54 protein-coding genes (2 of these 54 cut by a window edge) are annotated in these 57,671 nt (G+C 61.6%); 20 read left to right on the top strand and 34 right to left on the bottom strand.

From position 1 onward, the window contains the following. Positions 1-416: the start of an Asp-tRNA(Asn)/Glu-tRNA(Gln) amidotransferase subunit GatA gene (gene gatA, locus FHE74_RS01630; RefSeq protein ID WP_139464684.1), read on the bottom strand. The gene continues 1,072 nt to the left of window position 1, outside the view; 416 of the gene's 1,488 nt are visible here — the first part of the coding sequence; it begins with the start codon at positions 414-416; its stop codon lies beyond the left edge, outside the window. A gap of 6 nt (positions 417-422) precedes the next feature. Continuing rightward, positions 423-719, bottom strand: a complete 297-nt coding sequence (gatC, locus tag FHE74_RS01625) for an Asp-tRNA(Asn)/Glu-tRNA(Gln) amidotransferase subunit GatC (RefSeq protein ID WP_139464683.1) — start codon at positions 717-719, stop codon at positions 423-425. Between the two features lie 169 nt (positions 720-888). Between gatC and FHE74_RS01620 the strand changes: the two genes are divergently transcribed. After that, a complete protein-coding gene (locus FHE74_RS01620; RefSeq protein ID WP_139464682.1) occupies positions 889-1,557 on the top strand; it encodes an ACT domain-containing protein in 669 nt (222 codons plus the stop codon). On the opposite strand, the gene ligA is transcribed toward FHE74_RS01620, so the two are convergent. After that, on the bottom strand, positions 1,554-3,566 hold the full coding sequence (gene ligA, locus FHE74_RS01615; protein ID WP_425456314.1) for an NAD-dependent DNA ligase LigA: 2,013 nt from the start codon (positions 3,564-3,566) through the stop codon (positions 1,554-1,556). The two genes, FHE74_RS01620 and ligA, sit on opposite strands and share 4 nt — an antisense overlap. 196 nt (positions 3,567-3,762) lie before the next feature. Between ligA and FHE74_RS01610 the strand changes: the two genes are divergently transcribed. Next, positions 3,763-4,440, top strand: a complete 678-nt coding sequence (locus FHE74_RS01610) for a 3'-5' exonuclease (protein WP_139464680.1) — start codon at positions 3,763-3,765, stop codon at positions 4,438-4,440. A 17-nt stretch (positions 4,441-4,457) separates the two neighbouring features. Here the strand turns inward: FHE74_RS01610 and FHE74_RS01605 are convergent, their stop codons facing one another. The 3 genes from FHE74_RS01605 to mnmA all read right to left on the bottom strand — a co-directional run bounded on the left by FHE74_RS01605 (position 4,458) and on the right by mnmA (position 6,994). Then, positions 4,458-5,399, bottom strand: coding sequence for a uroporphyrinogen decarboxylase/cobalamine-independent methonine synthase family protein (locus tag FHE74_RS01605; protein ID WP_139464679.1), 942 nt, complete (start codon positions 5,397-5,399; stop codon positions 4,458-4,460). A 7-nt stretch (positions 5,400-5,406) separates the two neighbouring features. Next, on the bottom strand, positions 5,407-5,820 hold the full coding sequence (locus FHE74_RS01600) for a hypothetical protein (protein ID WP_139464678.1): 414 nt from the start codon (positions 5,818-5,820) through the stop codon (positions 5,407-5,409). A gap of 85 nt (positions 5,821-5,905) precedes the next feature. Next, entirely contained in the window at positions 5,906-6,994 is a 1,089-nt protein-coding gene (gene mnmA / locus FHE74_RS01595; RefSeq protein ID WP_139464677.1) for a tRNA 2-thiouridine(34) synthase MnmA, read from the bottom strand. 29 nt (positions 6,995-7,023) lie between these two features. Here mnmA and FHE74_RS01590 point away from each other — a divergent pair, with 29 nt between their 5' ends. Both FHE74_RS01590 and FHE74_RS01585 read left to right on the top strand, forming a co-directional pair. Then, a complete protein-coding gene (locus FHE74_RS01590) occupies positions 7,024-7,386 on the top strand; it encodes a PH domain-containing protein (protein WP_139464676.1) in 363 nt (120 codons plus the stop codon). Next, a complete protein-coding gene (locus FHE74_RS01585; RefSeq protein WP_139464675.1) occupies positions 7,383-8,231 on the top strand; it encodes a spermidine synthase in 849 nt (282 codons plus the stop codon). The genes FHE74_RS01590 and FHE74_RS01585 overlap by 4 nt, the downstream gene beginning before the upstream one ends. On the opposite strand, the gene FHE74_RS01580 is transcribed toward FHE74_RS01585, so the two are convergent. From FHE74_RS01580 to FHE74_RS01545, 8 genes are all read right to left on the bottom strand, one after another. Beyond that, complete coding sequence (locus FHE74_RS01580) at positions 8,143-10,524, bottom strand: bifunctional lysylphosphatidylglycerol flippase/synthetase MprF (RefSeq protein ID WP_139464674.1); 2,382 nt, start codon at positions 10,522-10,524, stop codon at positions 8,143-8,145. The genes FHE74_RS01585 and FHE74_RS01580 overlap by 89 nt on opposite strands. After that, a complete protein-coding gene (locus FHE74_RS01575; RefSeq protein ID WP_139464673.1) occupies positions 10,521-11,759 on the bottom strand; it encodes an alpha/beta hydrolase in 1,239 nt (412 codons plus the stop codon). The genes FHE74_RS01580 and FHE74_RS01575 overlap by 4 nt, the downstream gene beginning before the upstream one ends. An 18-nt stretch (positions 11,760-11,777) precedes the next feature. Beyond that, positions 11,778-12,890, bottom strand: a complete 1,113-nt coding sequence (locus FHE74_RS01570; protein ID WP_139464672.1) for a cysteine desulfurase family protein — start codon at positions 12,888-12,890, stop codon at positions 11,778-11,780. Next, positions 12,887-13,846 (bottom strand): electron transfer flavoprotein subunit alpha/FixB family protein, encoded by a 960-nt coding sequence (locus tag FHE74_RS01565; RefSeq protein WP_139464671.1) that lies wholly within the window; start codon positions 13,844-13,846, stop codon positions 12,887-12,889. Before FHE74_RS01565 ends, FHE74_RS01570 begins: the two co-directional genes overlap by 4 nt. 37 nt (positions 13,847-13,883) lie before the next feature. After that, complete coding sequence (locus FHE74_RS01560; RefSeq protein WP_139464670.1) at positions 13,884-14,675, bottom strand: electron transfer flavoprotein subunit beta/FixA family protein; 792 nt, start codon at positions 14,673-14,675, stop codon at positions 13,884-13,886. Positions 14,676-14,831: 156 nt separating this feature from the next. After that, on the bottom strand, positions 14,832-15,947 hold the full coding sequence (locus tag FHE74_RS01555) for a THUMP-like domain-containing protein (RefSeq protein ID WP_139464669.1): 1,116 nt from the start codon (positions 15,945-15,947) through the stop codon (positions 14,832-14,834). After that, positions 15,938-16,795, bottom strand: a complete 858-nt coding sequence (locus FHE74_RS01550; RefSeq protein WP_139464668.1) for an NUDIX hydrolase — start codon at positions 16,793-16,795, stop codon at positions 15,938-15,940. The genes FHE74_RS01555 and FHE74_RS01550 overlap by 10 nt, the downstream gene beginning before the upstream one ends. Positions 16,796-16,809: 14 nt before the next feature. Continuing rightward, positions 16,810-17,649 carry an ABC transporter ATP-binding protein gene (locus tag FHE74_RS01545; protein WP_425456313.1) on the bottom strand — a complete coding sequence of 280 codons (840 nt, stop codon included), beginning with the start codon at positions 17,647-17,649 and terminating at the stop codon, positions 16,810-16,812. A 99-nt stretch (positions 17,650-17,748) separates the two neighbouring features. Here FHE74_RS01545 and FHE74_RS01540 point away from each other — a divergent pair, with 99 nt between their 5' ends. The 3 genes from FHE74_RS01540 (at position 17,749) to FHE74_RS01530 (ending at position 23,302) form a co-directional block, all read left to right on the top strand. Continuing rightward, the gene (locus tag FHE74_RS01540) at positions 17,749-19,749 is read left to right on the top strand and encodes an alpha-1,4-glucan--maltose-1-phosphate maltosyltransferase (protein WP_139464666.1); all 2,001 of its coding nucleotides are present in this window, start codon (positions 17,749-17,751) and stop codon (positions 19,747-19,749) included. Between the two features lie 29 nt (positions 19,750-19,778). Then, entirely contained in the window at positions 19,779-21,971 is a 2,193-nt protein-coding gene (glgB, locus tag FHE74_RS01535; RefSeq protein WP_139464665.1) for a 1,4-alpha-glucan branching protein GlgB, read from the top strand. A gap of 86 nt (positions 21,972-22,057) precedes the next feature. Continuing rightward, the gene (locus FHE74_RS01530) at positions 22,058-23,302 is read left to right on the top strand and encodes a metallophosphoesterase family protein (protein WP_139464664.1); all 1,245 of its coding nucleotides are present in this window, start codon (positions 22,058-22,060) and stop codon (positions 23,300-23,302) included. 3 nt (positions 23,303-23,305) lie between these two features. On the opposite strand, the gene FHE74_RS01525 is transcribed toward FHE74_RS01530, so the two are convergent. The 19 genes from FHE74_RS01525 to rho all read right to left on the bottom strand — a co-directional run bounded on the left by FHE74_RS01525 (position 23,306) and on the right by rho (position 39,539). Further along, positions 23,306-24,154: a tetratricopeptide repeat protein gene (locus FHE74_RS01525; RefSeq protein ID WP_139464663.1), complete on the bottom strand. Its 849-nt coding sequence runs from the start codon at positions 24,152-24,154 to the stop codon at positions 23,306-23,308. Then, entirely contained in the window at positions 24,151-24,471 is a 321-nt protein-coding gene (locus tag FHE74_RS01520) for a thiamine-binding protein (RefSeq protein ID WP_139464662.1), read from the bottom strand. The genes FHE74_RS01525 and FHE74_RS01520 overlap by 4 nt, the downstream gene beginning before the upstream one ends. Positions 24,472-24,490: 19 nt before the next feature. Next, positions 24,491-24,775: a hypothetical protein gene (locus FHE74_RS01515; RefSeq protein WP_139464661.1), complete on the bottom strand. Its 285-nt coding sequence runs from the start codon at positions 24,773-24,775 to the stop codon at positions 24,491-24,493. A gap of 5 nt (positions 24,776-24,780) precedes the next feature. Further along, on the bottom strand, positions 24,781-25,473 hold the full coding sequence (gene nucS, locus FHE74_RS01510; protein WP_139464660.1) for an endonuclease NucS: 693 nt from the start codon (positions 25,471-25,473) through the stop codon (positions 24,781-24,783). A gap of 10 nt (positions 25,474-25,483) precedes the next feature. Further along, positions 25,484-25,948, bottom strand: coding sequence for a DUF2550 domain-containing protein (locus FHE74_RS01505; RefSeq protein ID WP_139464659.1), 465 nt, complete (start codon positions 25,946-25,948; stop codon positions 25,484-25,486). Between the two features lie 131 nt (positions 25,949-26,079). Next, entirely contained in the window at positions 26,080-26,454 is a 375-nt protein-coding gene (locus FHE74_RS01500) for a F0F1 ATP synthase subunit epsilon (protein WP_139464658.1), read from the bottom strand. Between the two features lie 13 nt (positions 26,455-26,467). Further along, positions 26,468-27,913 (bottom strand): F0F1 ATP synthase subunit beta, encoded by a 1,446-nt coding sequence (gene atpD, locus FHE74_RS01495; protein WP_139464657.1) that lies wholly within the window; start codon positions 27,911-27,913, stop codon positions 26,468-26,470. 2 nt (positions 27,914-27,915) lie between these two features. Further along, on the bottom strand, positions 27,916-28,890 hold the full coding sequence (locus tag FHE74_RS01490; RefSeq protein ID WP_139464656.1) for a F0F1 ATP synthase subunit gamma: 975 nt from the start codon (positions 28,888-28,890) through the stop codon (positions 27,916-27,918). 51 nt (positions 28,891-28,941) lie between these two features. Further along, a complete protein-coding gene (atpA, locus tag FHE74_RS01485; protein ID WP_139464784.1) occupies positions 28,942-30,579 on the bottom strand; it encodes a F0F1 ATP synthase subunit alpha in 1,638 nt (545 codons plus the stop codon). Positions 30,580-30,637: 58 nt separating this feature from the next. Continuing rightward, positions 30,638-31,453: a F0F1 ATP synthase subunit delta gene (locus FHE74_RS01480; protein ID WP_139464655.1), complete on the bottom strand. Its 816-nt coding sequence runs from the start codon at positions 31,451-31,453 to the stop codon at positions 30,638-30,640. Between the two features lie 5 nt (positions 31,454-31,458). Continuing rightward, entirely contained in the window at positions 31,459-32,037 is a 579-nt protein-coding gene (locus FHE74_RS01475) for a F0F1 ATP synthase subunit B (protein WP_139464654.1), read from the bottom strand. A gap of 91 nt (positions 32,038-32,128) precedes the next feature. Next, positions 32,129-32,365, bottom strand: coding sequence for an ATP synthase F0 subunit C (locus tag FHE74_RS01470; RefSeq protein ID WP_139464653.1), 237 nt, complete (start codon positions 32,363-32,365; stop codon positions 32,129-32,131). A 114-nt stretch (positions 32,366-32,479) separates the two neighbouring features. Next, positions 32,480-33,277 (bottom strand): F0F1 ATP synthase subunit A, encoded by a 798-nt coding sequence (atpB, locus tag FHE74_RS01465; protein WP_139464652.1) that lies wholly within the window; start codon positions 33,275-33,277, stop codon positions 32,480-32,482. Between the two features lie 327 nt (positions 33,278-33,604). Beyond that, positions 33,605-34,018: a Cg1360 family ATP-synthase-associated protein gene (locus tag FHE74_RS01460; RefSeq protein ID WP_180339643.1), complete on the bottom strand. Its 414-nt coding sequence runs from the start codon at positions 34,016-34,018 to the stop codon at positions 33,605-33,607. A 36-nt stretch (positions 34,019-34,054) separates the two neighbouring features. Continuing rightward, entirely contained in the window at positions 34,055-35,200 is a 1,146-nt protein-coding gene (locus tag FHE74_RS01455) for an MraY family glycosyltransferase (RefSeq protein ID WP_139464650.1), read from the bottom strand. Beyond that, positions 35,201-35,851: an L-threonylcarbamoyladenylate synthase gene (locus tag FHE74_RS01450; protein ID WP_139464649.1), complete on the bottom strand. Its 651-nt coding sequence runs from the start codon at positions 35,849-35,851 to the stop codon at positions 35,201-35,203. It lies immediately after the preceding gene. Beyond that, positions 35,848-36,708: a peptide chain release factor N(5)-glutamine methyltransferase gene (prmC, locus tag FHE74_RS01445; RefSeq protein WP_180339651.1), complete on the bottom strand. Its 861-nt coding sequence runs from the start codon at positions 36,706-36,708 to the stop codon at positions 35,848-35,850. Before prmC ends, FHE74_RS01450 begins: the two co-directional genes overlap by 4 nt. Beyond that, positions 36,708-37,781: a peptide chain release factor 1 gene (gene prfA / locus FHE74_RS01440; protein WP_139464647.1), complete on the bottom strand. Its 1,074-nt coding sequence runs from the start codon at positions 37,779-37,781 to the stop codon at positions 36,708-36,710. Before prfA ends, prmC begins: the two co-directional genes overlap by 1 nt. After that, positions 37,782-39,539, bottom strand: coding sequence for a transcription termination factor Rho (gene rho / locus FHE74_RS01435; protein ID WP_139464646.1), 1,758 nt, complete (start codon positions 39,537-39,539; stop codon positions 37,782-37,784). It abuts the gene before it with no gap. A 334-nt stretch (positions 39,540-39,873) separates the two neighbouring features. On the opposite strand from rho, the gene FHE74_RS01430 reads away from it, so the two are divergent. From FHE74_RS01430 to mobA, 5 genes are read left to right on the top strand one after another with little or no spacing between them, the layout of a single operon-like run. Further along, positions 39,874-41,598, top strand: a complete 1,725-nt coding sequence (locus tag FHE74_RS01430; protein WP_139464645.1) for a long-chain fatty-acid--CoA ligase — start codon at positions 39,874-39,876, stop codon at positions 41,596-41,598. A 57-nt stretch (positions 41,599-41,655) separates the two neighbouring features. Continuing rightward, on the top strand, positions 41,656-42,792 hold the full coding sequence (moaA, locus tag FHE74_RS01425) for a GTP 3',8-cyclase MoaA (RefSeq protein WP_139464644.1): 1,137 nt from the start codon (positions 41,656-41,658) through the stop codon (positions 42,790-42,792). Positions 42,793-42,797: 5 nt separating this feature from the next. Beyond that, on the top strand, positions 42,798-44,030 hold the full coding sequence (locus tag FHE74_RS01420) for a molybdopterin molybdotransferase MoeA (RefSeq protein WP_180339642.1): 1,233 nt from the start codon (positions 42,798-42,800) through the stop codon (positions 44,028-44,030). 17 nt (positions 44,031-44,047) lie between these two features. Next, positions 44,048-44,524, top strand: a complete 477-nt coding sequence (gene moaC / locus FHE74_RS01415) for a cyclic pyranopterin monophosphate synthase MoaC (protein WP_139464642.1) — start codon at positions 44,048-44,050, stop codon at positions 44,522-44,524. Beyond that, positions 44,521-45,120 (top strand): molybdenum cofactor guanylyltransferase, encoded by a 600-nt coding sequence (mobA, locus tag FHE74_RS01410; protein ID WP_139464641.1) that lies wholly within the window; start codon positions 44,521-44,523, stop codon positions 45,118-45,120. Before moaC ends, mobA begins: the two co-directional genes overlap by 4 nt. An 11-nt stretch (positions 45,121-45,131) precedes the next feature. Here the strand turns inward: mobA and FHE74_RS01405 are convergent, their stop codons facing one another. Then, on the bottom strand, positions 45,132-46,166 hold the full coding sequence (locus FHE74_RS01405; protein ID WP_246049130.1) for a multicopper oxidase domain-containing protein: 1,035 nt from the start codon (positions 46,164-46,166) through the stop codon (positions 45,132-45,134). Positions 46,167-46,393: 227 nt separating this feature from the next. On the opposite strand from FHE74_RS01405, the gene FHE74_RS01400 reads away from it, so the two are divergent. From FHE74_RS01400 to FHE74_RS01365, 8 genes are all read left to right on the top strand, one after another. Next, complete coding sequence (locus FHE74_RS01400; protein WP_139464640.1) at positions 46,394-47,728, top strand: nitrate/nitrite transporter; 1,335 nt, start codon at positions 46,394-46,396, stop codon at positions 47,726-47,728. Between the two features lie 320 nt (positions 47,729-48,048). Then, complete coding sequence (locus tag FHE74_RS01395; RefSeq protein ID WP_139464639.1) at positions 48,049-49,383, top strand: nitrate/nitrite transporter; 1,335 nt, start codon at positions 48,049-48,051, stop codon at positions 49,381-49,383. A 51-nt stretch (positions 49,384-49,434) separates the two neighbouring features. Continuing rightward, on the top strand, positions 49,435-53,160 hold the full coding sequence (locus FHE74_RS01390; RefSeq protein ID WP_139464638.1) for a nitrate reductase subunit alpha: 3,726 nt from the start codon (positions 49,435-49,437) through the stop codon (positions 53,158-53,160). Beyond that, positions 53,160-54,776: a nitrate reductase subunit beta gene (narH, locus tag FHE74_RS01385; RefSeq protein WP_139464637.1), complete on the top strand. Its 1,617-nt coding sequence runs from the start codon at positions 53,160-53,162 to the stop codon at positions 54,774-54,776. Before FHE74_RS01390 ends, narH begins: the two co-directional genes overlap by 1 nt. Next, a complete protein-coding gene (gene narJ / locus FHE74_RS01380; protein ID WP_246049129.1) occupies positions 54,773-55,462 on the top strand; it encodes a nitrate reductase molybdenum cofactor assembly chaperone in 690 nt (229 codons plus the stop codon). Before narH ends, narJ begins: the two co-directional genes overlap by 4 nt. A gap of 43 nt (positions 55,463-55,505) precedes the next feature. After that, entirely contained in the window at positions 55,506-56,288 is a 783-nt protein-coding gene (gene narI, locus FHE74_RS01375) for a respiratory nitrate reductase subunit gamma (RefSeq protein ID WP_139464636.1), read from the top strand. 33 nt (positions 56,289-56,321) lie between these two features. After that, complete coding sequence (gene modA / locus FHE74_RS01370) at positions 56,322-57,107, top strand: molybdate ABC transporter substrate-binding protein (RefSeq protein WP_139464635.1); 786 nt, start codon at positions 56,322-56,324, stop codon at positions 57,105-57,107. After that, positions 57,104-57,671 carry the 5' portion of an ATP-binding cassette domain-containing protein gene (locus FHE74_RS01365; RefSeq protein WP_139464634.1) on the top strand. It continues 1,325 nt past the right edge of the window, so only the first 568 of its 1,893 coding nucleotides appear in the window; the start codon lies at positions 57,104-57,106; its stop codon lies beyond the right edge, outside the window. The genes modA and FHE74_RS01365 overlap by 4 nt, the downstream gene beginning before the upstream one ends.

Below are 57,671 nucleotides of genomic sequence, written 5' to 3'. Positions count from 1 at the left end.
ATGGCGAACTCGTCCAGGTTGGTCTTACCCAGGATCGGGATGCCGGCCTCGCGCAGCTTGCGAGTAACCGTGGCGTCGTAGGGGGCCCGGTAACCCTCCAACATCTTGGAAGCGGCCGTGGTCGGCGCATCGGTAGTGGTGAACAGGTCCTTCAGCGCCAAGGGCACACCAGCCAGGGCGGATGCCGGTTGCTCACCGGCGTCGAGAGCCTTGTCCACTGCATCGGCGGCGGCCAGTGCCTCCTCGGCGCCCACGTGCAAGAACGCGTTGAGCTGCTCGTCGGTCTCCGCGATGCGATCCAGGAAAGCCTGGGTAACTTCGCGGGAGGTGACTTGACGGGAGTGAATCTTCTCGGCCAGTTCCGCGGCAGTCAGACTCGTGAGTCCTTCAGCAGGCACGGTTAGCGGTGCATTCACGTTGATCTACTCCTCACCCAGAATCTGCGGAACCATGAAGCGCTGCTCATCAGCGGCGGGCGCCTGGTCAAGGGCCTGTTCGGCGGTCAGCGTGCGCTGCACCTCGTCTGCGCGCATCGTGGCCGGGATAGAGTGCGGGTGGCTCATGGGCTCCACCCCAGTTGCATCTACCTGGCCGACCTTTGACACCGTCTCCACGATGGAATCAATCTGCTCGGCGTAGTGATCCAATTCCTCGTCACTGAGCCGCAGGCGGGCGAGTCGGGCGAGGTGTGAGACCTCGTCACGCGTGATGTCCGGCACGAATACCAATCCTTTGCGCGTTGCTGGCAATAATTGCACCTCATCTTACTTCACCCCGTTGCTTTCCCCTGCGGTGGCGTAGCTGGCAGTCGGCGGTTGCCCCCGCACTAGACGTAGCCAAGGGAATTAATAATATTGAGAGGCAAATCAACCGAAAGGCGTACCGCACATGTCCTTCCTAGTCCGAGTGCAGCTTCCCGATGAACCCGGCAGCCTGGGTGCATTGGCCGAGGCCTTCGGCGTCGTGGGTGGAAACATCCAGTCCGTGGACATCGTCGATGTCTCTCCTACCGGAACGGTGACCGACGACATCGTTATTGAGCTGCCCACCGGCTCGATGCCAGACACCTTGATCACCGCAGTTTCTGCGGTAGACGGTGCCGAGGTCGATTCCATCCGCCCCTTTGCGGGGCGTGTGGATCGCCGCGGCCAGATCGTCATGCTGGCTGATCTGGCTCGCCAGCGCGCCAACCGCCAGCGCGCAATTGAGGGATTGGTCGAGCGTATTCCGCAGTCCATGACGGCTACGTGGGCGATCATGGTCGCTTCCGACGAGACGATTCACCGAGTCGCCGAGTCGCAGGCCGCACCGGGCGACGACGGTACTGTGCCCAGCGCAATCGACGTCACCACTGCCCGCACGCTCCACCCGGAGGATGAGACCTGGATCCCCGAGTCGTGGTCGCTTTTAGACACCGCGCTTGCCGCCGCAGCCCTGCCGGGCACAGAGCTCACGCTGATCCTGGGGCGTCACGGCGGGCCGGACTTTTTGGCCAGTGAGGTCGAGCACCTGGGCAACCTCGCCGACATCGTCGGCCCGCTGCTCGCCCAGAGCTAGACCTGGCCGCCGGCTAGCAGGGTCTCAAACTCTGCCTCGTTGAGGATTTTGAGGCCCAGGTCCCGGGCCTTCTGTTCCTTCGATCCGGCATTTTCTCCGACTACGACGTAGTCGGTCTTCTTCGAGACCGACCCGCTGGCCTTGCCGCCACGCGCAAGGATTGCCTCCTTCGCCTCGTCACGGGTGAAGCCCTCCAGCGTGCCGGTGACCACCACGGTGATTCCTTCGAGGGTTTGTTCAAGACGATCAGAGACGTCGTCTTCCATGGTCACCCCAGCCTCGGCCCAGGCGTCCACAATCCCGGCGTGCCAGTCGGTGGCAAACCAATTCTTGAACGACTCCGCGATGGTGCTGCCGACACCATCGGTGGCGGCCAGGTGCTCGACGGGGGCGTCGATAAGCGCCCGCATCGACCCGTAACGTGCAGCCAAGGCGCGCGCGGCCGTGGGACCTACGTGCCTGATAGAGAGCGCCACCAATACTCGCCACAGATCGGTGTGCTTTGCCTCCCGCAGGTTGGTCAGCAGCTTCTCACCGGATGCGTTGAGTACACGTTGATCGCTCGCCTTGTCCTTCTTGGTAAAAATCACGGTCTTCAGCAGGTCGTCCTCGGTGAGCGTGAAGAGCCCGCCTTCGTCGATGAGTACCTGCTTCTCAGTCAGCTCGCGCGCAGCCTTCTCCCCCAGCGCCTCAATGTCGAAGGCGCCGCGTCCCGCCAGATACTCCAGGCGTGCCGAGAGCTGAGCGGGACACGAGCGCGTATTCGGACACCGCCAATCGGCATCGCCTTCCTTCTGCGGCGCCAGCACCGTCGCGCACGAGGGGCACTCGCGCGGAAAGACAAACTCGCGCTCGGTTCCGTCGCGCTTTTCGACGACCGGTCCCAGCACCTCGGGGATAATTTCACCAGCCTTTCGGATCACCACGGTGTCGCCAATACGCACGCCCTTGCGCTTGACCTCGCTTTGGTTGTGCAGCGTGGCCATGGACACTGTGGAACCCGAGACGAATACGGGCTTGAGCACGGCGTATGGGGTCGCGCGACCGGTGCGTCCGACGCTGACCTGAATGTCTTCCAGCGTCGTGGTGACCTCCTCCGGCGGGTACTTATATGCGATCGCCCACCGCGGGGCGCGCGAGGTCGCCCCCAAGCCCCGCTGTTGTGCCAGCGAATCGACCTTGATGACGACCCCGTCCATTTCGTGGACGGCGTCGTGGCGATGCTGCCCCCAGTAGCGCACCGTCTCCCTCACCTGCGCGGGATCAGTAAGCCTCTGGGTGTATTCCGAGACCGGCAGGCCGAGCTCGGCGAGGTGAGCGTAGGCGTCGTACTGCGACTCCAGCTCGATTCCCTCGCGGGCCCCAATCCCGTGTGCGATAAATCGCAGCTTGCGCGCTTTCACATCCGCGACCTTCTTCTGCCGCAGACCGCCAGCAGCGGTGTTGCGCGGATTGGCAAACTTCTTATCCTCAGGGCGCTTCGCGTTGATCTTGCTAAAGTCCTCCGGCCGGATAAACACCTCACCGCGAACTTCGAGCAATGCCGGCGCGTCACCGGTGAGTTTCTGCGGGATGCTTTCAATCGCGCGTGCGTTGACCGTGATGTCCTCGCCCACCGATCCGTCTCCGCGGGTGGCGGCCCGCACGAGCTCTCCGTTTTCATACACCAGATCGATGGACACGCCATCGATCTTCAGCTCGGCAAGGTAGGCCTCGGCAGGAGTGCGCTCGAGCCACTGCGCGAGCTCGTCGTCGGAGAACACATTGTCCAAGCTCAGCATGCGCACGAGGTGCTCAACGTTGGCAAAGCTCGATTCTTCCGGGGCGGGCGCACCGACCTCCATTGTGGGGCTATCAGGAACCGCCAGCTCAGGGTGCTGTTCTTCTAGCTCCTGCAGCTGACGAAACAGCGCGTCGAAGTCCGCATCCGGAATGCGTGGCTCGCCGTTGTAGTACGCCTCCCGGTGTTCGCGCACACGTGCTGCCAGTTCGTTCCACTGCCGCCGCAGCTCGGGATCGCGATCCTGAGTCTCCTCTGCGGATCTCGGGCCTGTCGGATTTTCCTTCGCATCGGTCACACACGACAGTTTAACCGGGGACCCGGCGCGCGGGCTTCAGCGCGAGCCCACCACCAAACAGTTGCGATCACCTGCACCGAAGGGCATTTTCGGTGAAACGCTCACCCCACCTACTAGGGTAAGCGCTATGAGTAGCTTCGACGCGTCGCGCATGTTGTCGTTTGATCTGGAAACGACCTCGGTGAACCCCAAAGAAGCCCGAATTGTCACGTCGGCGCTCATCACCATTGCGGGCGCATCGTCGGACACTGTGGAGATGCTGGCCAACCCGGGTGTGGAGATCCCACAGGCAGCCATTGACGTGCACGGGATTACCAATGAGAAGGCCCAAGCCGAGGGCCGGGAGCATTCCGAGGTGTTGGACGAAACCATCTCGCGGATCCGCCGTGGCTGGGAGGAGGGATTTACCCTCATCGTCTTCAATGCGGCCTACGACCTCTCGGTGTTGCATGCACTCACCAACGGAGAGTTCACGGTCACCGGACCGGTGTTTGATCCCTTCGTGGTGGACCGGTGGAAGGACCCCTACCGCAAGGGTCGACGTACTCTCGGCAACGTGTGCGAGCACTACCGCGTCACCCTGGGCAACGCTCACGAGGCCTCGGCAGATGCACTGGCCGCTGCTCGCGTCGCCTGGAAACAGGTAAACCAGATGTGGCCCGAGCTTAAGCAGTTGGACACCGACGAGCTCATGGAGCAACAGGCTGTGGGTTACTACGACATGCAGACTCGGCTGCACAAGTACCTCTCATCCCGCGGGAAGGATGCCAGCACCGTGAACTTCTCCTGGCCGATGCATAGTTAACGGCGCGTGTCCTGGCTTTAAAGGTCGCCCGCGTCCCGCGTCAGGATCTCGGCCAACTCGTGCAGCCCGGCGTAGCTGCGTCCCGGATCCTGTGGTGGTCGAGCAAGGGTCACGTCGATGCCGCTTAGTATCGTCTGATCAACACCGAGCTTCCGACACAGCCGCGCGAGCGCGATCGCTTCTTCGCGGGGATCTTGGGCCACCCGCTGTGGGTCCAGCGCCAGTACCGCGCTGGCGCTGTCGAGTCGGTTACCTAGGACGTCGAGAAGCGCCGACCGAGTCTGCATTGCAGCAACATCCACAATGGTTGGTGCCGTGACCGCAGCCACGTTCTCGGGACTGCCGCAGAGGTTGAGCAGCAGGTGTGATTCGGGAAACCGAGCTAGTCGCTCGCGCACGGCCTCAGAGTGAACCGGGCGAATCGGGTCAAAGGTGGTAGGGCCGGGAAGCGCACCTGCGGCCACTTCATCCAGGCGGGGTTCATCAACCTGGACAACCACACGCTGCGCTCCCAAGCGGTGCGCGAGAGTGGCCGAGAATTGCGTCGCGGCCTCCACAAGACAGTCGGTGAGGTGCTCCAGCGCGCCTGGGTCCTGCAGAACCGGCTGGCCGGTGGGAGTCTCCAGCTGAGCAGCCAAAGAAAACGGTCCCGCAATTTGGAACTTCACTGCGTCCACCGTTGTCCACAGCGCCTCGGCAACGTCCAGGTCGCGCTCGACGTTGACACGCAAGCTACGGCTTAGCGAGGACTCCCGGTGCTCCATCACCCATGTGCGTGGACCGGGTGCAAGGAAGAGCTCCGGACTGAGCCCAGCAGTTAAGGCCACCAAGCTGTGGTCTTTTCCTCGGTCGGGCAGAACGGGAAGGTGCGGGAGCTGACCGGTCTCCGAAAGCACGATGTCACAGGCGGACACATAGTTATGCCCCGGCATAATGCCGGGGCCGAAAGCTACAGCCATCGAGCGCTTAGCACTTCCACGCCAGCTGGGCGACGGACTCCGGAACGGGCTTACCGTTCACCGTCTTGGTGCAAATCTCGTCCCGGAAGTTGAGGATACGCCAGTGCCCCTGGTCGAAGTGGTAGCCGAAGATCACATCACTGTTGGCAATTCCGGCGGTAGCGAATGGGAACTCGCAGCTGACCATCGTCATATTGCTGGCGGGCTCGCCAGTGATCTCTGCCAGGGTTCCCAGGTCGCAGGCGCTGACCGGCGCCACATCGCTCAGCAAAGGCAGGTTTGCCTGCGAGCTCATAGCGTTGGTGTTGGATACGGCCTGCGCACCAATTGCCTCCGGGGTAATAGCGGCCGAAGCTACCGGAGCACTCGCCAGAATGAGCGCGCTGCCGCTCAAGGTTGCTGCTACTGCCCGACCAATCATGACTTCTCGCTACTTCCTATAGGGGAACTCTGCTCTCTTTCACGCTACCAACGGCGAGAAGTGAGGTGGTGGATCCCGACGCGACTTAGGCAGATCGTGATGTAGCTGTAATAGTGCCTGATCCCAAGACAATCTCCCCGCCGCCGTCAGACACGGGCAGATAAAGCACCGCTGCCTGGCCGCGGGCGACCCCTTCGAGCGGCTCGTGCAGCTCGATGACCATCTCATCCTCAGCAATAATCGCGCGGCACGCCGCCACGGAGCCGTGCGCGCGCACCTGCACGAGGCAGTCGAGTTCACCATTCATGTCGGGGTGCAGGCGCTTGAGGCGATCGGCACGAATCGTATTCACCCGCAGGGCTTCTCGCGGGCCAACTGTGACGGTTCCGGTCTCTGCGTCAATATCGGTGACGTAACGCGGGCGACCGTCAGCGGAGGGAACCTTGATGTCCAGCCCCTTGCGCTGCCCGATGGTGTAGTTGAAGGCCCCGTCATGCTCTTTGAGCTCGGTACCTTCGGTATCCACGATCATGCCGGGGCGCAGCCCGATGTTCGCGCCCAGGAAAGCCTGCGTGTTTCCGTCGGGGATGAAGCAGATGTCATAGGAATCAGGTTTTTTCGCCGTCGAGAAGCCGTGGCGCGCCGCCTCCTCCCTGATCTGTGGTTTCGGCGTATCTCCCACCGGGAACAGGCAATGCGCCAGCTCTGTTTTGGTAAGCACACCCAGCACGTAGGACTGGTCCTTGTGCTCGTCAGTGGAGCGTCGCAGGTAGCCCTCGTCATCCACGATGGCGTAATGCCCGGTGGCCACGGCATCGAAGCCCAGGGCACGCGCACGCTCGAGCAGGGCAGCAAACTTGATCTTCTCGTTGCAGCGCAGGCACGGATTAGGCGTCTCACCACGCGCGTAGGAGTCGACGAAGTCATCGATCACGTCTTCCTTGAAGCGATCGGAGAAGTCCCACACATAAAAGGGAATGCCCAACTTGTCGCAGACGCGCCGGGCGTCCGACGCGTCCTCAATCGAGCAGCATCCGCGTGCAGAAGCGCGCACGGCCTGCGGATCACGTGAGAGCGCCAGGTGCACCCCGACGACCTCGTGCCCGGCCTCGACTGCGCGTGCCGCTGCAACTGAGGAGTCCACTCCCCCGCTCATTGCTGCTAGAACTCTCATGCCCACCCCTTCGCATTAGTGTGGAATCCATGATTGCCGAGTGGACCCTCCTAAACCAAACTCAGATCCCGAACGACATTGGCGATTACCTGGTGCCGGGTGAGCAACCCCACGCTGCGTTTGCCACGTTTCGCGACGCAGCCGTGTTCACCAATAAGCGCCTCATCTTCCGCGACGCACAGGGAATGACGGGGCGCAAGGTGGAGACGTACTCGATCCCCTACTCCTCGATTCTCGCCTGGAGCACCGAGAACGCCGGTCGGATGCTCGACTTCACCGCCGAGCTTCAGCTGTGGACCAAGATCGGCCCCTTCAAGATCAACATCGGAAAGAACCTCGATGTTCGTGCGCTTGATCGCCTGATTGCCCACGCTGTCCTGGGAGCACAGTGAGCTCCCGCCCAGACTTGCCCCACGGCCCGGTGGAGATTTCCACTGGAACCGCCGAATTCCTGTCCGACGACTATCGGCCGGGGTCCTACATCCTGCAGGTCAACGGCGTTCCCAGCTCCCATTTCGTCCCCGGTGATCCCTCCGTCCTCGAGTTTGAATACATGCGGTGGATCGCCTCTGCTGTGGTCTCGCTTGTCGACGCCCGCTTTGATCCACGATCCATCAGCATGACCCACCTCGGGGGTGCTGGTTGTACATTGCCCAAGTATTTCGCTGATCGCTGGCCCAAATCGCGTCACTCCGTGGTGGAAATCGATGCCCGCCTGGCAGAGCTGGTGCGCACCCACTGCGAGGTTCCCAGCTCGCCGACGGTCAAGATCCGCGTAGGGGATGCCATAGAGGTCGCACGTGGATTCAAGCCCGCCACCCGCGACGTGTTGATTCGCGATGTGTTTTCCGGGTCCGTCACGCCCCGGCCTCTGACCACCGTGGAGTTTTTCACTGAGGTAGCAACCTCACTGAGGCCACACGGCTTTTACGTGGCCAACTGCGGGTCCCACAGCGATCTGGCTGAGGTCAGAGCCGAACTGGCCGGGATGCAGGAAGCCTTCGCCCACTGCGCGGCTATTGCCGATCCCGCGATGCTCAAGGGCCGGCGCTACGGCAACGTCATCTTGATCGGATCTCAGGACCCCATCGAGTTCGGCCCGGAAGTGACCCGCGAGCTCCTGGGCGGGGCCGTGCCCGCCCACGTAGCTACGCCTTCGTGGATCCGCTCGATGACGACTGCTTCTGCGCGGCGCTTTCGCGCTGACGATCCTGCCGGGAAGCCCGCAGCTGGTTGAGCGCCTCGATGGCATGGCTTGCCCGCATGTTGGGCAGGTAGCACCGGGTGATGGCCAGGCCGATTCCGCCCAGAGCTAGCTCGTCGTCATAGCACAGGAACCAGTTGCGGGTTGTGGGGCGGAACTTGGACTTGGCCGCGGCCAGCGAGCGGAATCCATACAGCGGTTCCATGGCGGCGCCCAGGGAATCTAGGGCTCCCGACAGAGCGCCGGAATCCTCGCTTCCTCCCCCGGCAAGTGGCGCGCCGGACAAGGAAATGAATCCCAGGCCTTCCTCGTGCGCCTGCGCGATAGTCTCTGCCAGCAGGAAGTCGGTGACGCCCTTGAGCGCATCGGGGGTTCGGCGCATGAAATCGAGAACATAGCCCGCCACTTGACCGTTCTCATAGACCGGAAGCCAGCTGGTCACCGCGTGAAGGCGATCCTCCTGATCCACCGCAAGTACCAGACGAGTGCCGGGAACTGCTAGCTCCTCGACCGTGCCCAAGGTGAAACGCATCTCAGGCAGCGGCTTTTCTGCCACCCAGGCCTCAGAAAGCTCGACGATGGCATTGCGATGGGCAGCCGAAAGCTCGTCCCAGGTGGCCACTTGTGCTTCCACTCCAGCCTTGAGCGCAGTGTTGCGGGCAGTGCGCACGTTCTGGAATTTCTTTCCGCTAAACGTCACCGGAGCCTCACCAGTGTCCACGACCTCTTCCTGGGCGACCTGCACACGATTAAATCCCCTGCCCAGGCATTCGGTGCTGAACTCCTCTCCCACGCTGTACCACGCCACGTTGAGTCCCTGCCGGGAACAGAACTCCTCGAATTCTCTGGCGATCTCTGCACGCGATCCGGATTGCACCACCGGTTCGCCCAGGGTGACAGCGACCGTGCCGCGGGCCTGATAAGCAACGTAGCCCCGATCCTCTTGAGCGAAGAAGTGCTGGTTTCCCTCCCACAGAGTCATGAAGGACAGGTGGTCACCGGTGCCGTTTGTCAGCATCGTCCGTGCTCGGTCCTGCTCCGGCTTGGTGCGGGCATTGCTGAGGATCAACACGCCCAGGCCAGCGGTCACGCTGAGCCAGAAAATCGGAGACACCCAGTCGTAGATGAACCACATCACGGGATGCTCGGGCAGGACCTGGTGAACGGCGGCCACGGTAAAGATCGGTGGGGCCAGTCGAGCTGGCAGCTCGGCAAGAATATGGTCCAGGGATTCCGCAGACCACAGCCAAGCTCCCACGACCCACGCTGCGGAGGACACCAAAAGTCCCAGCGCGACCACGGAACCAGCCCGGCGATATCCGGCCGATGTGACAGTGAAGCGGCGGCGGGTAAGCAGCAGCACCAGAATCATGGCCAGCCACGGCGTAAACAGCAGACCGGCATCAACCGCGAAGTTGGTGCCCAATGCGGTCAAACGCAGAATGGCCAAGAAGAGCGCGGCGATTGCACCCACCTGCACCGCCAATGCCGCCCACCAGGCAACTCGGCGTCCACGCATGAGGCCGTAAGCGATGACGATCTGGCAGATCAGCGGCATAATGTTGGCCACCAAAGGCCCAACTCCAGTGTGCGCGGCCAGCACGAGCGTTTCATGGCAGGCTTCGACCGTGTCGCTGGAACACACAGCTTCGACGGTCTCCGCGTTGACGTCGGGCTTCCACAGCAACTCCACGGCCTCTGCGAAGGGGCCTGCCGCAGTGGGGTTCAGGGCTGCAACCAGCGGGCCCATTCCCGTCGACAGGACTGCTGCGGCCACCAGGACGCGGGCCTCTCGGTCACTCGTACGCACCCAGATTGGCCGCTTGACCAGCAGACCCGCAACTAGTCCCAGCAGCACACAGGAGAAGACTGTGACGTCGAGAAGCGTTCCCGCGTACAACACCATCGTTGCTGTCAGAGACAAGAGCACCACGCGCGTGCGTCGGCGCCACAACGGACGCATCCAAGCGCTCGCGACCGCCGCGGTACCCAATAGCCACGGCAATGGCGACAACAGAATTTCGTTGGCAACATCTGAACCCCAGGTGTTCAACCCGGCGCGTTCGAGGACCAATGCCGAGCTCATGCCCAGAGGAATTCCCACGAAGTACATGAGCGCGGCGATGATGACGAATCGGATGCGGCCCAGGACTTTTTCGGCGGCGATTCCCAGAGTGAGCGCAGCCAGGGTGGTCAGGAGCTGTCCGATGAAGTGGTAGGAGGTCAAACCGGCACTACCGGCGAAGACGTCTCCCGGGACCGCGCCCATCTGTTCGCGCCAAGGAAACGCCAACCAAGTACCGATGAGCAGTACCGTGCTGATCACTTCACTCCTCCCTGCTGAGCGGCCCAGTCAAACGTCATCGCCAGGGCTGCGCGCCACACCTGGTATGTGTGCCCGCCGGGAACGCTCTCGTAGGTGGTGTCCATGCCCGCGGCTTGCGTTAGTTCATTCATGGTAGTCAGCGCAGCCACCGCCTCCTTGTCATCCTCGCCAGCGATGAACTTTCCGTTGATGTGGGCGTAACGCCCATCGTGGGCGTGTGCCTTCAACAGGTCAGCGGGGTTAGTTGCCACGAAGGCCGCTTCATTGCCGCCAAAGATCTCACGCACGGTGTCTGCCCGGTTTCCCAGGGTGGGCTCGATCTGACCGGAGAAGTCCAAAAAGTGCCCGTACACCTCGGGGTGGTTGGTAATCACCTGGAGCGAGCAGGTCCCGCCGTAGCTCAGCCCGCCAATTGTCCAGGTCTGCGTATCAGGATTGACGCGGAATGAATCCTTGATCAGTTTTGGGACGTCCTGGGTGAGGTAGGTCATCACCTTGTAGTTCGGGCCGTCGGCGCACACGGGGTTGCCGGTGAATGTGGCGGTCGCGTCCACGCTGATCACGATCGGTGCCAGGCCGTGATGTTGGGCAGCAAAGTCAGCCGCGGCGCGATCCGCATCCCCGGAGTTAAACCACTGGTCTGGCTGTCCGGGATTGCCAGCCATGAGGACGATCACGGGCAGCTTGGTTCGCGGGTGCATGAAGTAACCCGGGGGAACGTAGGCAATGGCATCCCGGGCGGGAAAGTCGGAGACCGCCCCGTGTGCGGGAAGCGTCACCAGGGCTCCCGCCGGTTGATCGTCCTGTACCGGCGCCTTTTTCAGATGGCTAAATTCCTCGTAGCTCATGCTCACGCTTGCCGGCGGTGCAGTCAGATCGCCTGCGGTGGGATACATCTGAAATTGCACATTGGTAATGCCCACGCAGGCCAGGATGCAGATCAGGGCTGGCACAACAGCCCACCATCGCACGCACGCTGCTCCGACAGTGAAGACGACCGCGGCGAACAGCGCGTAGTTCACCGATTCAATTTCGCCTGGCCAGGGGTTGATGATGACCCCAATGATGAGGTACGCCAAGGCACCACACACCACCGCCAGAACAGCAAGAATCGCCAGAGCTTGACGACGCTTTCGCAGCATCCAGGCGCTGGCAATGACGCTGAGTATTAGCAGCCCATAGAGAACAACTGCCGCTGATGGTGTTGTCAGCGGCAGTGCATCAAGTTCATTCACGGGGCGACTGTAGCGTAACTAACGCAACCCCGCGCTGCGCGCTCGTTCCACAACTCCTGGGAGTATCCTAAGGACTTCCTCGATGTCTTCACTAGTGGTCGTCCTGCCCAGCGTTAGCCGCAGAGAACCGAGTCCGTCTGCTTCGGGAATACCCATTGCGCTTAAGACGTCGGACATGCGGTTGACCCCGGCGTGACAGGCAGATCCGGTGGAGGCCTCGATACCAGCTACGTCGAGCAACATGATCAAAGAATCTCCGTCTGCACCCGGAAACGACACGTGGCAATGGCCGGGCAGAGCAGGCTCCGCGGTATTGAGGACGGCGCCGTCGATGGTGGAGGAGATCCCCTGCCAAAGCTTGTCGCGTAATCCAGCCAACCGGGCGTATTCCGCCTCCATCTCATGAACGGCCTCTCCCAAGGCAGTAGCCAGAGCGGCTGCGCTCGCGACATCGGCTGTGCCGGGGCGAAGGCCGCGTTCTTGGCCACCGCCAAACATCACCGCCTGTACTGGCGAGTCCCTCCGGGCAAGAAGGAATCCGGCACCGCGCGGGCCTCCGAACTTGTGGGCCGAGCTGGCCAGGGTGTGCACCCCCAGCTCGTGAAAATTGATCGCAATTTTTCCCACAGCCTGGACGGCGTCGACGTGAACGGGTGTGCCCTGAGCTGTAGCCCGGGCGACGATCTGCTCCACCGGCTGGATAGCGCCCGTCTCGTTGTTGGCCATCATGCAGCTGGCCAGCGCCGCGGGGGTGTCCAGCGCGCTGAGGTCGCAGATGTGGCCAGAGCGATCCACGGGGAGCAACTCCACGTCAGCTCCCAGCCGCGCGACGGTTTCTGCGACAGCAGGATGTTCGATTGCGCTCGCAACGATGCGCGCGCTGGACGAGGCTCGGAATAGCCCCTGCACGGCAACGTTATCTGCCTCAGTGCCAGACGCGGTGAAAACCACCTCCACAGGGTCGGCTCCCATGATCTCGGCGACCTGCTCGCGCGCGGAGTCGAGAACACTGCGGGCCTTGCGGCCAGAGGCGTACTGCGCGCCAGGATTGACTGCCCCGGCGTGACGTGCCCAGGCCTCGATCGCGCTCTCGCGCATGGGGCTGGTGGCGGCGTGATCCAGGTAGATCATGCCTGTGCGCGCTTGCGTAGTTCTTCAGTCAGAGCCGGGGCGATCTCATGCAGATCTCCCACAACGCCCAGGTCAGCGATAGAGAAGAAGGGCTCGTCGCCGTCTTGGTTAATCACCACGATGGTTCCGGAGGTCTGCATTCCGGACAAGTGCTGGATTGCGCCCGAGATGCCGAGGCCAATGTAAAGCTCCGGAGAGACAGTCTCACCGGTCTGACCGATCTGGGCAGAGGGTGCATACCAGCCAGCATCCACAGCGTCACGGGTAGCACCGACGGCGGCTCCGAGGGAATCGGCGAGAGGCTCGATAACGGATGCGAAACCTTCGGCCGATCCGACACCGCGGCCACCGGCGACCACGGTGCTCGCTCCCACGAGCGCTGGACGGGTCCCCTGCTCGGCAGGCTCGAAGGCACGCACGCGCACCTCATTGTCAGCGGCCGCCCCCAACGGCATGGGGGCGATAGTTCCACTTGCGGGTTTGGGCTCGGCCTTCACAGACCCCGGGCGAAGGGTGTAGATCGGGCACTGGCCGCCGGCCACCGCTACGGCATCCACGGATCCGCCAAAAAGCGTGTGAACGGCGGAGCGATCTGCATCAATTGCGCTCACGTTTACCAGCACACCGGAACTTAGACGAACTCCCAGGCGACCCGCGATCTCGTTGCCCGCCAAGGTTCCCGCAATCACGATCGGGGCCGGATTTGCCGCCCCCAAGGCGTGGAGTGCCTGTACCTCCGGGGCAATGAGGCGAGTCGAGTAATCGTCGGTGTGCGCATCGATGATCTGCTCTGCACCCAGCGCGGCGAGTTCTTCGCGCAGCGACTCTGCAGTTCCCGGCTGGCCGACAACCACCGCCGAGACCACACCAAGCGCGCGGGCCGCGGTGATCAGCTCACCCGTTGCGCTGGCGAGCTTATCCCCTTCGTGCTCAACGAGGACATACACGTGAGACATGGAAATCTATTGTCCTTTCTGAGTAGTAGACGCTGGGTTAGATAAGACCGCGAGCGCTGAGGAAGTCGGCGATCTTCTCCGCTGCTTCCTGCGGATTCGTTCCGTTGATGACCTCACCGGCACTGCGTGCTGGCTTCTTTGCAACAGAGTTCACCCGGGTGGCAGAGGCTGCGAGTCCAACGTGCGCGGTATCGAGGCCGAGGGAGGCTGCGTCGTGAACCGTGATCTCGTGGGCCTTCGCCGCCTTCATCTTCTTGAAGTTGGGGTAGCGCGGCTTGTCTGCTTTATCTGTTACGGACACGATGGCCGGGGTGCTGGCTTCCAGAGTGTAGGTGCCGTGGGCGTCGATACGCGTCGCCGTCAGGGTGCTGCCCTGCTTGCTGAGTTCGTTCACCGCGGTCAGAGCGGGAATCTGCCGGTACTCAGATAGCAGCCCCGCCATGACCCCCGTCTCGCCGTCGGAGGAGGCCGAGCCCGTAATGATGAGCTCAACGTCGGCAATCGAATTCACCAGCGCGTTGAGCGCCCAGGCAGTGGCGATGGCATCCGAGCCAGCTAGGGCATCATCGGTGAGCCGAACGGCATCGTCAGCACCCATCGCTAGCGCCTTGCGCAGCGCCTCGTCGGCAGCGCCTGGCCCCATGGTGGCGGCGATCACGGTCAGCGAGTCGTCCGCCTCCTTCAGGCGCAAGGCCTGCTCAACTGCGTATTCGTTGACCTCGTCGATGATGGAGTCGGTGTTGTCGCGATCGAGGGTGTGATCGCTCTCCAACGACTTCGTGGACCAGGTATCGGGAACGTGCTTAACCAGCACGACAATGGCGGACATCCGCGAACTTCACCTTTCCTCAGCTTTGGCGTGCACGCTTTAGGTAATGGCGCGCAAAAGGCACGATGAGGCCCGATTGTACGGCGCAGCTACCAGCAAGGCGAAGGGCAGGCTAAGTGCCCAGCGCTTCTGCCGAATAAATCTGTTGCTTGCCCATCACTCCAGCGGGCCTTCTGCCCACTGCCGAGGGTTGCACACCATGGCCGTGGCACTGCGTCCTATGCGGGTAATCACCACTGCTAGCGGGCGCGATCCCCGCAGCTTCAGCTTTTGGCGCAAAGCATCCGGGTCAACGTCAACGCCGCGCACCAGAATCTCCACGGATGCCGCATCGAGCGCAGCCAATGCCTGCTTCAGTTGTTTGACCCCCACCTGCTCTATGACCTCGAACCCCGAGTACCCCTGAGGTATCCGATCGCCGGTGAGGTGGGCAATGCGTTCATCGAGCATCCACAGGCCCTCTCGATGCGCGAACTGTCTGACCAGACCGGCGCGCACGATCGCTCCATCGGGGTCGATGATGAACCGTCCCGGCTTGGCGACCTCAACGTCATCCGGCTCTAGGTCAGTAACCCGATCGATCCCTTCAGCGTGGTGGATGACGGCTTCTCGACGCTCCCCCGAGCTAAAACCGGCAGTGTAGAGGCAAGTTTCCTTCACGCTGCCTGCCACTGAGGACACGCTGACTAGCCCGTCAAACTCCGAATAGTCGATACCCGGCGCGCACTTGATCGCCATCTCGTGTCCAGCCCACGCTGCCATGAGATCAGGTAGCGGCGGAATGGTGTCCTTGATTCGGCGGCCACCGCTGCGCCTGGCGGGGTCCGCTACCACGACCGTGTCACGGCTAACTGGGCGCAGAGCATCAGCGCGCAGCAAGAGCCGTCCGGGGAGGTTGAGCTGTGCCATGGCTAATCGGGCGGGATCTAGGTCGCTGCCGATCCACTCGCCTTGGTGGGCGGCTCCTTCTGCTCCGATGGAGCAGGTGACGTCGTGCACCCGCAATCCCTGCAGCCTCCGGGCGCGTTCTGCTACCACCGGTGCCGGTGTGGCTTGCTGGACGGAGTCGGAATCCCCAAACCAGGTGGAGGGGATCTTCTCGCTGGCACGCGCCGCTATCAGCTCCAGGGCTGCCCGCCCGAAATCGCCGTGCAGCTGATGCGCGAGCTGGGCGTCTGCCAAGGCGCTCTTTTTGGTCAGCTGGGCCTTGTCGGTGAGCTCCGTGAGGTCGGCCTCGCGGAGGTAGTCGACGTCAGCAACGCTTAAAGCCACGTGATACCTCCGATGCGGTCTTCGGGCGTTGTGGTGAAGAATTCTTGAAAGGGACGATCGTATCGGGGGCTGTCTGCCACTGGCCGAAGAGGCATGTGCGCAGCGGCCTCCACTGCCTGCGCCACGGTTTCGTAGCTCTCCAGTTGACGCAGCTGTGCCCAGGTAGGCAGCACAAGCCTCACCAAGCCGTGGCGCCAGCCGTCGAGAAGCAGACTCGGGCTGAACCAGTTGGCGTCGTCGGCCTCGGTGGTCGCGCCGTCGGGTTCCTGACCCTCCGGAGCCACTGCGAGGAAGGAATGCACATCAAAGCTCGCTCCGGTTTCGGCTACTCCCACCCAGCGGGCCCAGGGGTGCAGTAGGTCGGAGCGCACTTTGAGGTTATGCTCGCGCAACACATCTGTCAGCGACTTTCGGTGGCGCACGAGCTCCTGGCGATCGTGGTGGAGAAACGCGGCGTCTCGGATTGGGGCCCCATCAGCATGCACGGCCAAGGCGGTTCCCGTCTCCTCGATGAGCTCGCGCACCGCGGCAAACACCAGCGCGTGTGCCTTGTATTTTGTGGAGCCCAAGCGCCTGGCGACCGAGACCACCGAGGGGCCCGTCCACAAATCACCCGAGTCCCACTGCCGCGGCGGAAAGTCTCGCCGGTCGACTCCACCGCCGGGGAATACGGTGACGCCTGGGAAGTTCGGCATCGTTGACACCCGCTCTTGCACCCACACTTCGAGGCCGGTGGGGCCGTCGCGAAGCAGCAAGACCGTCGCCGCCAAGCGCGCACCTCGATACCCCGTGATCTCTGAAGGATCGATGCGATCGATGTCATCGCGCGCGACAGCTCCGTGGGGCATGGGGCTCCTTAACTCTATTTTCGGTGCGTGCCCCCGCGACGCACGCGACGAGCGAAGTAGCGCTCCCCCACCTTATCCAGCTGGATCGGCTGGTGGAAGGCCTTTGAGAGGTTCTCGCTGGTCAGAACGTCGTCGATAAGCCCCTGCGCCACGACCTCACCCTCATCGAGCAGGAGAGCGTGAGTAAAGCCGTAGGGAATCTCCTCGACGTGGTGGGTGATCATGATCAACGCTGGAGCGTCTGCATCCAAAGCGAGATCTCCCAGGTAGGCCACCAAATCCTCGCGGCCACCGAGATCCATACCCGCACCTGGCTCGTCGAGAATGAGCAGCTCGGGGTTGGTCATCATCGCGCGAGCGATGAGAACGCGCTTCTTCTCTCCCTCGCTGAGCGTGCCCCAGGTGCGATCGAGCAGGTGCATCGCTCCCACCTGCTCCAGGATCTCCAAAGCCTGGTCCCGGTCGACCTCGTCGTATTCCTCAAGCCAACGGCCCAAGACCGCGTACCCCGCGGAGATGACTAGGTCGCCGACCTTCTCGTTCTCCGGAATTCGATTTGCCAGGGACGAAGACGACAACCCGATCACAGCGCGCAGATCACGCATGTCCGTGCGCCCGATGCGCTCGCCGATCAGGTGAGCAACTCCTTCCGAGGGGTAGGCCTCGGCAGCGGCCATACGCACCAACGTGGTCTTGCCCGCACCGTTGGGCCCAATGATCACCCACCGCTCATCGAGCTCAACTTGCCAGTCCACAGGACCGACCAAGCGACGCCCCTCGCGGATGAAACTGACGGCGCGGAAATCTACTAACAGATCAGGGTTGGTCTCTTCAGAGTGCATCACGCATCCCATTGTGGCGGAAAGTCGCATTGGCCGGTGTGTGTGACACAGCTGGACTACGCTGGAGGCCACTACTGTCCTGCCGGCACGCGAAAGGCAAACACCACGCTCATGACTGGTCGACTTGGAATTGACGACGTCCGCCCCTCCATCTCCAATCGCACACTCGCCGCGAAGGCTGTCGTGGGAGAAGTCATTCCGGTCACGGCATTGGTGTGGCGCGAAGGACACGACGCGATCTCCGCAACCCTGAATGTCTCGGCGCCCCAGAGCACTGACACTCTGGCAATCCACATGCACACCGACCCCATGGATCAGGACCGGGTGCACGGTGTCTTCATCCCCGACGAGATCGGCGTGTGGACCTTCCGCGTCGACGCTTGGTCCGACGTAATGGCCACCTGGCGCCATGCGGTGACCAAGAAGCTGGAGGCCGGGCAGTCAGCCGCCGAGTTGCGCAACGACCTCCTCCACGGTGCAGAGCTCTTCGACCGGGCTGCCACTCACACCCCGCTGGAGGAGGCCCAGGTGCTGCAGCGCGTGGCATCCCAGCTGCGCGATGAGGAACTGGAGCTCAACGACCGGATTGCCCAGGCCTTGAGCAACGAGGTCCGAGAAATCCTGGAGGATTATCCCCTGCGCGACCTCCTCGAGCGGGGCCCCATCTGCGAGGTCAAGGTAGAGCGCACCGAGGCGCTGTACAACTCGTGGTACGAGCTCTTCCCGCGCTCGACCTCACAGACCGGACACGGCACGTTCGCCACCACCGCGCAGGCTCTCGACCGAGTCGCCCGCATGGGATTTGACACGGTTTACTTCCCTCCCATTCACCCGATTGGTGAGGTCAACCGAAAGGGCAAGAACAACTCGCTGACTCCTACCCCAGAGGATGTGGGTTCGCCGTGGGCTATTGGCTCCGCCGCCGGTGGGCACGATGCCATTCATCCCGAGCTGGGAACCATGGAAGACTTCCAGGCACTCTTGGAGCATGCCAAGGACCTCGGCCTCGAAATCGCCCTCGACTTGGCTTTGCAGGCTGCGCCCGATCACCCGTGGGCGTCCCAGCACCGGGAGTTCTTCACGGAGCTGGCTGACGGCACGATCGCCTTCGCCGAGAACCCGCCGAAGAAGTACCAGGACATCTACCCGCTGAACTTCGATAACGCCCCGGAAGCGATTTACGCGGAGATCTACCGCGTGGTCCAGTTCTGGATCGAAGCGGGAGTGCGCACGTTCCGCGTGGACAACCCCCACACCAAGCCCACCAATTTTTGGCAGTGGCTCATCGCAAAGGTCCACGAGACCGATCCGGACGTCATCTTCCTGGCTGAGGCCTTCACCCGCCCGGCGCGGCTGTTTGGCCTGGCAAAGGCTGGCTTCTCGCAGTCCTACACCTACTTCACCTGGAAGACCAGCAAGGAGGAGATCACCGAGTTTGCTCACCTGATCACCGAGAACGCCGACATTTCTCGTCCTCACCTGTTTGTGAACACCCCCGACATCCTGCACGAGTCTCTGCAGACCGGAGGGCGTGCCATGTTCGCCATTCGCGCAGCACTAGCTGCCACCATGTCTCCGCTGTGGGGCGTGTACTCCGGCTATGAGCTTTACGAGCACGTTCCGGTAAAGCCAGGCAGCGAGGAGTACTTGGACTCGGAGAAGTACCAGATTCGCTACCGTGATTTCGACGCTGCTCTGGCTTCCGGCGATTCGCTAGAACCCTTCATCACCACGCTCAACCGGATCCGTCGCGAGCAGCCTGCGCTGCAGCAGCTGCGCAACTTCCACTTCCATGCAGTTGATAACGACCAGCTGCTGGCATACTCCAAGATCGATCCCATGACCGGCAACACCGTGTTGGTGGTGGTGAACCTGGATCCCCAATGGGCCCAGGAAGCCACAGTCACCATCGACTTTGGCGCCCTCGGTCGCGAACCTGGGCAGTTCCAGGTGACCGATCAAATTACCGGCGCCTCCTATACCTGGGGTGAGCGAAACTTCGTGCGTTTAGAGCCGAAGAAGGACGTAGCACACATCTTTGTGCTCGATGACGTGGCACCGGAAAATCGAGAGCGCACCGCCTGGCGTTCGGTCAGCGATTTTCGCGCCTAGCACGGCGATTACAGGTAGCGTCAGTAAGTATGACCGCGATCGCTGCCGATGATCTCCGCCGACTGACGCAATGCCGGCACCACGCCCCGCATGACGTGTACGGGGCGCACCCGCACCCCACTGGCCAAGGTTGGGTGGTGCGCACCCGCCAGCTGGGAGCGGACCACGTCAACCTGCTGATTGGGGACGCGGTAGTAGCCATGTCCCCTGCTGGCAACGACATCTTCGTTGCCGAGCTCGCGCCGTCCTCCTTGCCGGAGGGAGAGGACGTCCCCGACTACCGCTTTGAGGTCCATTACCCCTCATTGACTACCACCAAGGCGGATCCCTACCGCTATCTGCCCACGCTCGGCGAATTGGATCTACATCTGATCGCTGAGGGGCGCCACGAACGGCTCTGGGAAGTCTTGGGCGCGAATCTCAAGGCTTATCAGTCCCCGATGGGCACGGTCGAAGGCACGGCCTTTGCTGTGTGGGCCCCTAATGCGCACGGCGTGGCCGTGGTGGGTGAGTTCTGCTCCTGGAATCCCAACCAGTTCCCGATGCGTAGCCTCGGCTCCAGCGGGGTGTGGGAGATCTTCATCCCGGGGTTGGGTGAGGGAACCGAGTATAAGTTCGCCATCCACACGGCCGACGGCAGGCGCATAGACAAGGCAGATCCACTGGCCAAGGCTACCAAGGCCCCGCCCGAGACCGTGTCGGTGGTGGCCAGCACCAGTGCTTTCACCTGGTCGGATCAGCAGTGGATGGAGCAGCGCTCCCACTCCGATCCCACCGCCAAGCCCATGAGTGTGTACGAGGTCCACGTGGGTTCCTGGAAGCAAGGCTACGGTTACCGTGAACTGGCCACCGAGCTGGTGGACTATGTGGCGGACAACGGCTTCACGCACGTGGAGTTTCTGCCCGTGGCAGAGCACCCCTTTGGCGGGTCGTGGGGATACCAGGTCTCTGGCTACTACGCGCCGTCCGCTCGCTGGGGCTCGCCCGACGACTTCCGCGCGCTTGTCGACGCTTTCCATGCCCGCGGAATCGGAGTTCTCGTCGACTGGGTTCCTGCCCACTTCCCCAAGGACGAATGGGCACTAGGCCGCTTTGACGGCACCGCCTGCTACGAGCACCCGGACTGGCGCCGCGGTGAACAACCCGATTGGGGAACCTACGTCTTCGACTTCGGTCGCAATGAGGTCCGGAACTTCCTGGTGGCCAACGCGCTGTACTGGGCGGAGGAGTTCCACATCGATGGCCTCCGTGTGGATGCAGTGGCGTCCATGCTGTACCTCGACTACTCCCGCGAGCCCGGCCAGTGGCTGCCCAACGAATTTGGTGGGCGCGAGAACTTCGACGCGGTACGCCTGCTGCAGGAATTCAACGCCACAGTGCATCGCAATCACCCGGGCATTGTCACCATCGCGGAAGAATCCACCGCTTGGCCAGGGGTGACGGCGATGACGGAGCACGGCGGACTGGGCTTCAGCCTGAAGTGGAACATGGGTTGGATGAACGACACGCTCGAATACATGAAGCATGATCCCATCCACCGCAGCTACCACCACGGGTCCTTGACGTTCTCCCTCGTCTACGCCTTCTCCGAGCGATACGTGCTGCCGTTCAGCCACGACGAGGTCGTCCACGGAAAGGGTTCGCTGTGGCAACGATTGCCCGGCGACGATTGGAACAAAGCCGCAGGTCTACGCGCTTTGCTGGGGTACATGTACTCTCACCCGGGCAAGAAGCTGCTGTTCATGGGCCAGGAGTTTGGCCAGATCGGCGAGTGGGCAGAGGAACGCTCGCTGAGCTGGGACGACATGGAGGGCTGGGGTGGCGAATACCACCGGGGCATCGCCCGCCTGGTGCGGGATGCCAACCGCATCTACCAAGACTCGTGTTCTCTATACAGCCAGGACTTTGGCCCCGAGGGCTTCACCTGGATCAAGGGTGACGACGCCGCAGCCAGCGTCTTGGCCTACGTGCGCTGGGGCTCCGACGGTAGTCCGCTGCTGGCAGTGGTGAACTTCTCCGGGGCGACTTATCACGGCTATGCCCTGGGCGCACCACACCGTCATTGGGAGATGGTGCTCAACACCGACGATTCGGTGTATGAGGGTGCCGGAAACGACATGCCCCGCTACGTTGAGGCGACCGATGAGCCCAAGGACGGCCAGCCGCACACCATCACGGTGGATGTGCCGGCGATGAGCGTGCAGTGGTATCGAGCACTCTAATCGCTGCTCACCCTGCGAGAACACCATGGCGGTGTTAGCGTGCGGGGCGTTAACACCGCCCCGCCTCGCTTCTGGGAGTAGCCTCCATGTCTCCGTCTTCGTTCAACCGCCGCCAAATCCTCGCCTCCTCCGGCATGCTCGCCGCGCTTGCGGCTGCCCACCCGTTGAGTGCGAAAGCCCAAGGTCTTTCTTCTCTGTCCTCTCGTGGGCTGAGTTCGACGCAGTCAAGCGAAACGAACCCGACACCGGCTTCGCCCGCCGATTCTCCGCTGGCTTTCGACAGCGATGGCACGTTTCGCGTAGTGCAGTTCAATGACACGCAGGACGATCATCTCACTGATCGGCGCACGATCGAGTTCATGGGTCAGGTCCTGGACAAGGAAAAGGCCGACTTCGCTCTCATTAACGGTGATGTCATTTCCTCTGGGCCGAAAAACGCCACCCAGGTGTATCAGGCCATCAACAATGTTGTCCTCCCCATGGAGGAGCGCGGGATTCCGTGGGCTGTGACCTTCGGAAACCATGACGAGGACTCCGCCAAGGAGGACGGCACCGGTGTGCTGAAACCCCAGATGACTGAGTTCGTCCGACAGTACAAGCACAACGTCAACCCCGCCGACGATGCCATGTACGGCGTCTCTAACGGTCGCCTGGAAATAGCTGGGTCGAAGTCTGCTACCCCGGCGTTTGCCCTTTGGCTGTTGGACTCCGGTGCTTATGCCCCAGAGTCTCCTGCAGGCCAGTCCACGGACGGACTGAAGGCCTACGACTGGCTTCGCCCCGAGCAGGTCCAGTGGTATCTAGAAACCTCGGCAGCGGACGAGAGCCGTTACGGTGCGAAGACCCCGGGCTTGATGTTTTTCCATATCCCCACGTTCGAACACCACCACATGTGGTACGGCCAGCAGTACACCTCGAAGGACAGCGGTCATGCCGAGGCGGTAAAGCGCCACAACATCGTGGGCGAGAAGAACGAGGACTGCTACACCGGTCTGTTCAACTCCGGCATTTACTCTGCGGTATTCCAGCGCGGCGACGTGCTTGGCATCTACTGCGGGCACGACCACATCAACACCTACATGGGCAACTACTACGGGGTGGAGCTCGGCTACGGCCCCGGCACAGGTTTTGGTCCCTATGGGCTTCACGACGGCACCTGGGACCAGCACACTCTGCGCGGAGCCCGCGTATTCACCCTCGATGAGTCTGCACCTCGCCACTACGCCGGCACGCACACGGTGTTTGCCAAGGACTACGGGATCGACATGAACCCCGTAAAGCAGCCACTCGAGGCCCCGGCAGCCTTCCCGGAGTATGTCACCGAGATTTAAGGGTTAGTAGAGCGCGCTGGCCAGCCTGGTACGTGCGCTCTTGACCCGCTCGTCGGAGTTGTCGAACAACCCCAGCAGCTCAATGAGGCGGTCCTTCGCGGCCGTCTTCTCCTCACCAGCACTGGTGGCAACGGCGTTGATCAGCAGGTCAAAGGCAGCCTCCGGATTGCCGGCGATGACCGCCTCGTCTGCCTGGTGGAACAACTCTGACTGTTCACTTCCCCGCCGTGCCAGCAGCACCGCGGTTGCACGGGCCTGCTTGACCTCGGGGTTGTGCCCTTCGGCCAGGACCTCGTCGTACAGGGCGATGGCTGCCTGGTACTCCCCGGCCTCGAGCTTGAGGGCGGCGTCGATAAGCCTCTGATCCTCCTGCTCAACCTCACCGTCTTCGGCGGGAAGTCCTTCCAGCTGGCCCGCCACGGCGTTGACGATCTGATCAACCCAGGGGCTCAGTGCCTCCCGTGGTTGGGCTCCCACGAACTGAGTGATGGGCTGTCCGGCTGCCAGGACGACGGTGGTCGGCAACTGCTGGACGCCGATGGCCTGTGCGATCTGCGGGACCGCGTCAGCATCGGCAAAGGCCACGATGTACGACAGCGGCGTTTGCTGTGCGCGCGCCAGCTCGGTCAGGTCCGCGTGCAAATCGTTGGAGGCCTGCGACCGCTGAGAGCCGATGATTAAAATCACCGGCACCTGGGTGGAGCGACGAACGACCTCTGCCTCAAAGTTGGCGGCAGTAACCTCCACAACGGGGCTCACCCCTCCCGCCGCGCTCTCCTTCGGCGAGTTCTGCTGGGCGCCCAGCGAACCTAAGTCGATGGCTCCCCCGGCGTATTGAGGTGGCTGTGTCATGCGTTATCTCCTGCCTGCTTCTCGAGTGCCTCTTCCAAAGAACGAACCTTCTGCGTCAACATGCCGGTGCGGCCAGGACGAATATCGGCCTTCACCACCAGTGAGACGCGCGGGCTGACGGCGACCACGGCCTCGGTGGCCTCCTTAATCACGCCGAACACCTCGTCCCACTCACCCTCGATCGTGGTGAACATGGCGGTGGTCTCATTGGGCAACCCAGACGCACGCACGATGGCAACAGCGCGAGCAACCGCCTCGGCCATTTCTGCATCTGGGGTCTCCGTGATCGTCGGAGCAACTGAGAATGCAACAATCATGGCACCCCACTGTACTGGCTTATCGACGCTCCCAGCAGCCAGAGTGCCAATGGCGGCGGTCGTCAAGGCGTGCACCACTATCGCGCGGCCACGCCACCTTGTGCGTGATTCCGGGCTGGATCGTTTGGTTGCAGCCAGCGCAGATGTAGACCTTGGTGGCGCGATCCGCGCTCATGACCCGCACGCAGTACGTTTCCTGCCGATCCCAGCGCGGGCCTGAGGTGAGCTGCGTTCCAAAAACTTGAGAGCTCGTAATCGGACGCAGGTCCGAGCGGGCGGGCGCGCGGCGGTTCTTTCTTCCCATTACGACTAGAACAGACGCAGCTCGTTGGACTCGATGCCTCGCAGCTGGTCGTAGTCCAGGGTGACGCAGCGAATGCCGCGATCCTCAGCCAGGGTTCGAGCCTGGGGCTTAATCGACTGGGCTGCGAACACTCCCTGAACCGGACGCAACAGCTCGTCCCGGTTGAGCAACTCGAGGTAGCGGGTGAGCTGCTCCACGCCGTCAATCCCGCCTCGACGCTTGACCTCAACTGCCACGGTGACGCCTGCTGCATCGCGTGCCAAAATGTCTACTGGCCCAATTGCGGTGGGGTACTCGCGACGTACCAGGGAATACCCCTCACCCAGCGTGCTGATGTGCTCAGCCAACAGCTCCTGCAGGTGCGCCTCAACCCCGTCCTTAACCAGGCCAGGGTCCTGACCTAACTCGACCTCAATGTCTTGAATCACATTCGACAGCGTGATTCTCAGCTGCTCAGACTTGGGGTTTTCCACGATCCAAAGCTTTTCACCGGTATCGGAGCCGTCCAGGTCCACGATGGGCTCTTCGACCAGGGAACACGGCGGCGTCATCCAATTGAGCGGCTTGTATGCGCGATCATCGGCGTGGACAGAGACAGAGCCATCTGCCTTAACCAAAATCAACCGCTTAGCCAGCGGCAGGTGGGCAGAAAGTCGGCCCACATAATCAACAGAGCACTCCGCGATGACAAGACGCATGGGGCCTACCCTAGCGTTTCCGCCCCTTAGCAATCTTCATCAGGAGGGCCTTGTGGTCCCGCGCCTCCTGGCGCACATTTGGTGCGGACTCGACCCAGGCGATGATCGCCTTCGCCGAATGAGAATCCAAGGCTAGCTCGCACTCCCCCTTAGGCGTGGCCAGCTCTACGATCACTCCTGAATCGGCAATGATGGTGGCCTCGTCCTCGTAGGCCCGGCGATGACCGATGACTGATACGTGACTGCGGTGAAAAGTGATATCCGGGCGCGGGGAGAGCGAACGCAACTTGAAAAAATGCAGCTCATCGCCGAAATACTGGATGACTCCATGGCGCCAGGAGTAGCTATCTCCAGCGGGCAAGGAACGCACCAGCGCGGGGGTGCCGTGAGTGCGGACCGTAAAGAAGCGCCACCCTGCCAAGGCTAGAACGACCAGGAGGACAGCCAAGGGGATAAAAATTGCCTTCTCCGCCATGGAAAAATCACCGTGCCCTTCCTGAATCTATTGTTAGAAAAGTCTAGACCTGGATTACCCCGCAATCAACGAAAGCCCGCCCCAGCGAAAACGCTGGGACGGGCTTGCGCTAGTGAGTATCTTGCGCGGGCCTAGGCTTCACGTGCCCGGTGCAGTGCCTTCAGGGCAGCTTCACCGCGAGCCTTAACCTTCGGATCATCACTCGAAAGGTCTTCATGGGCCTGTGCCTCATCGACATCAGTCGACCACTTTGCAGCCTCAGCCAAGATCGTGGCCTTCTCCCCTGTTACGGACAGAAAGCCTTCCTGGACTGCAGCAACCAGCTTTTGGCCGCCGTCAGCCGGAGTGATGGTCACGATGCCGTTGGGAACGAGCTGTCCCAACAAGGCCTCGTGTCCGGGCAGCACGCCGATCTCACCTTCGGTGGTTTGCGCAGTCACCATGGTGGCCTGACCCGACCACAACACGCGATCAACGGAAACCATCTGGACGGTGATGTCAGCCATGTTGTGCTCTCCCTTAGCTCTCAGTCAGCTTCTTGTAGGCAGCTTCGACGTCGTCAAGTCCACCAAGGTTGCTGAACGCCTGCTCCGGGTAGTCATCGAACTCGCCGTTGCAGATGCGCTCGAACGCGTCGATGGTCTCGGACAGCGGCACGTAGGAGCCCGGGTCACCGGTGAACTTCTGCGCAACGAAGAAGTTCTGGCCCAGGAATCGCTGGATGCGACGTGCGCGCTGAACGGTCAGCTTGTCTTCCTCACCGAGCTCGTCCATACCCAGGATGGCGATGATGTCCTGCAGCTCCTTGTTCTTCTGCAGAATACCGATCACGCGCTGGGACACCTCGTAGTGGCGCTCGCCGACGATGCCGGGCTCAAGGATGCGCGAGGTGGAGGTCAGCGGGTTCACTGCCGGGTAAATACCCTTGGAAGCGATGGCACGGTCGAGCTCCGTGGTGGCGTCCAGGTGAGCGAAGGTAGTCGCCGGGGCCGGGTCGGTGTAGTCATCCGCCGGCACGTAAACGGCCTGCAGAGAAGTAATCGACTTGCCCTTGGTCGAGGTAATGCGCTCCTGGAGAACACCCATCTCGTCAGCCAGGGTCGGCTGGTAACCCACGGCGGAAGGCATACGGCCGAGGAGGGTAGAAACCTCCGAACCCGCCTGGGTGAAACGGAAGATGTTGTCGATAAACAGCAGAACGTCCTGGTTCTGGACATCGCGGAAGTACTCCGCCATGGTCAGGCCGGACAGAGCCACGCGCATACGGACTCCTGGCGGCTCGTCCATCTGGCCGAACACTAGGGCCGTATCCTGCAGCACGCCCATCTCCTCCATCTCGAGGAAGAGGTCGGTGCCCTCACGGGTACGCTCACCCACGCCAGCGAACACGGAAGTACCGGAGAACTCGCGGGCAATACGGGTAATCATCTCCTGGATCAGCACGGTCTTGCCCACGCCGGCGCCACCGAACAGGCCGATCTTGCCGCCCTTGACGTACGGGGTCAGCAGGTCGATGACCTTAATACCGGTCTCCAGGATCTCGGTCTTACCCTCGAGCTCGCTGAACGGCGGCGGGTCGCGGTGGATGCCCCACTGCTCACCGTCGCGACCCAGGCCGGGCTCATCGAGGCAGTCACCCAGGGCGTTGAACACGTGGCCCTTGACCACGTCACCCACGGGAACCGAGATGGACTTGCCGGTGTCAACCACCTCAGCGCCGCGAACGAGGCCGTCCGTCGGAGCCATGGCGATCGTACGAACGAGGTTGTCGCCCAGGAACTGGGCCACCTCGAGGGTCACAGTCTTGGCCACAGCCTCCAGGCTGACCTCGACATGCAGTGCGTTGTACAGTGCCGGGAGCTCGCCGCGCGGGAATTCCACGTCGACGACGGCACCGATGACGCGCACAATACGGCCGGCTGACTCGGTGCCAGCCTCCGTGCGCTCATTCAGAGCAGTAGTCATAGTTAGTCACTCTCTCCGCTATCGGCGAGCGCGCCTGCGCCACCGATGATCTCTGTGATTTCCTGGGTAATCTGTGCCTGGCGAGCCTGGTTGGCTACGCGAGTCAGGTCCTTAACCAGCTCGTTCGCGTTGTCCGTCGCAGCCTTCATGGCTGTACGACGCGCAGCGGACTCACTGGCGGCAGCCTCGAGGAAGATCGAGTAGAGCACACGCGACACGTACTTAGGCATAAGTTCCTTAAGCAGCGTATCCGCATCCGGTTCGAACTCCATGTCCTGGGCGACGTGGCCGTCAACCCGGGTCATGCTTTCCGGTGCATACTCTTCTACCTCGGTGTTAGTCCGGACCGGCAGCAGGCGCTGCACGCGAGGCGCCTGCGTCAGCATGGACACGAACTCGGTGTAGACAACGTGAACCTCATCGAAGCCCTGCACGGTGTTACCGCGGGTGCCGTTCAGGCCCTCGCGCCACTTAGCCTGGCCCTCGCTGCCAGCCTCGAAACCACGGATCAGGTGGTTACGGGCGTCGTGGGTGATGTCCCACTCCGGGTTCTCGGAGAACCCGGACCAGGCGCCACTGACTTCCATCTCACGGAAGTCGTAGTAAGCAGCGCCCTTCTTACCGGTGACGAAGCGGACCACCTCGAGTCCCCGATCAGTCAGGTGCTCTTCAAGTTCGGCGGCCTTCTTCAACACGTTGTGGTTGTAGCCACCGCACTGACCGCGATCGGAGGTAACCACCATAACGGCTGCGCGGCGCGGGTTCTCACGCTCGGAGAGCATCGGATGGTCGAGCGACGTGGCCGATGCCACGCGCGCGACAACCTTCGTCAGCTCCTCGGCGTAGGGGCTTGCAGCTGCGACGCGCTGCTTTGCCTTGGTAATACGCGAGGTAGCGATCAGCTCCTGAGCCTTGGTGATCTTCTTCGTCGAGTTGACCGAACGGATTCGATCACGCGTTTCGCGAAGTGTTGCCATTGCTTACTGTCCTCCCTTCTTTTCTTGTCGATGTCGGATCAAAGAAGCTTCTTACTTCTTCTGAGCCTTACGGGAAACAGTCAGCTCGGTGTGGTTCACTTCGTCCTCGTTGACCGGGTTAGCCAGCTCGGCGACGGTCTTACCCTCGGAGGTCGTGAAGGTGCGGGCGAAATCCTCGTTGAGGCGCAGCAGCGTCTCCTTGGACTCGTCGGACAGCACCTTGCCACCGGCGATCTGCTCGTAGACCTCCGGAGCGGTGCTGCGGAAGTGCTCCTGGGCCTCGGCTTCGTAGCGGCGGACGTCCTCCACCGGAACGAAGTCGAATGCGCCCTGATCAGCAAGCCAGATGGACACGATCTGGAATTCCACCGGCTGCGGGGAGTTCTCCGGCTGCTTCAGCAGCTCGACGAGTCGGGCACCGCGGTCCAGCTGCTTCTTCGACACCGGATCCAGGTCGGAAGCGAAGGTAGCAAAAGCTTCCAGGTCGCGGTATGCAGCGAGAGAAAGACGCAGGTTACCGGCGACCTTCTTCATGCCCTTGGTCTGTGCAGCACCACCCACGCGGGAGACGGAAACACCCACGTCGATAGCCGGGCGAACACCGTTGTTGAACAGGTCGGACTGCAGGAAGCACTGACCGTCGGTGATCGAGATGACGTTGGTCGGGATGAAGGCGCCCACGTCGTTGGCCTTGGTCTCAATGATCGGCAGGGCCGTCAGGGAGCCAGCACCGAGCTCATCGGTGAGCTTGGCGGCACGCTCGAGCAGACGAGAGTGCAGGTAGAAGACGTCACCCGGGTATGCCTCGCGTCCCGGAGGACGACGCAGCAGCAGGGAGATCGCACGGTAGGCCTCAGCCTGCTTGGTCAGGTCATCGTAGATAACCAGGACGTGCTTGCCCTGGTACATCCAGTGCTGGCCCAAGGCTGCACCGGCGAACGGAGCGAGCCACTTGAAGCCTGCAGAGTCGGATGCCGGAGCAGCCACGATGGTGGTGTACTCCAGTGCGCCAGACTCTTCCAGGGTGCGGCGCACGCCTGCAATGGTCGAACCCTTCTGGCCGACAGCGACGTAGATACAACGAACCTGCTTGCTCGGGTCGCCGCTGTCCCAGTTGGCCTTCTGGTTCAGGATGGTGTCAATACACACGGCAGTCTTGCCGGTCTTACGGTCACCAATGACGAGCTGACGCTGACCGCGACCAATCGGGGTCATGGCGTCAATAGCCTTGATGCCGGTAGCCATCGGCTCCTCGACCGGCTGACGGTCGAGCACGCCGGCGGCCTGGAGCTCCAGGGCACGCTCTTCGGTGGACTCAATCGGACCCAGGCCGTCGATCGGCTGGCCCAACGGGTTGATAACGCGGCCAAGGAAATCCTCGCCCACGGGAATAGACAGAACCTCGCCGGTTCGCTTAACTTCCTGGCCCTCCGAGATGGACTCGAAGTTACCCAGGATAACGGTACCGATGGTGTCCGTATCGAGGTTCTGTGCGACGCCAATGACGCCGTTCGGGAACTCGAGCAGCTCATTCGCCATCACTGACGGCAGGCCCGAAACCTGGGCAATACCATCAGCGGCCGAAATGACCACGCCGACCTCCTCACGGGAGGCCTCCGCGGAGTAGCTCGAGGTGTAGTTCGCTATCGCGCTACGGATCTCATCGGAGGAGATCGTCAGCTCCGCCATGTTCTTCCTGCTCTCGGTTGTTTCTTCCAGCTTGTACACATTCGTCACTAAGTCGCGTCTACTTCAAAGCCGCGCGCATCCGCTCCAGCTTGCCGCTGGTGGATCCGTCGATGACCTCATCGTCGACTCGGATAACCATTCCACCGAGGAGGCTGGGATCGACCTCAGTGTGAATGGACATCTCGCGACCGTAAATTCGTCCGAGCTTCTCGGCGAGCTTTGCCTGCTGCTCTGCGTTAAGCTCTCCCGCACTGGCAACATGTGCCACCGACTTGCCACGCAGCGAAGCTGCCTGGGCGGAAACCGCGGCGATGTCGTCAATCGGGTTGTTCTCCGGGCGGCCAATTACCTGCAGCGCGAGGGCTTCGGTAAACATGGTGACCTTGCCGTAGAGAACGTTGGCCAGCAGACCTCGCTTTGCGCTCGAGGCTGCATTGCGATCAGAAAGCAACTGGGTCAGCTTCCCTTCGCGCTCCAGCAGACGAGAGAGCTGGAACAGCTCCTCTTCCACCTGCTCGAGCTGCCCCTGAGCCTCAGCGGCGCGCAGCAGCGCGCGGTGGCTCAAAGTGATCAGGCCCTCACGGAACTCGCGGGCGTTGGACCACCGCTGAGACACGGCAGACTTCAACACCGTGAGAGTCAACGCTGAGACCTTGTCACCGTAGAGCTTCTCGACGATGGATACACGCTCGCCAGCCGCCGCGGCCGGATCCGTCAGTGCTACGCGCAGGGAGCGCTCAGCATCCAGGATCTCTACGACCTCGAACAGCTCCATACCGGTTTGAGCGGAGGTAGCTACAGAGTTGTCGCCGGCAACGGCGGTGTCGAGCTCACGCTCGAGCGTGGCAACTGCTTCTCGGCTTGCTGCGTGCATCTCACTCACTTCCCGGCCGGGGACGCCGGACGTACAGAGTCCAGGTCGGTCAGAAAGCTATCGATGGTGCCAGAACGCTTCGTCGAATCAGACAGCTCGGTTCCGAGCAGCTTCTCGGCCAAAGAAATCGAGTTCTGGCCCAGATCCGTGCGCAGCTCGCTGACGACGCGCTCACGCGATGCGGCCAACTGCTTTTCACCGGACTCGACGATGCGCTTGGACTCAGCCTCAGCGTTTGCACGGTACTCGGCCTCGATCTGCTTGCCCTTCTCATGGGCCTGCTCGCGGATCTCAGCAGCCTCGGTGCGAGCCTCAGCCAGCTGGGCGTTGTACTTCTCAAGTGCGGCCTTAGCCTCAGCCTGTGCGGCCTCGGCACGCTGGATACCGCCCTTAATCCGGTCCTCACGCTCGGACAGGACCTCCTGGAACTTCGGAAGAATGAACTTCCAGAAGAGGAACAGGATGACCGCGAACGGAATCAAGGACCAGACGATGTCGTAAGCCTTGGGCAAGAGGATAGAGTTGCCGCCCTCCAGGGGCAGGTGCTCACCCTCTGCCGCAAGCAAGTAAATGACGTTCGTCATGTCTCTCCAGTCTCATCACTAAGGAGTCGCGACCATCCAGGTATTCCCGGATGCCCTGGACCCCTTAAGGGTCTCGTGTGTCCGTTCGCTCTTAGAACAGGAAGCCAGCAACGAGGCCGATGAGGGCGAGGGCCTCAACGAAGGCGATACCCAGGAACATGGTGGTACGCAGCTGACCAGCCATCTCCGGCTGGCGAGCCATACCCTCGACGGTCTTGCCGACCAGGATGCCGATGCCCAGGCCCGGGCCGATGGTGGCGAGGCCGTAGCCGATAGCACCGAGCGAGAGGGGGGCGTTCTCAGCCTGAGCCAGGATGATCTCGTTCATGAAAGTGGTCTACCTTTCTTTGTGCCTGACGATGCCTTGTTCTTCATCAGGCGTTAATGGGTGTTGCTTGGGGCTGTATGTAATTGGCCGCGAAGCTCGCGGTTGCTTAAGGCGCTAGTGAGCGTCTGCGTGCAAGGACAGTTCGATGTACACCGCAACCAGCAGAGCAAAGATGTATGCCTGCAGGAAGATGATGATGCACTCGTAAAGGGTGAACAGAACTGCAGCAAGGCTCGTTACGCCTGCCAGTGCGGTCCAGGCATTCAGCTGCCAGAAGAAGAAGTTCGTGGCAGAGAACAGCAAGACCAAGATGATGTGGCCAGCCAGGAAGTTCGCCATCAGACGAAGCGCTAGCGTGACCGGGCGCAGAATGAACGTCGAGAAGATCTCAATCGGCACCACCAGGAGGTGGAGCGCCGGAGGGAGATTCGGAATAACCACCGAGGACTTCACGAACTTGCCAAAGCCATAACGCTTCGCGCCGGCGTAGATCATCGTCAGGTAACCGGCAATCGCCAGCACGATCGGCATACCGATACGCGCGTTAGGCGAAATGTTCAGACCCGGAATGATCGTTGCCGCATTCATGAACAGAGTGGTGAAGAAGATGGTGGCGATGATCGGCAGGAACCGACGCCCCTCCTTCTTGCCCAGGATGTCCTCGGCGATATTCAGGCGGACGAAATCGACCGCAATTTCAGCGACGTTTTGCAGGCCAGACGGAACCAACTTCGGGTTCCGGAAGGCCAGTGCGAACACGATGACCAACACGGCTGCCATCAACAGGCGAACCAGCATCAGTCGATCGAGTGCGAACCACCCGTTGGCAACATCCTCCAACAGCATGTGGCCATACGTTTCCCCGGGAAAAAATTCTGGGTCCAATTCGGGTGCGTGAAACTCACCCTTCATGGCCAAAGTGGTAACGCTCAGCGTTCTCTCCCGTTCTCGGGCCGTCGGGGCGTCGCTGCCCCAAACGGTGCGATGGACGTCTCAAAACTCTCACTGCCACCGCCGCGGATTCCGTCGCGCATCAGCGTTGGCGGTAACAGGGGAATACACAGCAAGCAGGCCGTGGCAACCCGCAGGTGATCCTATCAGCCGAATCTGGGAATACCCGGATTCGGGTGAAACTTTTCAGAAATATCCCTGAATACTGCCTGCTGAGGCGCTTATTCCACCCCCGGTTGTGAGCCGATTCACGGGCAGAAGGGGGCGTCGAAAAGCGAACTCGAGAACCTACTTACCCACAAACGTGACGTTGGTGGTGACGATTCCCCACACTTCCGTCGCCAGGACCGTGATCAGGGCAACAACGACGGTCACCAACAGTGCCATGTGGTGGTAGAAGGTCATGTCCCGGATAACCGCCAAGACCAAAATGAGCACAACGATCTTGAGCAGCCAACCGCCTAGCACTACAGCTGCGGTGGAGACCGGGTCGGTGGTGGAGGTGATACGAACGGACAACGCGGTCAGGAGCACAAATCCCCCACCGATGCCTGCTCCCAAGAGAACGCCCCAGATCCCGGGCATCCCCTGGATGCTGCCCCATACCGCCAGTGAGACGATGGTGATAATGATCAGACCCCACGTGCCAAATTTCAGCGCGCGGGCAATCGGACGGGATTGATCGGTATACGGCGAAGTCACGATTGCCGAGTCTAACCCAGCGCCTTGCCTATCCGCTCAACCGCGAGCCGCTTGCCTTCTGCGCCGCCGCCAGACGGGAATCGCAGTGATGACTGCGCATAGAGCCAGGAGGAAAGCCACACCGGAAAGGGCAAAACGGGCGGGAACAACGGAAAAACTCACTGCTCCGAATGCCACCGCTGCCACCCACATGTACAGCACGAGAACGGTGCGACGATGGGTATGCCCTATGTTAAGGAGGCGGTGGTGGATATGGAGGCGGTCGGCCTGGAAGGGGTGCTGCCCCTTGGACACACGTCGCACCACGGCCATCGTGAGATCAAGAACCGGGACAAAAATCGCCGCCGCCACGACCAGGATCGGACTCATAAGCGCGACCACATCACCCGTTCCGTACAGAGACATGTTGATCTTTCCCGAGGCGGACGTGGCCGACGCCGCGAGCAACAAGCCGATGAGCATCGCCCCCGAGTCACCCATGAAGATGCGCGAAGGCTCGAAGTTGTGCGGCAAGAAACCCGCGCACATACCCACCAGCGCCGCAGCGATGATCGCCGGCGGATACGCGCTGACCGCACCACCCTGATCGTGCAAAACGGTCAGTGAGAAAACCAAAATTGCCGAGCCCGCGATCATGCCTAGCCCAGCAGCGAGGCCATCGAGGCCGTCGACGAAATTGACGGCGTTGATCAGCAATACAGCGAAAAATGCGGTAATCAGTGTGGACCACACCTGATCCAGGACCACCGTGGTTCCTTCGCCGAACGGGAGGTAGACCAGGGTCCAGGACAGGCCCAACAGGCTCATAATCAGTCCCGCAATCACCTGCCCCACGAGCTTGACCAGGGCGGAAAGCTCGTACAGGTCGTCAATTATTCCGACGATGACGATGGCCACGGATGCCCACAGCACAGCGGTCATCTCAGGAGTGACCGGCATAAAGCCCCTCGTCAATGCCGGAAATTGTTCGGCAATGAATATCGCGGAGCCAAAACCGAAAAACATGGCCACCCCACCCAGACGCGGAGTCGGCTGGGTATGGACATCACGTTGCCGAATCTCGGCGACCTTGCCATTGCGAACTGCCAGCGAACGCACCGCACCGGTAGTGATGTACGTCAGAGCTGCGGCAACGAGGATGACCAGGCAGAGCTCGCGGAGCGGGAGACCGACTGCCGCCATCTAGCGCAGGTCCTCGGCCTTGATCCCCAGAACCTCAGCGATCTTGTCTGCGCTGATCGCTCCCTCACGCAGCAGGCGCGGGCGCGGGCCCGAGATGTCGATAATGCTGGATGGCTTACCAATGGTGGCCTCTCCCCCATCCAGATACACCGACACGGCCTTACCCAGCTGCTGTTTGGCGGCTACCGCCGAGGTCGGCGCGGGCTTGCCCGAAAGGTTTGCAGAGCTCACCGCCATCGGGCCGACCTCGCGGAGCAGCTCAATGGCCACTGGCTGGAGCGGCATGCGAAGCATGACGGTTCCTCGAGTATCCCCCAGGTTCCACGGCAGGCTAGGCGCTTCCGGAACGATGATAGACAGCCCACCCGGCCAGAAAGCCTCCACCAAGGTACGAGCCGTGTCGCTGTACTCGCGAACTAAGCCCTGAATTGTGTCCCAGGACCCGACGAGAACGGGCACCGGCATGTCCGGGCCGCGGCGTTTGGCGGCCAGCAGGGCCGCTACGGCCTCGTTATCAAAGGCGTTTGCCCCGATTCCGTACACGGTGTCCGTAGGCATGACCACCAATCGGCCGGCCTTGGCGGCGTCGGCAGCTAGTCGGATGCCCTCGGCTCGTTGAGCGGCATCGGCACAGGAGTAAATTTTGCTCACGCGCTCGTTCCTTTCGTCCTTGCCTGGCTCACCTTACTCGCAATGGTAAAACGCTCGGTGCCGGTCAGATCCGCCATCGGCCTCACGTTGCCTAGTCCCTGGGCCCGCAGAATCGGTGCGACCAGCTCCGAGGCGTTGTCATCGTGTTCAAACCCAACGACCCCACCCGGCTTAAGCAGCCGCTCGACCGTAGGAGCCATCGCCCTGATTACCTCGAGTCCGTCGGCTCCGGCGAACACGGCTTCGGGTGGGTCGCAGTAGACCTCAGGCTCGAGGTCTGGGGTTTCCGGGACATACGGCGGGTTGGTGACCACAATGTCGACCTGCCCGTTGAGTTCGGCAAGGCAATCTATGTCGGTCACATCTCCCTGAACGATGCGGGCTTCAGGCGCGTTCCGAACGGCAAAGCCAAGGGCAGAGACTTGTTTTTCCACACCCCAGACTTCCACCTGCGGGACACGGGCGGCGATATAGCACGCCAGCGCCCCGCTTCCGGTGCACAGATCGACCACGACGGGCGCGCCTTCCGCCGCTGAGGAACGCACCAATTTCTCGGCATGGGCGGCCGCCCAATCCGCCAACACTTCAGTTTCTGGCCGCGGGATGAACACTCCGGGGCCGACCCGCAGGTCGTGGGGGCCGAAGGGGGCGGTGCCCACAATGTGTTGCAGGGGTTCGCGTGCTTCTCGACGCTTAACCAGCTCAAAAAATTCCACTGGGGCCTCTTGCCGTCGATCCAAGGCCAATGGAGCTACCCCGCACACATGGGCAGCGAGAAGGCGTGCATCCACCTCAGGGGTGGGCACGCCCGCCGCAGCCAGACGCGCCTTCGCCTCAGCGAGTGCGTCAAGCAGGATCATTCGGTTTCCAAACGCTCCGCGCGCTCGGCCGCCTTCAGCGCGGTGAACAAATCGTCCAGATTTCCGTCCAACACCGAGTCCAGGTTGTTGGCCTTGTAGCCGATACGGTGATCAGAGATGCGATTCTCCGGCCAGTTGTAGGTACGGATGCGTTCCGAGCGATCCATAGTGCGCACCTGGGCGGCGCGGCCTTCGGCAGCCTCGGCGTCGGCGCGCTCGCGCTCCATCTGGTCAAGGCGGGCCTGCAGTACCTGCATTGCGCGAGCCTTGTTTTGGATCTGGGAACGCTCCTTCTGGCAGGTGACGATCAATCCGGTGGGCAGGTGCGTAATGCGCACTGCGGAGTCAGTGGTGTTCACACCCTGGCCGCCTTTGCCGGAAGAACGATAGACGTCCACGCGGATGTCCTTGTCATCAATGTTGACGCTGCCCACCTCGTCCGGTTCTGGATAAACCAGAACTCCGGCGGCTGAGGTCTGGATGCGCCCCTGAGACTCGGTCACTGGAACTCGCTGAACGCGGTGCACGCCGCCCTCGAACTTGAAGAAGCTCCAGGCGCCATCGCGAGACGGAGTCTTGGCCTTGATTGAGACGGTCAGGTCCTTGACGCCGCCCAGATCAGACTCTGCAGCGTCGAGCACGTCCCACACGAATCCGTGCTTCTCCACGTACTTCTGGTACATGCGGGCGAGGTCACCGGCGAAGAGGGCAGCTTCCTCGCCACCAGCACCAGCCTTGATTTCCATGATGACGTCCTCGCCATCGTTTTCATCACGTGGTGCCAGCAGGTCAGCCAGCTTTTCCTCGAGCTCGACTACCTCGGCCTCGAGACGCTCCGCCTCCGCAGCGAAGTCATGGTCCTCGTAGGCCATCTCTTGGGCAGCCTCGAGATCCTCGCGCGATTGGTTCAGCGCATCGTTGACCTTGATGATCGGCTGTAGCTCCGCATAACGCTTGGAGAGCTTGCGGAATTGATCCTGATCACCCGCGATGGCGGGGTCCGCCATCTGCATTTCGATGCCCTGGTACTCGGAGACTACGTCGTCAACGAGGGAAACTTCATTAGCCACTTACAGGTACTCCTCTACGTCCTTGCCTGCAGCCATCGGCGCGCTCGACGCGACCTGCATGAGGAACTCGCCGTTCGACTTGGTCTTTTTCAGCTGCTTGATCAAGAGATCAATGGCTGCCTGTGAATCCAATGCTGCCAGGATACGACGCAGCTTGTGCATCACCCGGAATTCGTCCGTGGGCATCAGCAGTTCGTCCTTGCGCGTACCGGACGGGTTGACGTCGACTGCCGGGAACACACGACGCTCGGCGATCTTGCGATCCAGCTTGAGCTCGGCGTTACCGGTGCCCTTGAATTCCTCGAAGATCACGGTGTCACCAGCAGAGCCGGTCTCGACCATTGCGGTAGCGATGATCGTCAGGCTGCCGCCGTTTTCGATATTGCGTGCTGCGCCCAGGAAGCGCTTCGGCGGATACAGCGCGTTGGAGTCCACACCACCGGACAGGATGCGCCCGGACGCCGGCGAAGAGTTGTTGTAGGCACGCCCCAGTCGCGTGATCGAGTCGAGCAGAACGACCACATCCTTGCCCATCTCCACCAGTCGCTTGGCGCGTTCGATGGCCAGCTCCGCCACGGCGGTGTGCTCTGACGGCGGGCGGTCGAAGGTAGAGGCAATGACCTCGCCCTTCACCGAACGCTGCATGTCCGTGACTTCCTCGGGGCGTTCGTCGACAAGCACCACCATCAGGTAGCACTCGGGGTTATTGGTAGCGATCGCGTTGGCCACGTTCTGCAAGATTGTGGTCTTACCCGCCTTGGGCGGAGACACAATCAGTGCGCGCTGGCCCTTACCGATCGGCATGACCAGGTCGATGACGCGAGTGGTCAGAATGTTCGGCTCAGTCTCCAGGCGCAGGCGCTGGTTGGGGTACAGCGGCGTGAGACGGTGGAATTCTGGGCGCTTGCGGGACTCCTCCGGGTGCTGCCCGTTAACGGTATCCACGCGGGTGAGCTGGTTGTACTTGCGGCGGTTGCGGCCATTGCCGTGGGTGTGGCCGCCGCCGTTCATCTTCACCTGTCCGGTGATCGCATCACCAGAGCGCAGCCCGAAGCGCTTGACTAGCTGATTGTTGACAAAGACGTCCGCCGAGCTGGTGCGGTAGCCGGTCGTGCGGACGAAGGCGGCGTTATTGTCCACCACCTCCAGAATGCCTGCGACATCCTGCAGCTCTTCCGGGGCGGAGTCTTGCTCGTTGCCCCGTTCATTGCGCTCGCCACGGTCACGGTCACGATCCCGGTCCCGTCCACGGCGGTTGCGGCGGTTACGACGCCCACGACGCCCGCGGCCCTCGCGCTCTTCGCGGTCGTTGCCGCGCTCCTGGCGCCGCTCGTCCCGGCGATCGTCGGAGTCGCGATCGCTGTTCTCAGCGTTGTCAGCCTTCTCGGACCTCTCGGGATTATCGGCTTTGTCCGAGCGGGAGGACTGTTGTGCTCGCTCTCCTTCAGCCTGGTGGGACCGGTTGTCTTCCCGGTTGGAACGGCGCCCCCGGCCGCGTGGCTGCTCACCCGACTGCTCCGAATCGCGAGCAGTCTTTTCCTGCGGCTCACGCTCGCCTCCGCCTCGCGGCGCTTCTTCTGCAACGGCAGCAGCCTGGGCAGCCTTTTGCGCCTTCGCCGGCACCTGGCCGGTGGTGATGGCGGTAATCAGCTCGCCTTTCCGCAGGGCCGAGACGCCCTTGAGCCCCTTACCCGCAGCGATCTTGCGCAGTTCAGGCAGCTTGAGAGTGCTCAGATCCTGGTTATCCGTTTCGCTCACGGAAGTCCTTTCGTTGCTTAACCGTGCGTGTGCGCGACGTACTGCGCACCCAGGTGGCATGTAAGTGGAACGCTCTTGCCCACATCCCGCTCGTCCGCCGTAGGCATGTACACCTGCTTGTTACTGTGAAGTGGAAAGCGGTCTACGAGCGAGCGGAATTAAGCCAAAAATTGTGAAGATGATCGGGGGCCTTGTGCATTCAGGGGGAGGAAACTCTTTCCCCCTGGGAAGGCGGTCCGTGCTGTGCGACTGCCGGATGGCTCCGTCTGATCGCGCCTGAGTCTAGCGCACGAGGGGTCTAGGGGTAACACCAGGGCCGGCTAGAGTAGTCAATATGTTCTCTACGATGCAGGATGTCGAGCTTTCAGTTGGGCGCATCCTCAATCACGCCCGCAGTGTGCACAACTCCTCAACCGTGACCACGTGGAGGAATGACGCTCCGGAGCAGAGCACCTTTGCGGAACTCATCGGGCGCGCAGCCGCGTGTGCAAATGCCCTGCGTGACGAGCTCAACATCACCGGCGATCAGCGCGTGGGTTCTCTCATGTTCAACTCGACGGAGCACCTCGAGATCATGCTGGCTGCCTGCGGAATGGGCGCGGTATTTACGCCGCTGAACCGGCAACTCATGCCAGACCAGATCGCCTACATCGTCCAGCACTCGGGTACTGAGGTCATCTTTGCTGATCGACGCCTTGCCCATCAGCTCAACGAGGTTCTGGAGCTGGTGACCTGCGTCCGCGCCGTCGTCTTTGTTGGCGAAGAGCCCGCCCCGCAACTTCCGGCGCACCTGGCCACGTATGCATACGAGGCGCTTCTCGACGCCCGTTCGACCCTCTTCGCTTGGCCCGAGCAAGATGAACGCACCGCCGCAGCCCTGTGTTATTCCACGGGAACGACCGGCCTCCCCAAGGGCGTGTTGTACTCGCACCGCTCCCTGTATTTGCAGGCAATGATGCTACGCACCACGGATTCGATGGCGATTACCCACGGAAATTCCATTTTGTGCTGTGCCCCGATCTATCACCTGCTGTCCTGGGGTGTGCCCTTGGCTGCTCTCATGTCGGGCACGAACATGGTGCTACCCGACCACGACGTCTCCCCCGCTCGCTTGGCCAAAATTATCGAGGCAACCCACCCGCGAGTCGCCCACGGCGTGCCCTCGGTGTGGACCCAGCTGATGGTTCACTACCTGCACAATCCTCCTTCGCGGATGAGCCTGACCGAGATTTACGTCGGGGGCTCTCCGGCTTCTCCGGCGCTGATCAAGGTGTGGGAGGAGCGCTATGGCGTGGACATTGTCCACGTTTGGGGAATGACGGAGACCTCAACTGGCGTGACCGTTGCCCGCCCTCCGTCGGGAGTCTCGGGTGAAGCGCGCTGGGCCTATCGCGAATCTCAGGGCCGGTTCCCGCCTTCTGTGCAATATCGCGTGGTCAACGACGGTGAAGTCGTTGCCTCCACGGACCGCAACCAGGGAGAAATCCAGGTCCGCGGCAATGTGGTGGCCGCATCCTACGTCCCCATCACTGGATTGCCCCCAACCGATGCGGATGGTCCCGGCGCGCCCACAACCTTCCGCGGCAACCCAGTGCGTCCCCCGCAGTCTGCCTTTACCGAAGACGGCTGGTTGCGCACCGGCGATGTCGGCTCAGTCACCGCCGATGGATTTCTTGTGGTCTCCGATCGCGCTCGCGATGTAATTCGCTCCGGGGGTGAGTGGATCTATTCCGCCCAGGTGGAGAACGTGATCATGGACTCTGACCTGGTGGTTGAGTGCGCAGTCATCGGAGTTCCCGATGAAAAATGGGGAGAACGACCGTTGGCTGTGACGGTGCTACATGACGGCGTCTCCCCCAACGCGGACACCGCCAACGCCATCCGTTCTAGCGCTCAATCCCAGCTGCCCACCTGGATGATTCCGGAGTATTGGACTTTCGTCCAGAGCATCGACAAGACCAGTGTTGGCAAGTTCGATAAGAAAGATCTGCGTATGTACCGAGAGCAGGGGCGCTTTGACATCATCAAGCTCGAAAGTCCTGGACGAAGCAGACGTTAGGCCTAACGCGGCTAGTTCTTGGACACGTCGAGGCGACGCCCTAATATGACGTAGTTAATGACTACTTCTGACTCTCAGCCGGCGACACCTGTCTCGTTGCCTTTCCCGATTCCAGTTGCTGGAAGGCAGGGGGCGCCGAAGCTGCCGCATGACCTGCCGGATCCGCTGCCGGATGGGTCTCGAGAGCTCAGGGACCGATTTGGGCGCATCGCCCGGGACTTGCGAATCAGCCTTACTGATCGCTGCAACCTTCGGTGCACCTACTGCATGCCGGCCGAGGGACTCGACTGGCTGCCCTCCGAGGTGATCCTCAGCGACGATGAGGTTCGCCGCCTAATGCGCATCGCGGTGAATCTCTTGGGCATCGAACACATTCGATTTACCGGCGGCGAACCGCTCCTTCGCAAGGGCCTAGAAGATTTGGTCGGCTTCGGCTCGACACTGCGCACTGCCACCGGGAACCCCGTGCAGCTCGCGTTAACGACCAACGCTTTGGGCCTGGCCCATCGAGCCGAGGCGCTGCGTGCCGCCGGACTTCACCGGGTCAACATCTCCCTGGATACGGTGGAAAAGGAGCTCTTCGAGCAGCTCACTCGGCGCGATCGCCTGGATAGCGTGGTCTCGGGGATCGATGCCGCGGTTGCCGCTGGTTTGGACCCGGTCAAGGTCAATGCCGTCATCATGCCCGGTGTCAACGATCATGCCATCGCCGACCTGGCGCGCTTCTGCCTGGACAGGGGAGCACAGCTTCGGTTCATCGAACAAATGCCGCTTGGTCCCCCGCACACGTGGGATCGCACCCAAATGATTAGCGCTCAGGACATTCTTGATGAGTTGCAGCGGCACTTCGAGCTTTCTCCGCTGGACAAGCCCCGTGGCTCCGCCCCGGCAAAGCTCTGGAGCTTAAAAGATGGCCAGCGAGAAGGCACCATCGGGGTGATTGCGAGCGTGTCGCACCCATTTTGCGGCGCATGCGATCGCACGCGCCTGACCGCGGACGGTGCTATCAGGAGTTGCCTTTTCTCTCAGAGTGGAAGCGAGGTTTCTCTGCGAGAGGCCCTGCGCTCCGATGCCTCGGACGAGGACATCGCCGCGTTGTGGGCTGGTGCCATGTGGGAGAAGAAGCCTGGCCATGGCATCGACGACCCTGGTTTCCTGCAGCCTGCGCGTCCGATGGCCGCTATCGGAGGTTAAGAATTGTGAGCACAGCGCAACAAAAGGTGCGTAGCGTTGCAGAGCACCAGGCCGAGGTGTGTCAGCTGGTAGCACCGCTTGCGCCGCGTCGTCACGCCCCTACCCTCGGTGAGACCCTGGCATGCGACGTTTCGGCCCGTTGGCCCGTGCCCCCTTTTGCTAACTCCGCGATGGACGGGTTCCTTGTGCGCACCGCCGACCTCACCGCTCACCCGAGCCCGCGCTTGCAGGTGTTGTGTGATGTCGCCGCGGGAAGCCTGGCACAGACCCCTCACCCGGGCACCGCGGTACGCATCATGACAGGCGCTCCAGTACCCGAAGAACACCAGGATCTGTGCGTGGTTCCCGTGGAGGACACCGACGCCTCGGCCGGTCCCGGAGAAGCACCTGACTACGTGACTATCCTTGCCGTCCCGAAGAAGACGCACATCCGTGCTGCTGGAGAAAACGTCGCTTACGGCGATGTGGTCGCCCGGCAGGGAGCCGTCATCGACCCCGGCGCAATCGCGGCTTTCGCCTCGGTAGGTGTGACGGAGGTCGTGGCGCATCCGCGCCCTCGGGTGGCGGTCGTGTCCTCTGGAGACGAACTCATAGAGCTAGGCGACACCGCGGAGCTGGCAGAAGGCCTTATCCCCGACTCCAATAGGCCGATGCTCGCCGCGCTCGCGCAATCTGCGGGAGCCGGGGAGGTAATCTCCCTGCATAGCGCCGATAATCCTCAGGCTTGCCGAGCAATTCTCGACCAGGCTGCAGCACGAGCAGATCTGGTTATTACCTCCGGAGGAGTTTCGGCGGGAGCCTATGACGTTCTCAAAGCAGTCGGCTCCTCCACGGAGGGCTCTGCCATCGCATTTGGTTCCGTCAATCAAAAGCCCGGCTCTCCGCAAGGATGGGGCACGTGGAATAACACTCCGATCATCTGCCTGCCGGGCAATCCCGTGGCTTCGTTTGTGTCCTTCCACCTCTACGCACGCCCCGCTATGGACATCCTGGCTGGGCGGGAGCCGAGAACATCGTGGTTGACGGCTCGCTGGGAGGGGCATCAGCTCAAGCAGTCCTCTCGCCCGTCCTACACGCCGGTCACCCTCCACGCCGCAGGAGATCTCGTTGCCCGACCAGTACTTTCTGGTGGGGTTCATTCACACTTTGTTTCCTCGCTGGTGGGGGCCCAGGGGCTGGCTCTGGCAACTCCTGACCCAGCTAAGGTCAAGGTGTTCCCCTTCCTCTCAACTCTTTAGAAAAGGTGGTTGCGTACATGCGATTCACGCATCTCGACGACTCCGGCGCCGCCCGCATGGTCGACGTCACGGCCAAGAACCCCACTGTGCGGGAAGCACATGCCGAGGGCGAGGTGGCATGCTCGCCGGAGGTTATGCAGGCCCTGCGCGACGGCACCGTTCCCAAGGGCGATGTACTGGCAGTGGCCCGAGTGGCCGGAATCGCGGCGGCCAAAAAGGTCCCGGACCTGCTGCCGCTGGCGCACACGATCGGTGTGCACGGTGTCACGCTCGATCTTGACCTGCAGGAAGACTGCGTGCATATTTCGGCCATCGTGCGCACCGCCGATCGCACGGGTGTGGAGATGGAGGCGCTGACCGCCGTGAGCGTCAGCGCCCTGGCGGTCATCGACATGGTCAAGGGGGTCGATCGCTCGGCCTACATTCGCCGTATGGGAGTCACGGGAAAGTCCGGAGGTCGCTCTGGCGACTGGAGCCGGGAGCTTCCCCAATGAGCGAGTCGCTAACACCGGGAATTGACGTGATCATCGTCGCTGGCGGACGAGGATCGCGCATAGGCGGGGTCGATAAGGCCCAGGTGAGCGTCGATGGTGAGAGGCTCATCGACATCATGTTGGATGCGGTGTCGCTTCTCGACGGCCTCATGCAAGTCGTCGTCGTCTCCACCCGAGACCTTCAGGTCCGCCCCGGAGTCAAGGTGGCTGGCGAGGAGCCGGCCTTTTCCGGTCCGCTATCCGCTGTGGCTGCGGGCGTCGCCGAGTTAAAAGTTGAACCCTCGGCGATGACGGCCATTTTGGCGGTCGACGCCCCCGACTCGCCCGATCTCATCCCAGAGCTTGTGGCGGCTCTTGCGGAGGCTCCGGAATCTGCTGCAGCAGCTGTACGCACCGACGGTCACCTGCAACCGCTGTGTGCGGTGTGGCGCACCGATAAGCTCTACCAGCAGCTATCTCAGTACTCCGATACCGCCGACCAGGCAGTTAAGTCGCTTTATGACGAGGTTTCTGTCACCTTTGTCGAAGGGCTTGGCCTCGAACGCGACTACGACACGCTGGAGCAGCTGCGCGAGCGTGGCGACGTCGAGGCCTAGCTGCCTGGGGCCTAGTCCACGGCGATGATCCCGTGTTGTCCCTTCTCCGCATCCGTCATGACGTGATTGACCATCGCGTACTTACCAGGAGCGTTGAAGGTCAGCTCCACGAATCCGCCCTGCGCCGGCATCAGCGGCAGAACTTGAGCCCCGGTGTCCTTCGCATCGCGAATCGCGTAATGCCCCTCTGACCACACCGTGTCAAAGATCTCGCCGACCACGTGAAACGACAGATCTGACGACGGGCCAAGGTTTAACACCCAGATACGCACGGTGTCCCCGGTCTTGGCGTGCCAGGGGTCCAGATCGTACTGATTCGGGTAGCCATTGAACGCGGTGAGCTGGTGAGTTCCCGCGTTGACATCCTCCTCGCGTGCGCCGGTATCGCTCGGGCCGAGGAAGAGCTGATGTCCGACCAGGACGTATTCCGCGTCCACCGGTGGCAACCCTTCCCGAGGATGAATGACCATGGCTCCTGCCATTCCGTTGGCAATATGCAAACTCATCGGGTGCGTTCCGCAGTGATACATCCAGATACCGGCCCGGTGAGCGACAAATTCGTAAGTGTGGCTCTCGCCGGCTGGGATTTGCCCCATCGCCTCATCCGGCGTGATCTCCCCGGCATGGAAATCAATGCTGTGTGCCATCGGGGTTTGGTTGTGCAGCGTGATGCGGAAGGTATCACCCACGCGGCCTGTCAGTGTTGGGGCGGGAAATTGACCGTCGAAAAGCCAGACCTCCTGAGTGTGCCCAGGGGCGACTTCGCGCTGCTCATGTGTGATTGTCCACTCGATGTCATGCACTTCCCCTTCGGGAAACTGCAGGCTGGCGTCTCTGGCCGTGAACCCCGGGCGGGGCTTCATGCGTTCCGCCATGCTCGGTACTGACGCAGCACCGGGATCGGACTGCGCGTGCGCATGGGTATGCAGGTGCTCATGGTCCGTGGGAGCGTGTCGACGCGCGTTAATAACCCCCAAGGTGGCAGCGAGGGCGATGACGATAGCCACGACGACGGCGGCGAGGGCGGAAGCTTTCAGCGATCTCACCCACTCAAATTTATACGTGTTGAGCCGTAAGTAAAACGCGCCGTACCAGAGTGGGCCTCACCCTATACTTTCGATCGTTAATTAGAAACGGTAACTTCCGTTTTTAATTTGGCGAATTCCACCCTGGAGTTCTAAGGTTTCCAATGAAAGTACGTTTCCGGCCCTCCGTTGTGTTGCGTATTGAGGAGTCGCCGGAACTTTCTCCGTCACGGTTATGAAAGGCACTCATGACGGCCCTCGATACTTCACAGCGTGTTTTGCACGGATGGAACCCAGAAGATCCCGAAAAGTGGGATAAGAAGATCGCGTGGACCACGCTGTGGATCTCCACTGTTTCCCTGTTCCTGGGATTCTGCACCTGGTTTCTCGTCTCGGCGATCGCCCCGATGCTCAATCAGATCGGCTTTGATCTCAGCAAGAGCCAGCTCTACTGGCTCACCGCAATCCCTGGTCTATCCACCGGATTCCTTCGCTTGGTTTACATGTTCCTGCCGCCGATCATCGGCACCCGCAAGCTGGTCACTCTGTCGTCCATACTCTTCGTACTCCCCATGCTGGGCTGGTTCTTCGCAGTGCAAGACCCAACCACGCCGTACTGGTGGCTGCTTTTCCTGGCATTTATCTGCGGCATTGGTGGCGGCGTGTTCTCCGGATACATGCCCTCGACCGGTTACTTCTTCCCTAAGTCGAAGGCAGGCACTGCACTTGCCCTGGAGGCCGGCTTGGCCAACATGGGCATGAGCTTCATCCAGCTCGTCAGCCCCTGGCTCATGGGCTTTACCCTGCTCGGTATCGGATTTGTCGCCCCGCAGCGCAATCCCGAAGGAAATGAGCTCTTTGTCCACAACCCGGCCGTCGTGCTTATTCCGTGGACTCTTGTCATGGCCTTTGTAGCCTGGGAGGTTCTCAAGGACGTTCCAGTTAAGGCAAACTTCGCCGAGCAGATTGACATCTTCGGCAACATCAACACCTGGATTATGACCCTGGTATATGTTGCTGGCTTCGGAATTTATTCCGGATTCTCCGCATCCTTGGCACTGCTTATCAATGACAACTTTGGCGCAAATTCCCACCTGGCAGAGACGATTCCGGCAGACCAGCTCCCCAAGGGAGCAGCCTTTGCGTTCATCTTCCCTCTCATTGGCGCTGGATCGCGCGCACTGATCGGCCCGCTCTGCGATAAGTATGGTGGCGCCATCTGGTCCTTCGTCGGCCTCACAGGAATGGCGATATTCACCGGCGCAGCAGCATTCTTCCTCAAGGCAGAAGATCTGAGCGATTTCTGGGCGTTTCTCACTCTCATCATGATCGTTAGTGTCTTCTCCGGCCTAGTAAATGCCGGCGGCTTCAAGCAGATCCCGATGATTCTGCCCAAGCGTCAAGCTGGCGGAGTGATCGGCTGGACCGGCGCCATGGGATCCTTCGGCCCGTTCATCGTGGGCATGCTGTTGGCCTTGACAGCCCCAACAACCTTCTTCATCGGCTGCGTCATCGTGCTTGCCTTCACCGCCGCGATAGTTTGGGCCTACTACGCCCGGCCCAACGCCCCGTTCCCCGGCTAGCGCCCCAGAACTAACGGTCCACGCTGACAGCAACAACAGTTAAGCCCCTCCAAGTGGAGGGGCTTATTTTTGTGTCATCCTCCCATTGTCCAGGCCCCGATCAGCGCGATCGATCAACCGCACCCCGGCCGCCAACCAGGTGCCTAATTACATAACATTTTCGTTGTTTTATTTAACCCGAAAAGCGCCGTGTTAAAAATGGACTTCCCAGCTCTTACCCCCTAATGTGGCTAAAGAAATCACGTTTCCGGCCCCTCCTCTGCACTGCACTTTCCAGGAGTTGCCGGCAACTTCTCCGTCACGGCAGCGAAAGGCACATCATGACGGCCCTCGACACCTCCCAGCGCGTACTCCATGGTTGGGACCCCGAAAACCCGGAAAAGTGGGACAAGAAGATCGCGTGGACCACACTGTGGATCTCCACCATTTCGCTATTTTTGGGATTCTGCACGTGGTTCTTGGTCTCGGCCATCGCGCCGATGCTCAACCAGATCGGCTTTGACCTCAGCAAGGGTCAGCTCTACTGGTTGGCCGCAATTCCCGGCCTCTCCACCGGCCTGTTGCGCTTGGTGTTCATGTTCCTGCCGCCGGTCATTGGCACCCGCAAGCTGGTGACCTTGTCGTCCTTCCTCTTCATCCTGCCCATGCTGGGCTGGTTCTTCGCAGTGCAGGACCCCGGCACGCCGTACTGGTGGTTGCTTGTCCTCGCCTTTATCTCCGGTATCGGCGGTGGCGTGTTCTCCGGCTACATGCCCTCGACCGGCTACTTCTTCCCCAAGTCCCAGGCTGGAACCGCGCTAGGCCTCCAGGCGGGCCTGTCCAACATGGGCATGAGCTTCATCCAGCTCGTTAGCCCCTGGCTCATGGGCTTTACCCTGCTCGGTATCGGATTTGTCGCCCCGCAGCGCAACCCCAACGGGCAGGAAATCTTCGTCCACAACCCGGCCATCGTGCTCATCCCGTGGACCATCATCATGGGAATCGTCGCGTGGAAGGTCCTCAAGGACGTTCCGGTTAAGGCCAACTTCAAACAGCAGATCGACATCTTCGGCAACGTCAACACCTGGGTGATGACGGTGGTCTACGTCGCCGGCTTTGGCACCTTTGCCGGTTTCTCCGCCTCCCTCGCGCTCCTGATCAACGACAACTTCGGCGCTAACTCGGACCTAGCCCAGACGCTCCCCGCTGACCAGCTTCCTAAGGGAGCAGCCTTCGCCTTCGTCTTCCCGCTCATCGGCGCTGGAGTTCGTGCCCTTTCCGGCCCGCTGTGCGACAAGTTCGGTGGAGCGATCTGGTCCTTCATCGGGCTGGTCGGCATGACCATCTTCACCGGCGCAGCCGCCTACTTTCTCAAGGCCGACAGCCTGAACGACTTCTGGGCCTTCTTCATCCTCATGATGATCATGGGCGTATTTTCCGGCCTGGTGAATGCTGGCAGCTTCAAGCAGATGCCCATGATCCTGCCCAAGCGTCAGGCCGGTGGAGTGATCGGCTGGACCGGTGCGATGGGAGCTTTCGGCCCCTTCATTATGGGTATGCTGCTCTCGCAGATGGCCCCGGTGACCTTCTTTATCGGCTGTGTAGTCTTCTTCGCCATCACTGCCGTACTGGTCTGGATCTTCTACGCCCGCCCCAACGCCCCGTTCCCCGGTTAAGCCTCGCTCACTCCGAGAATTGACCGACACGAGACTGCAGGAAGTACCACTGTGAACTCCTCGAGCACCCTAAACCCCCTACTCAAACTAGGCACCTATGTGCGCAAGGCCGAAGCCGGTTCCGGCGGCCAGCAGATCTTCCTCGAAGGCGGGCGCGATGCGGACGTGTTCTACCGCAACCGCTGGTCCTTCGACAAGATGGTGCGCTCCACCCATGGTGTGAACTGCACCGGTTCCTGTTCCTGGAAGGTCTACGTCAAGGACGGCGTGATCACCTGGGAGTCGCAGGCCGTGGACTACCCCACCACGGGATCTGACATGCCGGATTACGAGCCCCGTGGTTGCCCTCGCGGTGCGTCGTTTAGCTGGTATACCTACTCCCCAACCCGCATCCGGTACCCCTACGCACGTGGCGTCTTGGTGGATATGTACCGCGCTGCCAAGAAGGAATACGGAGATCCGGTCCTCGCTTGGCGCTCCATCCAGGAGGACCCCGAAAAGCGCCAGGCTTACGTGTCCCAGCGTGGCAAGGGCGGACTGGTCCGAATCGACTACACCGAAGCCATTGAGATGGCTGCAGCGGCCCACGTGTACACCATCCGTCAATGGGGCCCCGACCGCATCGCTGGTTTCACGGTTATCCCAGCGATGAGCCAGGTCTCCTACGGCGCTGGCACGCGCTTCCTGCAAATGATCGGTGGTGTGGCCCTTTCCTTCTACGACTGGTACGCCGACCTTCCTCCGGCCAGCCCGCAGACGTTCGGTGACCAGACCGATGTTCCTGAGTCGGGTGACTGGTACAACTCCTCGTACCTGATGATGTGGGGATCCAACATCCCGGTCACGCGTACTCCGGACGCCCACTTCATGGTGGAGTCTCGTTACAAGGGCACCAAGGTCGTCGTGGTCTCCCCCGACTTCGCCGACAACACTGTGCATGCCGACGAGTGGTTGCGCATCGACCCTGGAACCGACGCCGCTCTGGCCTTCTCCATGGGCCACGTCATCCTCAACGAGTTCCACGAAGGAAGCCGGGAGCCGTACTTCCTCAACTACATGCGCAAGTACACCGACTCGCCGATGCTGGTGAGCCTGGATAAGCGCGAAGACGGCACCTACACGCCTGGCAAGTTCCTCACTGCTTCCCAGCTGGAGGGCACTGCACTCTCCCAGACGGAAAATTCCACCCACCGTCTGCTGGTGATGGATAAGAACGGTCAGGTTCAGGACCCGGGCGGTACAGCAGCCGACCGTTATGGCGCCGCTGGCGAGGGCAAGTGGAACTTGCGTCTCGACGGTGTCGATCCGGTTCTGTCTATTGCAGAGACCGGCCAGTTCGAGGCTGCTGAAGTGCTCTTCCCCCGCTTCGATCTCGACGCCGACCCGGCCGACGAGCGTGGTACCGGCCCAATCGGTGCCGGCGTGGTTCACCGCGGTGTCCCCGTGCGCGAGGTCAATGGCCACCTGGTCACTACGGTGTACGACATCATGCTCGCTCACTACGGCGTGAATCGTGCTGATCTCAGCCTGCCTGGTGAGTGGCCGGAAGACTACTTCGACGCCTCTTGCCCGGGAACCCCAGCGTGGCAGGAGGGGCTCACGAGCGTCCCGGCCAACGCGGCCATCCGCATTGCCCGTGAGTTCGCTCAGAATGCCGCGGACAGCCAGGGCCGCTCGCAGATCATCATGGGTGCCGGCGTCAACCACTACTTCCACGCCGATACGATCTACCGAACCTTCCTTGCTCTGACCTCCATGTGTGGCACCCAGGGTGTTAACGGTGGCGGCTGGGCCCACTACGTGGGCCAGGAAAAGTTGCGCCCCATGAATGGCTGGTCGCAGTACGCGTTCGCCTTGGACTGGCAGCGCCCGGCGCGCCAGATGATCACCACCGGCTTCTACTACCTGACCACCAGCCAGTGGCGCTACGACAACTCCCGCGCTTCTCGCCTGGCCTCCCCGCTGGCTAACCGTGGTTCGGTGGGAGACAAGCGGCTCTCCGACACCCTGGTGGAGTCCATGCGTCGTGGCTGGATGCCCTCGTATCCCCAGTTCAACCGCAACCCACTGGTCCTGGCTGAGCAGGCTCAGCAGGCAGGCGTGGATGTCAAGGACTTCATCACCTCCGAGTTGGAAAGTGGTGCCCTGAAGTTCGCCGCCGAGGACCCGGATTCCCCGGAGAACTGGCCGCGCATTCTTCTGAACTGGCGCACCAACCTCATGGGTTCGTCGGCCAAGGGCACCGAGTTCTTCCTTCGCCACATGCTCGGAGTGGACTCCGATGCCACCGCCGAGGAACTCAGCCCGGAGGAACGTCCCCGCAGCATCAACTGGGTGGACGAGGCTCCGCAGGGCAAGCTCGACCTCATGCTCACGACCGACTTCCGCAACACGTCCACGACGTTGGTCTCAGACATCGTGCTGCCTGCGGCGACGTGGTATGAGAAGCACGATCTGTCCACCACAGATATGCACCCGTTCATTCACTCGTTCAACGCGGCCATTAACCCGCCATGGGAGGCCCGCACCGATTTCGCGGTGTTCCGCGACCTGGCCAATGCCTTCTCGCAGATGGCCGTGCGCTGGCTGGGCACCCAGACCGATGTGATCACCGCTCCCCTGGCGCACGATTCACCGGATGAGCTGTCCATGCCCAACGGTGTGGTCCCGGATGTCGATTCTCAGGGTTATGTGCCGGGCAAGACCATGGCCAAGCTCATTCCTGTGGAGCGCGACTACACCAAGGTGTACGAAAAGTGGACCCATCTTGGCCCGCTCACGGGCGAAAAGGGCACGGGTGTTCACGGCACGTCCTACAACATGTCCAAGCAGGTCGATGAGCTCGCCCGCATTAATGGAGTCACCCCGACTTCCTTTGCTGGTCCGCGCCCGGATCTAAGCACGGACGTCAAGGTCATCGAGATGATCCTGCACCTGTCGGGCGTGTCCAACGGTGAGGTGGCCCTGGAAGGCTTCAAGAACCAGGGCAAGCGCGTCGGTACGGACATGACTCCGCTGGTGAGCGGCAACGAGCAAACCCATACTCGTTGGGACGCTGTGAAGGAACGCCCCACCGAGGTCATCACCTCACCGGAGTGGACCGGTGACAAGCGCAATGGTCGGCGCTACACGGCCTTCTCCATCAATATCGAGTGGGATAAGCCCTTCCACACCCTGTCTGGTCGTATGCACTACTACCTCGACCACGACTGGTACATGGACTACGGCGAGCAGCTGCCGATCTTCCGTCCTCCGCTGGACAAGCTCCACCTCAATGGAGAGATCGGACCCGGTCACTTACTCACCGATGGCGAGGACCCAGAAGTGACAGTGCGCTACTTGACCACGCACAACAAGTGGTCAATCCACTCGCAGTACTTCGACAACCTGCACGTGTTGTCGATCTCTCGTGGTGGCCAGGTCATCTGGATGTCTGACAAGGATGCTGAGAAGATTGGCGTCAAGGACAACGAATGGATTGAGGCCTACAACCGCAACGGCGTGGTCTCTGCTCGTGCGATCGTCTCCCACCGCATCCCGGAGGGAACCGTGATCATGAACCACGCTCAGGAGCGCACTGTGGGCACGCCGCTCAACGAGCGCACTGGCCGTCGTGGTGGAACGCACAACTCCTTGACCCGAATCATGATCAAACCCATTCACGTGGCGGGTGGCTATGGCCACCTGACCTACGGCTTCAACTACATCGGTCCCACCGGCAACAACCGCGACGAGGTCACCCGTATCCGTCGCCGCTCCCAGGAGGTGCAGTTCTAATGCGAATTATGGCGCAGATTGCCATGGTGATGAACCTGGATAAGTGCATCGGCTGCCACACCTGTTCGGTGACGTGCAAGCAGGCATGGACCAACCGCCAGGGCACGGAGTACATCTGGTTTAACAACGTCGAGACGCGTCCCGGCGTTGGCTACCCCCGAGGTTGGGAGGACCAGGACAAGTGGGAGGGCGGCTGGACTCGCACTGCCAGCGGCAAGCTCAAGCCGCGTTCTGGTGGCCGCGCGAAGAAGCTGTTGAGCATCTTCCACAACCCCAAGCTGCCCACCATCGACGACTACTACGAGCCTTGGACGTACGAGTACGACAAGTTGCTGTCCGCCCCCAAGGGTCAGAACACGCAGCCCACCGCACGTCCGATCTCGCAGATCACTGGGCGCCCGGTGGACACGGTCTCGTGGTCGTCCAACTGGGATGACAACCTGGGTGGTTCGACCTCCACGATGGACGAGGATCCGGTGCTTCGCCAGGCCAATCTCTCGGTGGCCAAGCAGATCGAAGATTCCTTCATGTTCTATCTGCCCCGCATCTGCGAGCACTGTCTGAACCCCACCTGTGTCTCGTCGTGCCCCTCGGGCGCTATGTACAAGCGCACCGAGGACGGCATCGTGCTGGTTGACCAGGACCGTTGCCGCGGGTGGCGCATGTGCGTGTCGGGGTGCCCCTACAAGAAGGTGTACTTCAATCACAAGTCCGGCAAGGCCGAGAAGTGCACGCTGTGCTACCCACGTCTAGAGGTCGGCCAGCCGACTGTGTGCTCGGAGACGTGTGTGGGACGTCTGCGTTACCTCGGCGTGTTGCTTTACGACGCCGACCGCGTCGCCGAGGCAGCTGCCACCGAGGATCCCCAGGATCTGCTCGAGGCGCAGAAGTCTCTCTTCCTGGATCCGCATGATCCCCAGGTCCAGCGCGACGCCCTGCGCTCGGGCGTGCCTTACTCGTGGGTCGAGGCTGCTCAGCAGTCTCCGATCTACGACCTGATCTTCACCTACGGCGTGGCTTTGCCACTTCACCCGGAGTACCGCACCCTGCCGATGGTCTGGTACATCCCGCCGCTGTCGCCGGTGGTGGACGAAGTCACCGCCTCGGGTGCCGATGGCGAAGACCACAAGGTGCTCTTCTCTGCTTTGAGCAACATGCGCATTCCGCTCGAGTACCTCGCCGGGCTCTTCACGGCAGGCGATACTCGTCCGGTGGAAAAGGCTTTGCGACGCCTAGTGGCCATGCGTTCGTACATGCGCGACGTCAACCTTGGCAATCCCACTCAGGAGGAGATCGCCCAGGCTGTGGGGATGACCGGTGAAGAAGTGGAGAAGATGTACCGGCTCTTGGCCATCGCCAAGTATGACGATCGCTACGTCATCCCCACGGCTTCCCCGGAAACTCCGCGCGGAATCACGTCCTTGGATCCGTTCGGCAATGTCGATCCCGCTAAGGAAAGCTTCCCCGACCTGGGCATGGGAGCCCCGTCTGCTTGCTCCAGCGAAGGATGCGGAAGTACCGCGGCCAGCGAGCCGGCGGCACCCGTGTCTCTGCTGAGCTGGTCGGGTGACCGCCCGGACTCGATGTTCCCGCCGCGCACTGGTGACAAGCAGTGAGTAAGCGCACACATGCTGGCACCGTCCCCGCCACCTTTGTCCCCTCAGTCGAGGTGACCGAGGAGCAGCGGCGGATCGGTGCAATGGCGGTGGCTGTCTTGCTGGCCTATCCGGGCGAGGATTTCTCTGCACGGTTGCAAAGCGTCTCCGAAGCAGCAACGGACGTGCCTGCAGCTATTCGGGAAAACATCGAAGCTTTTGTTGCCTCAACGGCTGCTTGGAGCAATCGGGATGTGCAGTCGCATTACGTGGAGACGTTTGATCAGCGCCGCCGGTGCTCGCTGTTTCTTAGCTACTACTCGGTAGGAGATACGCGGCAGCGCGGAGCGGCCATCCTGACGTTTCGCCACCAGCTCCAGGAGCTCGGGCTCCAGGAAATCTCCGATGAGCTGCCAGATCACTTGTGCGTGTTGCTCGAAGCCTTGGGTAACTCCGAGGGCGAACGGCATGAACGCGCCGTCGAGATGCTCGCAGCCCACCGCGACGGAATCGAAGTGCTGCGCGCGGCGCTCGATAACCTGTCCTCGCCATATAGTCACCTCATTACCGCAGTGTGTCAGTTCCTCCCCGAGATCGATGAGGAAACGGCTGCTCGCTACATCGACTTGATTACGTCCGGTCCCCCGGCGGAAATGGTGGGCATTACCCAGCTGCCATTCCCGTCCGCCCAACCGGATCACGCCTAGACCGCTATCCCTCCTCAACGTTTTTAAGGAAAAGTGAAACACCATGAGCAACCTGGAGACCTTCCTGTGGGTCGCCTTCCCGTGGTTGGCTATCGCTGCGTTTGTCGTCGGCATGATCTGGCGTTGGCGCACTGACCAGTTCGGGTGGACCACCCACTCATCCCAGATCTACGAGTCCAAGCTGCTGCGCTTGTCCTCTCCGTTGTTCCACTACGGAATGCTGTTTGTCATCATCGGCCACCTGATGGGTCTAGCTATTCCTAAGTCCTGGACGCGCGGAGTCGGCATTTCGGATGAGGTCTACCACCTCATCGCCACCATCCCCGGCACGATCGCCGGCGTAGCCGTCATCCTTGGCTTGCTTGGCCTGCTGTATCGACGCATCATCAACCGCTCGGTATACCTGAGCACGTCGGCTTCTGATAAGTGGATGTTCGTATTCCTGGGCTTCGCTATCCTCACCGGGTTCGTAGCCACCGTAGCCACCCAGGTATTCGGTGGTCCGCACGGTTATGACTACCGCGAGACGATTTCCCCGTGGATTCGCCAGCTCCTCATTCTTAACGCAGAGCCCCAGCTGATGGCCGATGTGCCGTGGCAGTTCAAGCTCCACGTCATCTCTGGTTTCACCCTTATGGCAGTATGGCCCTTTACCCGTCTGGTGCATGCGTTCTCTGCACCAGTGGGTTATGTGAGCCGGCCCTACGTGGTGTACCGCTCTCGCGACTCGCACAACCCGGCCGGACATGCGCCGGCCGGCTGGGAACCGATCCGTTCCCGCACCCAGCAGCTGCAAGACCGTGAGGCGCCGTCGCGAGGAGCCTAAACCTCTTTTCAACTACATGCTCAGGAGGCGAAGATGGGCAACGAGTCGCGACGTCTGAGGAGGCACCTAGCCGGCCTCAGCGCGGCTAGCGGCTTGCTTGCTGCCTCCTGTGCTCCCCCGATCACCGGGGATCAGTCACCATCAGCCACGTTGTTCGCAGCGTCGTCGACACGCGTGGTCAACGAGGAGCTGACATCGCTGGCTTCTGATGCCGGAGTCGAGCTACGCATTAACACCAACGGCTCCTCCGGGCTCATCTCGCAGCTGTCAGAAGGCGCACAAGCTACCGCTCTGATTACCGCTGACGGGGCAACCATGAAGAAGGCCCTCGACCAGGGCCTCGTGGTTGCACCTCAAGCCATCGCTAGAAACACGCTGGTCATGGTCGTCCCCGCGGATAATCCTGCGGGAATTACTAGCATTCGTGACCTTACTGAGCAGACCCGTCTGGTGCTCTGTGACGACCGCGTTCCCTGCGGAGCGGCAAGCTCATCCCTGGCACAGGTTAATGGCCTAAAACTCTCTCCCGTCTCACTTGAAGCGGCGGTCGGTGACGTGTTGGGCAAGGTCGTCAACGGGCAAGCCGACGCAGGCTGGGTCTATCGCACGGACGCTGTCGCCGCGGGAGATTCAGTGCGCGTCATAGAGATCGACCAGTCCGAGCGCTTCCCCACCACCCTGTGGGCCGCCCCCACAAAGCAGGCGGCGGGTGGAAACGATGCGCAGGCCCTCATGAACATTCTTCAGTCTCCTGCCTTTGCTGCGGACTTGGCCTCTGCCGGATTCCTTCCGCTCGACGCCGGGGTGGCGCAATTGTGAGCGATAGCACGACTGGAATCACTCCCCGCCCCAACGCCCAGCAGACGTGGTGGCCTATCGCGGTTCTGGGATTCATTGCTCTGGCGTTCATCCTTGTGCCCCTTTGTGCGCTGACGGGCCGGGTGCAATGGTCGCGGTTTATGGCGTTGTTTCTCCAGCACGACACCCTCAACGTGCTGCTACTCACGCTATCTGCCGCAGTGCAGGCGGCTCTCCTAGCAACCGTGTTAGGGGTTCCCCTTGCGCTGTGGCTACACACCATTCAGCGTGGTCGGGTCCTGGCGAGACTCTTCGTGCTACTCCCGCTGGCCATGCCCCCGGTTGTAGCAGGCCTGGCGTTGGCCGCTGCCTTTGGCAATAACGGAGCACTGTCTCCCATTCTGGACGCTGTTGGACTGAATTTGTCCTTCACTTTCCAGGCCGTGGTCATCGCCCACACGTTTGTGGCGCTGCCTTTCGTGGTTGTCACTGTCGATACCGCCCTGCGTCAGCTTGACCGTGGTGTCACTTCGAGTGCCGCCAGCCTCGGTATGAGTCCCGCTCGAGTGATCACCCACATTGTTC

Origin of the sequence: Corynebacterium tapiri (assembly GCF_006334925.1) — a bacterium.
Lineage (GTDB): Bacteria > Actinomycetota > Actinomycetes > Mycobacteriales > Mycobacteriaceae > Corynebacterium > Corynebacterium tapiri.
Note: the sequence above shows the minus strand (reverse complement) of the source record. Positions and strands in the feature narration are given on the sequence as shown.

Excerpts from the sequence above, each read along its gene's own strand:
- FHE74_RS01545 (WP_425456313.1), bottom strand. The coding sequence starts at position 17,649 with ATGGGATGCGTGATGCACTCTGAAGAGACCAACCCTGATCTGTTAGTA.
- nucS (WP_139464660.1), bottom strand. The coding sequence starts at position 25,473 with ATGCGTCTTGTCATCGCGGAGTGCTCTGTTGATTATGTGGGCCGACTT.
- FHE74_RS01400 (WP_139464640.1), top strand. The coding sequence starts at position 46,394 with ATGACGGCCCTCGATACTTCACAGCGTGTTTTGCACGGATGGAACCCA.
- FHE74_RS01525 (WP_139464663.1), bottom strand. The coding sequence starts at position 24,154 with ATGACACAGCCACCTCAATACGCCGGGGGAGCCATCGACTTAGGTTCG.
- narH (WP_139464637.1), top strand. The coding sequence starts at position 53,160 with ATGCGAATTATGGCGCAGATTGCCATGGTGATGAACCTGGATAAGTGC.
- FHE74_RS01590 (WP_139464676.1), top strand. The coding sequence starts at position 7,024 with ATGATTGCCGAGTGGACCCTCCTAAACCAAACTCAGATCCCGAACGAC.
- FHE74_RS01430 (WP_139464645.1), top strand. The coding sequence starts at position 39,874 with ATGTTCTCTACGATGCAGGATGTCGAGCTTTCAGTTGGGCGCATCCTC.
- FHE74_RS01515 (WP_139464661.1), bottom strand. The coding sequence starts at position 24,775 with ATGGGAAGAAAGAACCGCCGCGCGCCCGCCCGCTCGGACCTGCGTCCG.
- FHE74_RS01470 (WP_139464653.1), bottom strand. The coding sequence starts at position 32,365 with ATGAACGAGATCATCCTGGCTCAGGCTGAGAACGCCCCCCTCTCGCTC.
- FHE74_RS01610 (WP_139464680.1), top strand. The coding sequence starts at position 3,763 with ATGAGTAGCTTCGACGCGTCGCGCATGTTGTCGTTTGATCTGGAAACG.
- FHE74_RS01600 (WP_139464678.1), bottom strand. The coding sequence starts at position 5,820 with ATGATTGGTCGGGCAGTAGCAGCAACCTTGAGCGGCAGCGCGCTCATT.
- FHE74_RS01480 (WP_139464655.1), bottom strand. The coding sequence starts at position 31,453 with ATGCACGCAGCAAGCCGAGAAGCAGTTGCCACGCTCGAGCGTGAGCTC.
- FHE74_RS01570 (WP_139464672.1), bottom strand. The coding sequence starts at position 12,890 with ATGATCTACCTGGATCACGCCGCCACCAGCCCCATGCGCGAGAGCGCG.
- FHE74_RS01475 (WP_139464654.1), bottom strand. The coding sequence starts at position 32,037 with ATGACGAACGTCATTTACTTGCTTGCGGCAGAGGGTGAGCACCTGCCC.
- modA (WP_139464635.1), top strand. The coding sequence starts at position 56,322 with ATGGGCAACGAGTCGCGACGTCTGAGGAGGCACCTAGCCGGCCTCAGC.
- FHE74_RS01490 (WP_139464656.1), bottom strand. The coding sequence starts at position 28,890 with ATGGCAACACTTCGCGAAACGCGTGATCGAATCCGTTCGGTCAACTCG.
- FHE74_RS01605 (WP_139464679.1), bottom strand. The coding sequence starts at position 5,399 with ATGGCTGTAGCTTTCGGCCCCGGCATTATGCCGGGGCATAACTATGTG.
- FHE74_RS01455 (WP_139464650.1), bottom strand. The coding sequence starts at position 35,200 with ATGGCGGCAGTCGGTCTCCCGCTCCGCGAGCTCTGCCTGGTCATCCTC.
- FHE74_RS01395 (WP_139464639.1), top strand. The coding sequence starts at position 48,049 with ATGACGGCCCTCGACACCTCCCAGCGCGTACTCCATGGTTGGGACCCC.
- FHE74_RS01520 (WP_139464662.1), bottom strand. The coding sequence starts at position 24,471 with ATGATTGTTGCATTCTCAGTTGCTCCGACGATCACGGAGACCCCAGAT.
- glgB (WP_139464665.1), top strand. The coding sequence starts at position 19,779 with ATGACCGCGATCGCTGCCGATGATCTCCGCCGACTGACGCAATGCCGG.
- FHE74_RS01500 (WP_139464658.1), bottom strand. The coding sequence starts at position 26,454 with ATGGCTGACATCACCGTCCAGATGGTTTCCGTTGATCGCGTGTTGTGG.
- moaA (WP_139464644.1), top strand. The coding sequence starts at position 41,656 with ATGACTACTTCTGACTCTCAGCCGGCGACACCTGTCTCGTTGCCTTTC.
- atpB (WP_139464652.1), bottom strand. The coding sequence starts at position 33,277 with ATGAAGGGTGAGTTTCACGCACCCGAATTGGACCCAGAATTTTTTCCC.
- mobA (WP_139464641.1), top strand. The coding sequence starts at position 44,521 with ATGAGCGAGTCGCTAACACCGGGAATTGACGTGATCATCGTCGCTGGC.
- FHE74_RS01505 (WP_139464659.1), bottom strand. The coding sequence starts at position 25,948 with ATGGCGGAGAAGGCAATTTTTATCCCCTTGGCTGTCCTCCTGGTCGTT.
- FHE74_RS01550 (WP_139464668.1), bottom strand. The coding sequence starts at position 16,795 with ATGCCCCACGGAGCTGTCGCGCGCGATGACATCGATCGCATCGATCCT.
- FHE74_RS01530 (WP_139464664.1), top strand. The coding sequence starts at position 22,058 with ATGTCTCCGTCTTCGTTCAACCGCCGCCAAATCCTCGCCTCCTCCGGC.
- atpD (WP_139464657.1), bottom strand. The coding sequence starts at position 27,913 with ATGACTACTGCTCTGAATGAGCGCACGGAGGCTGGCACCGAGTCAGCC.
- FHE74_RS01560 (WP_139464670.1), bottom strand. The coding sequence starts at position 14,675 with ATGTCCGCCATTGTCGTGCTGGTTAAGCACGTTCCCGATACCTGGTCC.
- FHE74_RS01540 (WP_139464666.1), top strand. The coding sequence starts at position 17,749 with ATGACTGGTCGACTTGGAATTGACGACGTCCGCCCCTCCATCTCCAAT.
- mnmA (WP_139464677.1), bottom strand. The coding sequence starts at position 6,994 with ATGAGAGTTCTAGCAGCAATGAGCGGGGGAGTGGACTCCTCAGTTGCA.
- atpA (WP_139464784.1), bottom strand. The coding sequence starts at position 30,579 with ATGGCGGAGCTGACGATCTCCTCCGATGAGATCCGTAGCGCGATAGCG.
- FHE74_RS01620 (WP_139464682.1), top strand. The coding sequence starts at position 889 with ATGTCCTTCCTAGTCCGAGTGCAGCTTCCCGATGAACCCGGCAGCCTG.
- moaC (WP_139464642.1), top strand. The coding sequence starts at position 44,048 with ATGCGATTCACGCATCTCGACGACTCCGGCGCCGCCCGCATGGTCGAC.
- FHE74_RS01565 (WP_139464671.1), bottom strand. The coding sequence starts at position 13,846 with ATGTCTCACGTGTATGTCCTCGTTGAGCACGAAGGGGATAAGCTCGCC.
- narI (WP_139464636.1), top strand. The coding sequence starts at position 55,506 with ATGAGCAACCTGGAGACCTTCCTGTGGGTCGCCTTCCCGTGGTTGGCT.